Annotated in this window: 34 protein-coding genes, 1 rRNA gene and 1 riboswitch (1 of these 36 only partly in view); of the genes, 21 read left to right on the forward strand and 14 right to left on the reverse strand. The window is 35.2% G+C overall.

All coding sequences use genetic code 11. The features are described 5' to 3' along the window. Together JIN86_RS20370 and JIN86_RS20375 are read right to left on the reverse strand one after the other, a co-directional pair. Nucleotides 1-2,402, reverse strand: partial view of a type 2 lanthipeptide synthetase LanM family protein gene (locus JIN86_RS20370; RefSeq protein ID WP_202342731.1) — the 5' portion only. Its footprint begins 751 nt before the window's first position; only the first 2,402 of its 3,153 coding nucleotides appear in the window; the start codon lies at nucleotides 2,400-2,402; the stop codon falls past the left edge of the window. A 73-nt stretch (nucleotides 2,403-2,475) separates the two neighbouring features. Beyond that, nucleotides 2,476-2,706 (reverse strand): plantaricin C family lantibiotic, encoded by a 231-nt coding sequence (locus JIN86_RS20375; protein ID WP_004233859.1) that lies wholly within the window; start codon nucleotides 2,704-2,706, stop codon nucleotides 2,476-2,478. Between the two features lie 167 nt (nucleotides 2,707-2,873). Between JIN86_RS20375 and JIN86_RS20380 the strand changes: the two genes are divergently transcribed. Genes JIN86_RS20380 through JIN86_RS20390 form a run of 3 tightly spaced genes read left to right on the forward strand, consistent with a single transcriptional unit; the run spans nucleotide 2,874 to nucleotide 5,262 of the window. Further along, entirely contained in the window at nucleotides 2,874-3,788 is a 915-nt protein-coding gene (locus JIN86_RS20380; RefSeq protein ID WP_202342732.1) for an ABC transporter ATP-binding protein, read from the forward strand. Further along, complete coding sequence (locus JIN86_RS20385; RefSeq protein ID WP_009373593.1) at nucleotides 3,781-4,515, forward strand: hypothetical protein; 735 nt, start codon at nucleotides 3,781-3,783, stop codon at nucleotides 4,513-4,515. The genes JIN86_RS20380 and JIN86_RS20385 overlap by 8 nt, the downstream gene beginning before the upstream one ends. A gap of 12 nt (nucleotides 4,516-4,527) precedes the next feature. Continuing rightward, complete coding sequence (locus JIN86_RS20390; protein WP_202342733.1) at nucleotides 4,528-5,262, forward strand: hypothetical protein; 735 nt, start codon at nucleotides 4,528-4,530, stop codon at nucleotides 5,260-5,262. A 7-nt stretch (nucleotides 5,263-5,269) separates the two neighbouring features. Here the strand turns inward: JIN86_RS20390 and JIN86_RS20395 are convergent, their stop codons facing one another. Beyond that, nucleotides 5,270-6,295, reverse strand: a complete 1,026-nt coding sequence (locus tag JIN86_RS20395; protein ID WP_202342734.1) for a sensor histidine kinase — start codon at nucleotides 6,293-6,295, stop codon at nucleotides 5,270-5,272. Then, nucleotides 6,292-6,954: a response regulator transcription factor gene (locus tag JIN86_RS20400; RefSeq protein WP_004233853.1), complete on the reverse strand. Its 663-nt coding sequence runs from the start codon at nucleotides 6,952-6,954 to the stop codon at nucleotides 6,292-6,294. Before JIN86_RS20400 ends, JIN86_RS20395 begins: the two co-directional genes overlap by 4 nt. A 199-nt stretch (nucleotides 6,955-7,153) precedes the next feature. On the opposite strand from JIN86_RS20400, the gene JIN86_RS20405 reads away from it, so the two are divergent. Further along, complete coding sequence (locus tag JIN86_RS20405; protein WP_009373595.1) at nucleotides 7,154-7,921, forward strand: ABC transporter ATP-binding protein; 768 nt, start codon at nucleotides 7,154-7,156, stop codon at nucleotides 7,919-7,921. Then, nucleotides 7,908-9,908: an FtsX-like permease family protein gene (locus JIN86_RS20410; RefSeq protein ID WP_202342735.1), complete on the forward strand. Its 2,001-nt coding sequence runs from the start codon at nucleotides 7,908-7,910 to the stop codon at nucleotides 9,906-9,908. Before JIN86_RS20405 ends, JIN86_RS20410 begins: the two co-directional genes overlap by 14 nt. 468 nt (nucleotides 9,909-10,376) lie before the next feature. On the opposite strand, the gene JIN86_RS20415 is transcribed toward JIN86_RS20410, so the two are convergent. From JIN86_RS20415 to JIN86_RS20435, 6 genes are read right to left on the reverse strand one after another with little or no spacing between them, the layout of a single operon-like run. Next, entirely contained in the window at nucleotides 10,377-11,177 is an 801-nt protein-coding gene (locus JIN86_RS20415; protein WP_202342736.1) for an alpha/beta hydrolase, read from the reverse strand. Then, nucleotides 11,174-12,172, reverse strand: coding sequence for an ABC transporter substrate-binding protein (locus JIN86_RS20420; protein ID WP_202342737.1), 999 nt, complete (start codon nucleotides 12,170-12,172; stop codon nucleotides 11,174-11,176). Before JIN86_RS20420 ends, JIN86_RS20415 begins: the two co-directional genes overlap by 4 nt. 45 nt (nucleotides 12,173-12,217) lie before the next feature. Next, complete coding sequence (locus JIN86_RS20425) at nucleotides 12,218-13,402, reverse strand: helix-turn-helix domain-containing protein (RefSeq protein WP_202342738.1); 1,185 nt, start codon at nucleotides 13,400-13,402, stop codon at nucleotides 12,218-12,220. A gap of 32 nt (nucleotides 13,403-13,434) precedes the next feature. Continuing rightward, nucleotides 13,435-13,629 carry a hypothetical protein gene (locus tag JIN86_RS23650; RefSeq protein WP_004233838.1) on the reverse strand — a complete coding sequence of 65 codons (195 nt, stop codon included), beginning with the start codon at nucleotides 13,627-13,629 and terminating at the stop codon, nucleotides 13,435-13,437. A 35-nt stretch (nucleotides 13,630-13,664) separates the two neighbouring features. Continuing rightward, the gene (locus tag JIN86_RS23655) at nucleotides 13,665-13,856 is read right to left on the reverse strand and encodes a hypothetical protein (RefSeq protein ID WP_039885431.1); all 192 of its coding nucleotides are present in this window, start codon (nucleotides 13,854-13,856) and stop codon (nucleotides 13,665-13,667) included. Further along, a complete protein-coding gene (locus tag JIN86_RS20435; RefSeq protein ID WP_004233834.1) occupies nucleotides 13,835-14,410 on the reverse strand; it encodes an ABC transporter substrate-binding protein in 576 nt (191 codons plus the stop codon). Before JIN86_RS20435 ends, JIN86_RS23655 begins: the two co-directional genes overlap by 22 nt. 145 nt (nucleotides 14,411-14,555) lie before the next feature. Here JIN86_RS20435 and JIN86_RS20440 point away from each other — a divergent pair, with 145 nt between their 5' ends. The 3 genes from JIN86_RS20440 to JIN86_RS20450 all read left to right on the forward strand — a co-directional run bounded on the left by JIN86_RS20440 (nucleotide 14,556) and on the right by JIN86_RS20450 (nucleotide 19,269). After that, entirely contained in the window at nucleotides 14,556-16,118 is a 1,563-nt protein-coding gene (locus JIN86_RS20440) for an AraC family transcriptional regulator (RefSeq protein ID WP_202342739.1), read from the forward strand. 101 nt (nucleotides 16,119-16,219) lie between these two features. Beyond that, nucleotides 16,220-17,164, forward strand: a complete 945-nt coding sequence (locus tag JIN86_RS20445) for an ABC transporter substrate-binding protein (protein WP_004233831.1) — start codon at nucleotides 16,220-16,222, stop codon at nucleotides 17,162-17,164. A 179-nt stretch (nucleotides 17,165-17,343) separates the two neighbouring features. After that, complete coding sequence (locus tag JIN86_RS20450) at nucleotides 17,344-19,269, forward strand: ABC transporter substrate-binding protein (RefSeq protein WP_202342740.1); 1,926 nt, start codon at nucleotides 17,344-17,346, stop codon at nucleotides 19,267-19,269. Nucleotides 19,270-19,468: 199 nt separating this feature from the next. Here JIN86_RS20450 and JIN86_RS20455 read toward each other — a convergent pair whose 3' ends face one another. Continuing rightward, the gene (locus JIN86_RS20455) at nucleotides 19,469-20,746 is read right to left on the reverse strand and encodes a hypothetical protein (RefSeq protein ID WP_202342741.1); all 1,278 of its coding nucleotides are present in this window, start codon (nucleotides 20,744-20,746) and stop codon (nucleotides 19,469-19,471) included. A 943-nt stretch (nucleotides 20,747-21,689) separates the two neighbouring features. On the opposite strand from JIN86_RS20455, the gene JIN86_RS23660 reads away from it, so the two are divergent. Next, nucleotides 21,690-22,286 carry an AfsR/SARP family transcriptional regulator gene (locus JIN86_RS23660; protein ID WP_237497375.1) on the forward strand — a complete coding sequence of 199 codons (597 nt, stop codon included), beginning with the start codon at nucleotides 21,690-21,692 and terminating at the stop codon, nucleotides 22,284-22,286. Nucleotides 22,287-22,407: 121 nt separating this feature from the next. On the opposite strand, the gene JIN86_RS20465 is transcribed toward JIN86_RS23660, so the two are convergent. Further along, nucleotides 22,408-24,054 carry an FIVAR domain-containing protein gene (locus JIN86_RS20465; protein WP_202342742.1) on the reverse strand — a complete coding sequence of 549 codons (1,647 nt, stop codon included), beginning with the start codon at nucleotides 24,052-24,054 and terminating at the stop codon, nucleotides 22,408-22,410. A 254-nt stretch (nucleotides 24,055-24,308) separates the two neighbouring features. Between JIN86_RS20465 and JIN86_RS20470 the strand changes: the two genes are divergently transcribed. From JIN86_RS20470 to thiC, 3 genes are all read left to right on the forward strand, one after another. Then, nucleotides 24,309-26,408, forward strand: coding sequence for a methyl-accepting chemotaxis protein (locus JIN86_RS20470; RefSeq protein ID WP_004233815.1), 2,100 nt, complete (start codon nucleotides 24,309-24,311; stop codon nucleotides 26,406-26,408). 111 nt (nucleotides 26,409-26,519) lie between these two features. Further along, entirely contained in the window at nucleotides 26,520-27,449 is a 930-nt protein-coding gene (locus JIN86_RS20475) for an AEC family transporter (protein ID WP_004233813.1), read from the forward strand. Nucleotides 27,450-27,509: 60 nt separating this feature from the next. Beyond that, nucleotides 27,510-27,624: riboswitch (TPP riboswitch) on the forward strand. Between the two features lie 139 nt (nucleotides 27,625-27,763). Further along, nucleotides 27,764-29,542, forward strand: coding sequence for a phosphomethylpyrimidine synthase ThiC (thiC, locus tag JIN86_RS20480; RefSeq protein WP_004233811.1), 1,779 nt, complete (start codon nucleotides 27,764-27,766; stop codon nucleotides 29,540-29,542). A gap of 122 nt (nucleotides 29,543-29,664) precedes the next feature. Here thiC and JIN86_RS20485 read toward each other — a convergent pair whose 3' ends face one another. Both JIN86_RS20485 and JIN86_RS20490 read right to left on the reverse strand, forming a co-directional pair. After that, nucleotides 29,665-31,170, reverse strand: a complete 1,506-nt coding sequence (locus JIN86_RS20485; protein ID WP_004233810.1) for a catalase — start codon at nucleotides 31,168-31,170, stop codon at nucleotides 29,665-29,667. Between the two features lie 297 nt (nucleotides 31,171-31,467). Next, on the reverse strand, nucleotides 31,468-32,922 hold the full coding sequence (locus JIN86_RS20490) for a helix-turn-helix domain-containing protein (RefSeq protein ID WP_202342743.1): 1,455 nt from the start codon (nucleotides 32,920-32,922) through the stop codon (nucleotides 31,468-31,470). Between the two features lie 290 nt (nucleotides 32,923-33,212). Here JIN86_RS20490 and hutH point away from each other — a divergent pair, with 290 nt between their 5' ends. The 9 genes from hutH to JIN86_RS20535 form a co-directional block, all read left to right on the forward strand. Beyond that, on the forward strand, nucleotides 33,213-34,718 hold the full coding sequence (gene hutH / locus JIN86_RS20495; protein ID WP_202342749.1) for a histidine ammonia-lyase: 1,506 nt from the start codon (nucleotides 33,213-33,215) through the stop codon (nucleotides 34,716-34,718). 167 nt (nucleotides 34,719-34,885) lie between these two features. Continuing rightward, nucleotides 34,886-36,556 (forward strand): urocanate hydratase, encoded by a 1,671-nt coding sequence (gene hutU, locus JIN86_RS20500; protein WP_202342744.1) that lies wholly within the window; start codon nucleotides 34,886-34,888, stop codon nucleotides 36,554-36,556. Next, nucleotides 36,553-37,830, forward strand: a complete 1,278-nt coding sequence (gene hutI / locus JIN86_RS20505; protein WP_004233803.1) for an imidazolonepropionase — start codon at nucleotides 36,553-36,555, stop codon at nucleotides 37,828-37,830. Before hutU ends, hutI begins: the two co-directional genes overlap by 4 nt. A 153-nt stretch (nucleotides 37,831-37,983) precedes the next feature. Further along, nucleotides 37,984-38,784 (forward strand): NUDIX domain-containing protein, encoded by an 801-nt coding sequence (locus JIN86_RS20510; RefSeq protein ID WP_004233802.1) that lies wholly within the window; start codon nucleotides 37,984-37,986, stop codon nucleotides 38,782-38,784. A gap of 80 nt (nucleotides 38,785-38,864) precedes the next feature. Next, the gene (locus JIN86_RS20515) at nucleotides 38,865-39,419 is read left to right on the forward strand and encodes a cysteine hydrolase family protein (protein ID WP_004233799.1); all 555 of its coding nucleotides are present in this window, start codon (nucleotides 38,865-38,867) and stop codon (nucleotides 39,417-39,419) included. Between the two features lie 19 nt (nucleotides 39,420-39,438). Beyond that, nucleotides 39,439-40,896: a nicotinate phosphoribosyltransferase gene (locus JIN86_RS20520; protein WP_202342745.1), complete on the forward strand. Its 1,458-nt coding sequence runs from the start codon at nucleotides 39,439-39,441 to the stop codon at nucleotides 40,894-40,896. A gap of 25 nt (nucleotides 40,897-40,921) precedes the next feature. Next, nucleotides 40,922-41,536, forward strand: a complete 615-nt coding sequence (gene nadD / locus JIN86_RS20525) for a nicotinate-nucleotide adenylyltransferase (protein WP_202342746.1) — start codon at nucleotides 40,922-40,924, stop codon at nucleotides 41,534-41,536. A 170-nt stretch (nucleotides 41,537-41,706) separates the two neighbouring features. Continuing rightward, nucleotides 41,707-43,560, forward strand: coding sequence for an SLC13 family permease (locus JIN86_RS20530; RefSeq protein WP_009373615.1), 1,854 nt, complete (start codon nucleotides 41,707-41,709; stop codon nucleotides 43,558-43,560). Nucleotides 43,561-43,949: 389 nt separating this feature from the next. Next, nucleotides 43,950-44,021: ribosomal RNA gene (locus JIN86_RS20535) — 16S ribosomal RNA — on the forward strand; the annotation flags it as partial.

A 44,021-nucleotide genomic window follows, 5' to 3' on the forward strand; every position in this document is an offset into this window, starting at 1 on the left:
ATTCCACCCAATAATTCTATCTGTGTATCATCACCTAAGTGTTCAAGAACAATATCTATATAATGCAAAGCTATATTTTTGTATTCCTCTATCTCTAAAATATTTCCTACATGGTATATTGTATATAAAATACCAGATAGCCCTGTAAATGCTCCGATATTCAATGATATTTCTTTATTTTTTTCGATATTTTTTAAAGTTTTTAGAGATGGAGAAAGAGTTTCTATAGCTGCCTTTTTAAATCTTTCTAACTTAGTAATAGAAGCTAAGGAAGCAAAGAATAAAGATATTCCATTATTTCCTTTATATAAATCTATATCTATAGAGGAAACATGTGATGTTACTTCATTTTTTCCATATACCATTAATCCCAACCAAGTTCTATCAGTTGACTCAGTGTCATAAATACTTTCATTTAATAACCGATCTCCTATTTTGATTGCAGTATTCAAGAAATCCGATTTTGAGGGCTTTGCGTCATTACTGAAATCCTTAGAAGTTTTAAATTTTAAGTTTGTTTCTTGTTTCGCATCATTAATGCTTGTGTGCATATACGAGAGATCAATTAGAGTAATTTGCTTTTTTAAATCAAGCTCATTCATTAGTTGAATTTTATTAATAACGGTTTCTAAGGTTGAATATTTAAATTCAAAATTAGGAATAATACTGTTTTTTGAGTCAAGTAATACTTTTTTATCTGTATAGACAGAAAAGTAGGGTATATCGCCATTCATTAAATCTCTATGTTCATGATATGACAAATGTTTAAATCCTTTTTTTAACTCAGACAAGGCGATTCTACTAAAATATACTTCTCTATGAATAGGATTTCTTAATAAATCAGGATGGAAACTAGATTTTAAGATTTGAGAATAAATAAAGGTTGGTTTACAAACGACCCTGCATTTTTCATTAGCAAATAGTTCACAGAGTTTGTTAATAAAACTGATTTTGTTTTCTGTTATCCACCTATACATGTTTGTAAAACCGGATTGAATATCATCTATAAATAATTCAGACTGAATCAATTCACCATTTAGAAGTGGGTTGTTATCATTAATATCCAGTATTCCGTAATCTTTTATTACTCTAATATTGTCTGAGTTTTTATTAATTAGTATGTTTGATTTTATTGGCGCTTGTTGTTTGGTATATCCCGCCATTCCGCCGAAATCGACAACCTTAATGGTATTTTCGTTTTTATTAATAGTCATTCTGCTTGGAAGGAGATATATTGAATAGACAGACCTATTAATAAAGTCTTGTGTTTTATTAATAACAGTTTTCTCACTTAACTTTTCTTCAAAATCTGGCTGTAATAAAGTTTCTAAATCTATCAAGTAAGGATATTCTCCTGAGGCTATTAAGTTTTCACTATGGAAGTCTTTGGAATTTAAAGCGTAAAGTAAACATAATAATTGTCCTGATCTAATATAAAAGCTTTTGACTTGTTCAATATTGTTACAGGGCTTGTATTCAATAAATTCCATCCAACCATGATTGCTTGTTGTATATATTTTTGCTGATTTAATTTTTTTTAAGTGTTTACTTTGATTATTCTCCATCCAAGATAGAAGGTCAGAATATTTTTGGTCGAATGCTAAAGACCTCGGTTTATATACTACTTTTTTATTATCTTCAAATGTTAGGATGGATACAGTTTTACCATCATTATGTGTATCCCCCATATTTAGGGATACATTAATTAACTTTTTAATATTTTCAGTGTTAAAAAGAGTTTTAAAGATATTTTTTATTTCTTGAGTTGTAGCACTTAAAATATCAAAAAGGAATTTTAAATAATTGTTAATTGTTAACAATAATAAATTTGTCAGTGACTCATATTCCATATATAAGGACTTTAAATATTCCTCATTTTGTAGTTTTTCATTGATGTAATATTGAAACCTATCTTCAGATGTTTCGCCTATAAGATTCCCTTGTTTTTTTTCAAAATCTATTTCAAATACTAGCATTTTATAACTAATATTGAAGGAAATATTGTACATATGAATGAAAATATCAGAGTAAAATGTTCTTTTACTATAAACTAAATCAAATTTTTCAAAGTGATCGAACCATTTTCCAAACTCCTTTAAAAATAGAGGTTTAAAGAAATTTAAAAATGGGAAATCCTCTTTATTTAAAGTAGAAAGAATGCGAAAGAGATTATTATTCGGTTTAAAGTTAAAAAGTGAATCAATCTTTTGCTTATTAAGAGCAAATCTCATTGATTCTTTTTCCCATTCTTCTTTGAAATCAACAAATTTTCTATTTGTCGTTTGGTGAATTAAGTCTTCAACTTCAATTTGCGTTTTAACTTCAGGGAAAAATTTACTCCAATAATCCAATACATCTTGAAAATCAATTTCTTGATCTAATACCTTCTCATTTATAATCATAATTTGCTCCTATCTAAAAAGGGTGGTACCTAATAAAAGTACACACCCTTGTTATAAATCTTCTTAATAAAAATTAGCAGGGAGTTGTTCCGTTACATTCTGCAGACCAAGTACAAGCCATTCCATAGTTATTCCCTAATCCAACAGCGTTGGCAATTGCTCTAGAGATAGCATCATTTGTGCCACCAGCTATTAATGACATATCTTGTTCATTAATTTCTTCAAAAAGATTTCCAGCAGGATTAATTTCATTTATTGCTAGTTTATTTTTTATAATTGGGTTTTTTGTAAATTTTGTATTCAAGTTAATCGCTCCTTTTTTTGTTATGAGATATCTCACTTACTATCATATCTTGTATTTTTTACAAAAAAATCCGTATTTACCGAAATTACCTATAAAAATATTGATTGTATAGAAATGGAAATGCTATTATATGTAATTGAAACAATACGTGAGAAGGAGGAGAAGAAATGAGTAATATTTTAACATTGTCGAACATCACAAAGAGTTATCGAAATAATAAAGTAATTAATAATGTTTCTTTCTCAGTTCCAAAAGGTGAAGTAATAGGTTTAGTTGGACCAAATGGTGCAGGGAAAACAACCCTTATGCGAATAATTATGGGATTAATAACGAAGTTTGAGGGGGAAGTTCGGTTTGATATTGAAAAGCAGCCTTTACAACATATAAAACGTATTGGAGGACTGATTGAATACCCTAGTTTTTATCCCCATATGAGTGGAATGGATAACCTTATTTATTTTGCAGAGATTTCAGGGGGATATGATAGAGATAATGTTTCATCTGTAATCCATTTATTGGGGATTGAAGGTTTTGTTCATAAGAAGGTAAAAAGGTATTCTTTAGGAATGAAACAGAGGTTAGGAATTGCACAGGCATTAGTTAATAATCCTAAACTATTGATTTTAGATGAACCCACAAATGGCTTAGATCCAGAAGGAGTTGCTGAAATAAGAGAAATACTGGGAAAAATTTCAAAAGAAAGAGGGATATCAATTCTTGTATCCAGCCATATTTTATCAGAAATTGAAGCTGTTTGTGATAAAGTTTTGTTTTTGAAGAAGGGAACAGTAGTAGATTATATTGATTTAAAAACAGAAAAACAGACTGATAGAGAGCTACATGAATTTATCATAGAAACTAAAAAAATAGAAATGGTAAAAAACTATTTAAATGATGTACAAAACATACCTTTTATAGAAATAGATCAAGATAAAGTAAAATTTCAATATCTTTATAAAGATTCTGATTCTCTTATAGTAGATTTAGTAAAAAATGAAATTAGTATAAATGCTATTTATCCACTTCGCAAAGATTTAGAAAAGAGATTTTTTGAGTTAATGGGAGGAAATAAGATTGAATAGCACTTTAAGAATATCAATATTAGAGGTTAAACAATTATTCAAAAGATACGGCATTTGGTCAAGTTTATTTATTGCAGTTTTATACACTATTACAATTTATCTAAAAAGGCCCATGTATCCATCCCCTTCGAATTTGGATACATATTACAATTACTTTGGTGATATTTCGTACTATATTATTCTCATTCTGCCTTCTTTTATTATGTCCAGAGAGTTTTCATTAAAAACTTCTAGAATTATATTCACAGGATCTTTATCACGTATAAATATCGTCCTATCAAAATTACTTTCATTGATTTTAATTGGATGTATTGTTGGAACTATTCACCGATTACTAGCCAATTTATTGTGGGTATTGGAACATAATAAATTTACTCTGAATAATCTTACACACGATATTTTTACTAATCTAACAAATTATTTACTTATTTCCTTTTTTGTTTCAAGTTTATCTTTCATCATTGGTTTCATTACGTTCAGTCAAATTGCAACAATAGTTTCCATTATTTCTATGTTTTCATTTGAGAGTATGATTAGAGGTATTATTCTAATAAAATTAGATTCTACAACAAAATTAGCTCTTTGGATTAAAGAGAATCCACTGGCTTTGGTTTATAAGGGAATGCAATATAATAATTTATCAATATCAAATAATATTTGTTTAGCATTAACAGGCTTAGTATTATTTTTAATATCTTTAATAATTATTAATAAAAGAGAAATTTAGGAGATTGATAATATGACTGGTATGTTTTCTATAAGCCGAATGGAAATAAAGAAAATATTTGATACATCAACATGCGTTTTTTTAATAATATTATTTATTGCTACAATTATTGATAATGTTCTATATTATCAGATGAACTTAAGTAAAAGCGTAGAGTTAAGCGGAAATATTGGTATTTCCTTATTTATTATACAAATTTATTTTATTTACTTAGGTAGTAATATGATAGGATCCGAGTTTAGTTTTGGAACTTCGAAAATGGTATTCAGTAGTATGTTCAGTAGAAGTCAAATAATTCATATTAAAAGTGTTTCATTTTTATTTTATACTTCTTTATATGGCATTTTTAATATATTAATTGGATTAACTGTTCAACTTATCATAGGTAAACATTTCTCTAGTATGGAGATCCTAAGTACGCTATTCTCAGTTTGGATTGTATATATAGTTTATTTCGCTTCTATCTTATCAGTAGGAATATTTACAATTTCTATTACGTTTAATCGCGTTTACTCATTAATAACTGGATATGTTCTATATATTTTTTTATATAACATTGGTATACAAATTGTAGAAAGAGATGAAAGTTGGATGAAGACGATTATGGAGAATACACCATTTTACATTGCTTCTGATGGTTTTTCCACTCTATACTACAATATTAATGATATTATTTACTTAAGCTTCTTTTCAGTAGTAATTTATATAATAGGTCTCTATATTATCAAAAAAAGAGATTTGAAATAAATAAACTCTATATATTTTGTTTAGATTCTTGGAATAATCGTAGTTTATCAGGGAAATATATTTTAAATGTAGTGCCAGTATCTTCTTGAGAATCTACACTTATGCGTAACCCTAATTTTTTGCACAAGGTTTCACAAAGGTACAAACCCATACCAGTAGATTTAACATAGTTTCTACCATTGGTTCCCGTGAACCCACGTTTAAAAATTCTCTCAATATCAGATGAAGCTATACCTATACCATTGTCTGATATTAACAATAAAGTACCGTTTTCTACTTTTTTAGCAATAAAGGATAATTTAAGTGGATTATGACGATATTTGATAGCATTATCTATTAATTGCTTTAAAATAAAAATAATCCATTTTGAATCAGATGTGACTTTCAAATCAAGGTTATCCTTATATATGCTACCATTGGCACGAATAATACTTAGAGATAATGATTTAATAGCTAAATTTACAGCCTTATCAAGTGTAAATGTTTCTATTCTATAATCTTGAGTTAAAGTACTACTTCTTGCATAGTATAGAGCTTGTTCAACATAACCTTCTATTTTTAATAGTTCTTCTTGAATAAGTATGTTTTCAGGTGTCTTATGGTTACTTAAAATTAACTTTAGTGCAGTGATTGGTGTTTTTATTTCATGTACCCAAAGTTCAATGTAGTCTGTATAATCACGTTGAGCGTTTTTCAAAGAGAACATACAATCATTCATGTATTTTGTTGCTTCATTTAAGATGTTGTAGAAGAATTTCCCTGAAAAAAAAGGGGGTTCCTCTACAATATCTGCGATGTATGTTTTTTCTTTGATTTGTTTTGAAATATTTTTTATTTCATTATAATATTTACTTAATTGATAGTATTTAACTATAATTGGTGTGAAAAAGAAGAATAGAAGAATTAAATCTATTACTATTACTAAACTTCCATTTTCATTATACAAGTAGAGGACACTAGAGATAATTAGCAAAGATAGTAAATGAAAAAGTATTGCTAACTGTTTTTCCTTAAAAAATTCAATTAAACTCATAACTGATAACCCTGTCCTCTCTTCGTTAATAAATATTTTTTTAAACCGATCGATTCCAATTTGCGCCTTAACCTCGATATATTAACATTTAAGGTATTTTCATCAACAAAATCTCCGTTTTGCCAAAGCTCATTCATTATTTCATCTCTAGAAACTACGTTTCCTTTATTCATCATCAATAATCTAAGAATGCATAATTCATTCTTTGTAAGTTCTATTTCTATATTATTATAAATAGCTTTGCTCTTTAATATTTCCAGTGTTAAATCTTTATAAGAAAGAATAGCACTTTTGGAAATTTCGTAAGTTCTCTTTAAAACGGATTGAATATGAGCTAAAAGGATTTGTAAATCATATGGTTTTGTAATAAAGTCATCTGCTCCTATTTGAAGACTTAATAGTTCGTCAAAGGAAGTGTCACGGCTAGTTACTATAATAATGGGCACAGAAGACACTTTCCGAATTTCACGACACACTTGAAAACCGTCTTGAAAAGGAAGGTTAAGATCTAAAATAATTAAATGCGGCATGCTTTGTAGAGCATCTTCTACAATTTTTGTGAAATCGTCGCCACTTATGCATTCATACCCATATCTCTCTAGAAAATCAAAAAGTTCCTTTCTGATAATTGGATCATCTTCGATAATGAATATTTTCATTTTTAATCTCCCCTTAATTGAACCAATGAATGGTTTTATTTCCATAATTTATACCTTTTTATTATATTATAGTGCATAGTAAGTAAACTTACAAAACGGTAATATTATGATACAATAATCGATTTTTTGTTAATTCATTGAATGGTAATATTATGGTAGCAAAAGGATAAGTCATCCATAAAAGGAGTGAAATTGGGAAGTGAATACAATATTAAAAGTTGAAAATATTGAAAAGGTGTATGGTAATAAGGGTAATGTAACCCATGCATTAAAAAACATTTCATTTGAAGTGCAAAAAGGCGATTTTATAGCAATTATGGGACCAAGTGGAAGTGGTAAATCGACTTTACTTAATTGTATTTCAACCATTGATACTGCTACGGCTGGTCATGTATTTATAGATGGCGAAGATGTCACAAAACTAAAGGGCCATAAATTATCAAAATTTAGAAGTGAGAAGTTAGGTTTTATATTTCAAGAATATAATTTACTAGATACACTAACTGCTTTTGAAAATGTTTCTTTGGCATTATCTATAATTAATTATCCAGTGAATGAAATTGAACATGAAGTCGATAGAGTTGCAGCCGCTTTGGATATAAAGGAAGTATTGTACAAATACCCATATCAAATGTCAGGAGGACAACAGCAAAGAATTGCGGCAGCGAGAGCCATTGTTACAAGGCCTACATTATTATTAGCCGATGAGCCAACAGGGGCTCTTGATAGTAAATCTGCTAAAATGTTGCTGAAAAATTTAGAAATATTAAATCAGCAACAAGATGCCACAACTTTGATGGTTACTCATGATCCTTATAATGCTAGTTATTGCAGAAGGATTATTTTTCTAAAGGATGGAGAAATTTTTAATGAACTAATACGAGGAAAAGATGATCGTAAAACTTTCTTTAATCGAATAATGGAGGTTGTTGCACTACTAGGAGGAAATATCAATGATGAGTTTTAAATTGATATATAAAAATGTAGGCAGAAGTATTAAAGATTATGCTATTTATTTTCTAACTCTTGTTTTAGGTGTCAGCCTATTTTATGCATTTAATTCAGTATCATCACAACCAGCTTTAAATGATTTAAATTATTCTATGGAGATTTTTGGGGATGCATTAGTTACGTATATTGGACTTTTAACAAGGTTTATTGCAATTGTTTTTGCTTTTCTCATCATATATGCCAATCAATTCATAATGAAGCGAAGAAAAAAAGAAATGGGTATTTATATGACATTAGGGATGAGTAAATGGCGGATATCCTTTATTTTTGTAGGTGAGACCTTTTTGGTAGGGTTATTTGCTTTAATTATAGGCCTTGGGCTAGGATTTTTAATGTCACAAGTTATTTCGATATTAGCTTTAAAAATGTTTGTAGGTGATGCAGTAGGATATAAATTGTTGTTATCAAAAGAAGCTATAAAAGAAACTATTATAAGTTTTTCAATTATTTATATTATAGTAGCACTTTTTAATACTCGTAATATTATGAACATTAAACTTATCGATTTATTAACTGCGAATCGTAAAAATCAAGAGTTAAAGGTCTATAACAAATGGGCGACAAGTAGCCTTTTTTTAGTAGCAATTACTTTAATAACTACTGGAATACTATTGTTAATGAAATTAGGACTTGATAAGAATTATTTAACTGTGATAGTCTCGCTTCTTGGTGTTGGTATTATTATGTTTTATTATACCATTTCCAGTGTGATGGTGTTCTTGGCTAAAAGAAACAAAAAGCTGTATTTTAAAGAACTAAATTCATTTTTGTTTCGACAATTCGGAAGTAAAATGCAAATCAATTTTCTAGTAATAAGTATCTTAAGTGCATTACTGATAGCTTCACTAGTTGTTCTAGGTACAGGATTTAGTGTTACAAGTTCTATGAATAAACAAGTTACCACTGCAACCCCATTTGACTTAACAATTGTAAAACCATATGAGGATAACAAAAATCTTTTAGAAACAGCAAAACAAGATGGCATTCCACTGAAAGAAAATCTTAAAAGTTATGTAGAGATAATGTTGTTTAATGCCGATTTAACTTATGGAGAATTGTTTAAAGAGCAACAAGTAAAACTATCTGATTTAGAACAAGAGATACTTATGTCAAAAGTTACTTTAATAACTGAAACAGATTACAATAAAATATTGGAACTATCTGGAGAAGAGGGAATTCAGTTAGGAGAAAATAAATTCATTATTAATGCAAACTATGAACCTTTTAATAAACATATTCAATATTTCTTAAATAATGAAGGGAAAATAAGAATTGGTGATAAGGAGCTCACTCCTGCAAACAAAAAAATATTTGGTAACATTACTTACTTAACAAATTCAACAAGGGCAAATGATGTAGGAACAGTGGTTGTTCCAGACAATATGAAAAATTATATGAATCCTGATAGTTTCTTATTGAATGGTGTTTTTCCCTCTCAAGAAATTGAGGGGATGGTCTATAAAATAATGAATAATAAATGGATTGAAAAATCTCTTGAAGGAGAGATTTATTATGTAACTAAGAGTGTGATACAAGACACTTACTTTGGCATATTTGGAGTAATAGCTTTTATTAGCAGTTACTTAGGAATAATTTTAATGATTGTCACGTTATCGGTACTAGCATTACAGCAATTAACAGAAACCCAGGATAACAAAGAAAGATACCTGACATTATCGAAAATTGGTGCAAATAAAAAAATGATTAATAGGTTGTTATTTAGACAAATTGGATTTTATTTTATTTCACCTTTAATTTTAGCTAGTTTCATATCAATCTTTACTACTAAGGTTGTATTAGAAAAATTAGAACCATTTTTTGAAGTTTCTATCAAACAGAATATGTTTTTAAGCTTTGGTATTATTTTGTTGCTATATGTAATATATTTCATTGCAACTTATCAGAGTGCAAAACAGGTAATTTTAGACAATAGACTTAAATAAAAGGAGTAGATAATATGACTGAATTTCTAATGGGTTTTGGATTATCGGAGGGAATAGTTGAAACTATTAAATGGTGGATTCCGTATTTAAGTTTTATAATGATCATAATCATCGTAACTATTTTATTTAAGGTTATCCGTAAAAAGAAAATAAAGAATTCGCAGAATTAATAAGCCATTTAGTTTATAAAAGTATTATTCTTGGTTAAATGATCTTAGAACTAACTTTCATTTTTAAATGACTGGCTCCACATAATTTTTTATATAAATGCACGTTACTATTGACAATTGAAGCAGTCAAAAATAATAGAGTATTCAACTTAAACCCAGTGCTTTTCTGGCCTTATGATCCATTGCTTTAGAATCACAAGTTGAGGAAATCGCTAGCATACTTAAGGATCATTTAGAGAAAGAGAAGTAAATGTTATAAAAATGCCCAAGTGGAATGATTACCACTTGGGTTTTTCTACTACGTATCTAAAAACCGAGGAAGGCGGGCAAGCATACAAGGTAGGACGCTCACATGGTCCTCCTCATCAAACTTCACATAATTAGTATAAATGTTTTGGTCGCTTAAACGCTTCATTCGTTCAGCCGCTAGATCAGCTCCTTCTAACATATCAGGCAACTCGTTAGCACCGATTGTGAGTAAGAGATTAATAGCATGCTGACCGTTCCAATCTTCAAAAAATCTGTCTATTACTTTTAGTACCGCATTGTCAGCCCACCAAATAGAGGGACTGCCAGCTACAATATGACTGAATAAGTGAGGTCTTGCACATAAAGCATATAGTGTGAAAAGGCCGCCTAAGGAATGACCAACAATCGCTTGCTTCTTTTTATTGATAGGCCATTCCTTTGCTATAGCAGGTATGAGCTCATGTTCAATAAAATCTAAGAACTCATTGGCTTTGCCATTTGGAGGCCAAGGCGTTCCTTTTGGACGTGGTGGCAGATGTTCTTTGTTGACAGGTAGTGTAAAATCGAGACAGCGTCGCTCCATATCAAAAGGTTCCTTTGAGGGATAACCGATGCCAATAACAAGAATAGGATCATAGCCTTTTGGTTTACGGGTTTGTAATTTCACTGCCTCTGCAAGTGTTGGAAAAAGGGCGTCCCCATCTAAGGCGTAGATGACAGTATAACCATCTGCTGGTGGTTCATCTGTTGGGCTTGCAAATAAAATGCGATAATCTAGCTGTTGACGAGATGTCGTGGTAACTTCAAAGTAGTTTTCTGATGTATAAGGTTTCTTTGTCATTGTTGTCATGGCGCTAAAAACTCCAATACATCTTCTATCACTTTTCCTTGAGCATGAATACCGCCATTTAGCCAGTAATCCTCGGATGTCTCAAATACTTGATCGTTTTTGAAGGCTGCCGTACTTTTCCAAATTTTACTGTTCTTCAACTCATTTAAAAATCCATCCCCAAGATTACCATCATTGATTAGGAAAATATAATCGGCATCCAGTTCAGGTACAATCTCTAATGATACTTCGAAGGCGCCATTTTTCACGTAGCTGCTTTGTTCAAATCCTAATTCATGTGTTAGGACATATCCACTAAAATACTCATCAGTCATGAAAAACATACCTTTTGCATTAAAGCGAATTAAAGCAATTTTTTTACCTTTTGTTATAGAGGATAGCTTTGTTTTTGCTACATCTACTTTTTCTTGATAATCCTGTAAAGCTTGCTCAGCCTTGTCTGTTTCATCAAGTAGTTGCCCTAAAACTTTAATAGAGCCTTCTAAATTACTTGCAGCATTATTAAAAACATAGGTTGGAGCGATTTTTGCATATTTTTCATAGGTGCCATTTTCCACATAAAATGAATTGTGCAAAATAATTAAGTCTGGTTTATCTGCCATAATGGCTTCGGCTGATGGGGGACCGCTTGCAAAGCTAATTTCTGGTATACCCTGTAACTGATCTTGTAAATAAAGCTGTGGCTTAACACCGTTAGACCATTGCATAGTAGGCTTGATACCAAGAGCTAGTAATGAATCCTCCATGACAGGTGCAAAAATTTTAGTAGGCTTAGTTGGTAGTGTTACTTCATTCCCGACCTCATCTTTTAGTGTTAGCGGGTAAACACTTTGCTCCTTTGTACTTTCTGAGGATGCCTGCGTTTCTACCTGTTCCTCTTTAATGCTTAATTGGGTATTGCAGGCGGAAAGTATGCCCATAGTTAGCAAAAACATCGCTAATAAATAGGCAGATTTTATAATTGTATGACATTGATTACGACAATTTTGTTTCATTGTTCATCAAAGTCTCCTTCCGATGATAATCATTCTCAAATGGAATTATAAATCAATGTCTGATACGTTACCATGGACGGGGACAGGAAAAGGATTTGGATTTTTTCCGGTTAGCATAAGTAACATTTCATCTAGCATTCGGCTTATAGCAATAGCTGAGTATTCGAACCAAGGATTCGAAGGTAAAACATAGACATGTCCATTTTTTACAGCACGGAGTTCTTTCCAACGATCAAGGTATTGTAGAGTAAGCCAATAATTTCGGGTTGGTGAATCTGGACAAATGATAAATAGCAAGCGGTCAGGGTCTATATTTACTAGCTGATCAAATGTAATATGCTCATTATATGTTTGTTGGCGAGCATCGACAGAACGAAGCTGTAAATCTGTAAACAGTACATCCTGAATCCCTTTATTACAATACATAAATAATTGATCACCGCATAAACGAAGAACGGCAAACGTATCATTTCCAACAACTTGATTAATTTCTAATCTCGCCTGTAATACCTTTTGTTCATATGTTTGAATGAAGCGCTCACCTACGCTTTGCTTTTTAACAGCTACAGCTAATTCTCTCAGCTGTGTTCGCCAATCCTTCGCTTGTATAAAGACATTTTTGATGCCAATTGTTTGAAGCCAATCAAGCATGGAGAGGGAGGGTTCCTCTTGAAAAATATGAATATCTGGCTTAACAGAGGCTAATTTTTTGAAGTTGTCCTCTGATTCTGTATCAAATATATTAACATGCACGGGAATTTTCTCTTGATAATGATGGTAATAATAAGGACTCCATTTAGCATTCAGCGGAGCTGCAACTGGTATGATACCAAGCGCTAATAAATTTCCAGTAGCGGAGACCGAAAAAGTAGAAATACGCTGGCGAGCCATCTTACTATAAGCAGAAGGTGAAATCCCAACTTCCTTTTTAAATTTTCGGCTAAAATAAAATTCGTCACTGTAACCTACTGTTCTAGCAATCTCACGAAGTAATAAATCGGTATCACGCAGTAATTGCTTGGCATGTCCGATACGTAGCGCCGTTAAATAATGTGTGGCACTTTGACCGAATGCCTTTTTAAATGCCTCTCCAAAGTAGCTGGAACTCAGACCCGAAATGAGTGCTAGATGCTTAATCGTAAGAGGTTGATGATGGTTTTTAGCAATATAATCTCGAATATCCTTTAATGATATTTGAGTTGTCGTATCTGTTATACTTTCCGTTTTCATATAAATGTCACTCCTTATTATAAGTATGAGAATTACTTGGCAGTAACCAATAGCTTTGGTAATGCACCGAGTAACTTCTCTCTTGTAAAGGCATCTCCGTAATTCCACTTTGTTGCATCCACTAAATAAGCATGGTTAGTTTGTACAGCAGGGAGTCCTTTCCAAATATCGCTATTAATCAATTCCATCGTAGCCATTTGCGATTCGGGTTTATCAGATAACAACATAAAGATGCGGTCACCAGCATACTGAGGTAAGTGATCTATTGGTATTTCTTTATACCCTCGCCTGCTTGAAGTAGTTTTTTGACTTGGGGGTGAGGCTGAAAACCATCTGGGTGAAAAAGGGCAGGGGATAGACCTGTACAACCTATAATAAAAAGGCGTTTGCCATGATCAAAAGTCAAAACAGATGCTGTTTCGCCAGGCTCTATCACTGTTTGTACTGCTGCCACATAGTATTTTCTTGGATTTTAAAATATTTTAGCCAATCTTCTGCACGCTGTTGTTGGCTAAGCCACTGCCCTAATAAAAGGACGCGTTCCTCCAATGAATCCCAGGAATTTAGGGTAACCGTTGGTGCAATAGAAGATAGAGCTTGATATTGCTGCTCGTCATTATTTGTAAAGATAATTAAATCAGGGTTCAGTTTGGAAGATTTTTCAATATTGATAGGGAAGGAAACATCTTGAATATAAGGAACATGGATTTTATAGAAGGATTTACTAATAGAGTTTTTGTCACCACCTATTGGCTGCACATCAAATATCAACATATCCCCAAACGTTTCTCCATGGTAAATAACACGATGTGGTGAACGAGGGATTGCTACCTCATGCCCTGTCCAATCTTTTACAACAGTTTTTTGTTTATATTGTCGTGCAAACTGTTTTGGAGGAATTCCAATTACCTGTCGGAAGCGGCGATTAAAATAATATTCATCATCCTTTGCCTTCTCTGCTGTGGAAGAAGATTGAGTTCCGCATGCAGCCAAAAGGATGGAAATCATTAAAATGCCAGTTAAAAAAGCAATCTTTTTTTATAAATTTTTTCAAAGCTGAGAGCCTCCTAATTCAATTGATTTCTCTCATTCTATTTCATTATAATGAAAATGATAATCAATATCAATTTGATGTTTAGGAGATAGAGTTTAAATGTACAAAGACAATCAGTTACTGTCCCATCTTTTTTATCAACCTATACAAATAGTGAAATTAAATGAAATGTTAAGTGACATAGCACAATTCACCTACCCATTGATGGTCATAGTATATGAGGGATATATAGATTGTACGCTTCAAGGTAGGCACGTCAGGCTTAGTTCAAATTCTGTCATGCTTTTAGATAATACTGACGATTTTCATCTTCTTGAAACATGCGAAGGCAGAGGGATCGTCATTCAATATCGTGTATATGGTTACAAAACTAATCGTTTATTGCAAGATTCTATCGTAATTGAGCAATGCTCCTATCGACTGATGAATTTAGCTAAAGAAGTAGAAAAAGAAGCGAACACTGAGAGCAATAATCCGTTTCGTTTACAAAAATTATTTGGTGAAATGCTAGAAGTGTTATACAGCCATTTGCGTGATAATAATCAAAAAAAAGAAGGACTATGGATTGATAAAGTACTTCATTATATTAATCTACATTTCCGTGAAGAATTAACAAGAGAGCAGATAGCCAAAAAAGCACAAGTAAGTCCAGAACATTTTTCTCGTACGTTTCATAAGCACACAGGCTATACATATAGTGAATATTTAACATTACTAAGAATACGAGAATCACAGAAAAGGCTATTGTTTACAATGCCTAAATTAGATGAGCTTGCCGAGGAAGTTGGCTACAATGAGGGAACTTATTTAAGTCGGAAATTTAAAGAAAAAGTAGGTGTAACACCAACAGTCTATTATCAGAAATCGAAGCGTGTCCTTGCACTCAATACCAATCATACAGCATGCTTACTAGCTCTTGGTATTACGCCAGTGTTGGGTGTATACTCTCCTTTTCTAGAGGGTATCAAGCCTGTCCCTAGTACGCAGAAACTGAAAGGCTATGAGTATGATATTGCTTCAAATTATCAGGCGATTACCGCAGCATGTCCAGATATCATTATTAACTACAGTGGGGGTGATGAAAAACCATTATTACTGTCAGTAGCTCCTATATTCGAGCTACCATGTAGAGAATTAAGCTGGCGAGAGCAATTTAGGTTGATTGCCCATATCGTTGATCGACAAGAAGTATGTAAGAGCTGGCTCCAGCAATATGATGAACAGATAGCTCAGTGTAACGATATTCTTGACCAACAACTTGGAGCAAGGGGGACTGCTATTGTTTGGGAAATAGGTAGTCATCAAGCATATTGTTTAAATAGTAGTCATGGAAGAGGGAGTCATATACTGTACGATGATTTGGGCTTTAGTCGACCAGCTGCGATTGTCACACGAAATATTGAACAAACAGGTTACTTATCAGTAGATATTGAAGATATTGCTTATTTTTCAGCGGATTATATATTCGTCACGGCTCTTCCTCCAAAAGATTTTGGAAAAGAGCATCTCTTGAGGGTATTACATTCAGAAAAATGGCAGTCACTTACAGCGGTGCAAAAGAAACAGGTGTATTTTTTGAATCAGTATGAATTATTTTATGGCTATGACCCATTATCTACAGCTACTCAATTACAAAAATTAATGGAAGTATTAACATCATAAATATACAGGGGAACAAATCACTTTCATACATAGACAGTTATTTTACATTCTTCTACAATTAATGAGAATTATTATCAATTGGTATGTGTGGAGGGAAAAAATTGCTGAAACAAAATAGAAAATTCATAGCGCCACTATTTCTTTTAATATTGCTTCTGTTAACGGCTTGTGGAGAAAAGGAGAAAAATTCTAGTCTGACTGCAGAGCAAGATACAAAAGAAGCAGAGACAAAAACGGTTCAGACGACAAATGGTGAGGTTGTTATTCCGACTAGTCCTCAGCGTATTGTAGCAGAGGAGTATATTGCAAGTTTGCTTGTATTAGATGTGAAACCTGTGGGAGCTCCTGGGTTGGCACTTGAAAACTATTATTTAAAGGATGCATTAAAAGGTGTAGAAGAAATCGGTGATTATGGGAAACCGTCGATTGAGAAGATTATCGCGCTCAAACCTGACTTGATTATTACTGGCAATGGGGAAAATTATGATGCTTTAAGTAAAATTGCTCCTACAATTGTCATTCCATATGGTGAATTGAAGGGTGCGCACGAAGAACTTACTTATTTCGGTGAGTTGCTTGGCAAAGAGCAAGAAGCTAAGGATTGGCTGGCGCAATATGATCAAAGGATTGCCGATGCCAAAGCACAGGTAGATGCGATTATTCCAGAGGATGCAAGCTTCTCTATTTTAGAGGATGCAGGCAAAACGTATTATGCATATGGTGATAATTTTGGACGTGGTGGACAACCAGTTTATCAAGCACTTGGTCGCAAACCACCTGCTAAAGTAGCAGATGAAATGATGGAAAAGCAGTGGGCTGAAATTTCCGAAGAGGTGCTGGCAGATTATGCAGGAGACTACATTATTTTGACTTCAGATGATCGCACAGTTGAAGATTTTAAGGAAGATCCTATATGGGGGAGCTTGCCAGCCGTAAAAAATAATCATCTTTATGTTTGGCCAGAGGAGCGCTCATGGTATTATGACCCAACTGCTGTGTTAGCTCAGGTAGAAGAATTAACAAACTGGCTTACGAATAAAAAATAAGCTATATAATTGAAAATGCTAGTACAACATACAAAACAAAATTAAATGAAATTTCATAAAATCACTCAGGCATAGGGTTGTTTGAGTGATTTTTCTATGCTTATACAGGTTTGTGTTGAGAATGATTATCAATTATAATAAACTTGTAGGTAGTGAAGAATTGGAAGGAATGATGTAGGATGCTACCAAAAGAGGAGTTTCTATTTCTTTGGAATCACGCAACGATTAAAGTGCTCGATATAAGATATGAGCTATTCAAACCTGAGGAAATCGGAAAATCATATAAATTGCCTGCAAATATGTTTCTTTATGCCACAGGTGGTGGTGCGGAAGTTCAAATTGATTTAATAAACTATACACTAGAGGGCTTTCATCTTATTCACGGTGGAAAGGGCACCACGCTACAAATAGTGGCTACAGACAAAGGATTTGAATATTTTTTAATATTTTATCGAGCTTCCATTCCTTTAACCTCAAATAAAATGATAGCCAGAGCCTTGCAAAGAAATAATCCTTTCAACTATCAATACAGTCTTGTTCCTAACTCACCTATTACAATGTTTGAGAAAATATATTTTATGTATAAGCAGTGGGAAAATGCCAATAATCTCAGCAAATTTACTGTTAAATCGCTATTCTATCAATTATTAAATGAAATTTTCATGCAGTTAGATCAGGACAGTGTCGACATTCAAAAGCTAAATGTCTCTAGTCAAATTAAAGCCTATCTAGAGCAAAATTATGCACAGCCATTGACCTTAGAATCCATTGCGAAGGCATTGCGCTATAGTCCATCTCATTTATCCATTCAATTCAAGCAACAATTAGGTTTCAGCCCGATTGAATATTTAATTCAGCTACGTATTGAAAAAGCTTCTATTTTGCTTGAGAAGACAAATGCTAGCTTACGCGATATCGCTATGGGTGTCGGCTATAGCGATGTCTATTATTTTAGTAGACTTTTCAAAAAGAGAGTAGGCGTTTCACCAACAAAATTCCGTCAAAAGAAACAAGGAAGTGATCTGGTAAAAGATAGTCCTTCAATGTCTGAAAGATACTCCATTGTCGATTGGAGCTTCCAAGATTATATTGAGAATGGTTATCAATATAATGAGAGGAAGTATGAACCAATGAACAAAAAAGGATTATCAGCTATTGCAACACTTTTCCTTTGTCTGACGCTTTTATTAAGTGCTTGCAGCAGCGGGGCATCAAACAATGCAGGAGGCGGAGAAAAACAAGTCTCTACTACACAAGTAGCCAGCGAATCACAAACAAAAATGGTCTCTACTATGAAAGGAGACGTAGAAATACCCGTTAACCCTGAGCGGGTAGTGGTGATGTATTATACGGGTGATGTACTAGCATTTGATGTGACACCAGTGGGTTCCTCTAAAATACAAGAGGGAGCAGCATTTGAGGAAGAATTAAAAACAGTTGAAAGTTTAGGTGAATGGTTCGAACCAAATGTCGAGGCAGTAATCCAATTAAAACCTGATGTCATCATTATTCCAAGTAAGGATGAGCTTTACGATCAAATGCAGAAAATTGCACCTACTGTCATGATTGATTTCTCAACCTCACTAGATGAACGTTTAACAAAGATTGGTGAAGTACTAGGGAAAGAGAAAGAAGCAAAAGAGCTTTTAGCTAATTTCTATACAAAAGTAGAGGATAGTCAAAAGAAGCTAAAAGAGGCAGGTATTTCAGATAAAACGGTTAGTATTATGGAAGGCGGCAAAGGAAAAATGTCCGTTGTGACAAGTTATACCTTTGGACGTGGTTCCCAAGCTATTTATGAGTATTTAGGAATGAAAGCACCAGATATTATTCAAAAGAAAATAGATGATAAAAACAACACCAATGAGGCAATCGATGTTTCTTTAGAAGTATTAAAAGATTATGCAGGAGATTATGTGTTCCGCTCATCTTATGACGGAATGGTAGATTTAACAGATCATCCAGTTTGGTCTAATATTCCTGCCATTAAAGAAGGAAGGCTTATCGAAATAGATTTTGGTTTTTGTTACTACAACGACATTTATTCATTATCAAAACAGCTAGATTTCATTGTGGACCAACTAGTTGCTACAACTAAAAATTAAAAAATTGATGGTTTACCCCATAAATGATTATTAATACATAACATTTATAGAGAGGTTATATTTTTATTTAAAATGAGACAAATTTGATTATTTGACTTTGTCTATTCTTTTTTAAAGTGCACTTCTAATAATAGAGATTAACTTTTCAAAAAGAAAGAAAGCACTAAAGAAACCAACATTGTTTCTTTAGTGCTTTAATTTAATTTCTTACGATTTGGAACGTGCCAGGAGTAGTAGTTTGGATAATATGACGATTTCCACTGATGGTAAAGTCAGCTGGAACTTGCTTGCCAAAACCATTTGAGCGATTGAAGGAAGAATTGGCTGGTAAGCCTTCAATTATGATTTCCATATTTGCATCAAACGTTACTGGTTGTTTATTCAATGTAGCTTGAAGAGTAATTCGATTTGCCTTTTTTGTTACTTGAATATCCATAACCCCTTCATCTTCATTGACAAGTGTATAAAGGGGAGGAATAATGATGGTCATTTTGTCTTCTGTTGTTAGAATATAACGTTCCGTGTCATTTTCTGATGCGGCTACATTAATTTTAGCTTTATAGATATTTTTATTTTTTATCATAGCTGTAATTTTCCCTGGGACAGCTGCTGCATCAGATAAAACAGGTGTTTTTGGTATGTTATCTTTTGAAGGAAGTGTGTGTGTTCCTTGTACAAAATCCACTAAAGTCCATACATTTGGGACGAGCTGCTGCTGAACAGGTGTTAATGCTTCAAAAGAAGTTTTGACTGCCTGCACATCCTGAGCTGTCGATGTTTTTGGTGATAAAGCTGCAATAGCGTTTTCAACTTCTTTAGCTGCTGCCTTATCCTTTACAACCAGCTGTTCTGCATCAAGTAATTGCTGCTCGATACCTACAGGTAAAGAAATATTCGAAAACCTACGTAGTGCATTAAGCTCTGCTCGGGCATTGGCTACATCTTTATGGAACGAGAGACGAGATGAATTAATCAATTGAATTTTATTGACCACCTTGTCAACAGATGTATTTGGCGCGATATAGGAAGTTAGAATTTTTTGCGCAGATGCACTTACAAAGGTTTTTTGCGCTGCATTCAGGGTATTATACCAATCTTTTGTTTCAGTAACATTTTGATAATAATTAGAGGACGTAGAATCCACAGAATACAATTTCTCTTCAATTTGTGCTGCAAGCTTACGATAAGCAATTCTTGTCTGCTGATGTGCTGACAATGTGGAGTAGTTCGTAACATACTGTTTTTCTGTTTCCGTTAAAGCATTGTAAGCCTTCAAAGCTGCCTCTAAATTGGTTTGGAAAGTAGCAGTTGTATTGTTAATATTGTTAATTAGTTGTATAACATTTGCCACGTTAGCATTGTAGTTAGCAATTATGTAGGCTGGCTTTGGTATCTCAGTAGCCGATACTGGTGCGCTATAAAGAAGTGAGGGCACGGCCACTAAAGACAGTAATGCTAACTTTTTTTTATTTTTCATATGATGAGAAACCTCCTATTTCCATAATTATTATAGATAAAATTGGCCTCGGTTCGCAGAGGTTATCCAATATATGGTGTTGTTTTAATTTTATCATAGCCTAGGATATTTTTAAGCATTTTTAGATGAATAGGTAGATAGTTGATAGATTTTTTGATAATAATACATATCTTTCGACTCTAAGAGAAATACTCATGGTGACTTCAACACGAGCCAAGCAGTTGTGATAATGAACCGTATGTTTGAGAGAGGGCCAGTATATGATGTGAGAGGAGGTTCCAAATTCTCACGTTTATTTAATCAAGATGGGAAACAGCTTTCAAAATATTAGATGTTAGTGGCAAGAGGTGCTTGGTAATGTTTAGAAATTGTTGAGGAGGTTATGTTAGTTTATTGTTGTGATTATTGTGAGAATCACAGCGTACAATTTGAAGAAGGACTAGATAGGCTATTATCTAGTTCTTTATTTTAATTAAGGGATTGCTAAATTTATGAACGAAAAATATGTTGGTATAGTGGCTGATTTATTCAATTACTTAACATGTTCAGGATTTGTTTAGAAGAGTGTAGTAAGCTATTATTTGTAATCTTGTCAATGTCTTAAATCTTAAATAAACCGAGAAAGACTTGGCTTTTTGTAAGCCTAGTCTTTTTTTGGTTAAGTGATCCTGCAACCAAATGTTGTATTTTTAGTTATTGTCATGCCTGATATGGACGGTTTAGCATTGGGTGAAAAGATTCAAGAAATTGTAGCAAACCTGTACAAAATTCACGTTTAGAAAAAACTATAGAACGGCTAGAGCAAATCAATAACAAAGTAAAAGAAATTAAACCTAGACTAACAGTAATCAAGCTTTTTGGTGGCCTTCATGTTGTTTTACCAAATGGTCAGTCACAACCGATTAAATGGCGAACTTCCAAAGCTAAAGAACTATTTGCTTACATGCTAGAGCATAAAAATGAAATGATTTTCCGTGATACCATTCTAGAGTTATTTTGGCCAGAGTCTGATATTGATAAAGCTTCCAAACAGCTTTATACAGCCATTTATACCATACGGAAAACATTAAAAAACTATGGGGTGGAGGGCGTAAAAATTTCAAGTCCTTTGCTAAGTTCTGGCTACAAACTAGTAGTTGAAAATATTGTGGTGGATGTAGAACAATGGCTAACTCGCTTAAAATTATTACCTCCAATACAGCAGACAACAGTGGATGAACATGAACAAGTATTCCAGATGTATACGGGTGATTATTTAGGAGACTGTGATTATTTATGGGCGGAAAGTGAAAGAGAACGTTTAAGGAGACTATGGTTGCACCATGCTCAGCAACTAAGCGAATTTTACATAAGAAATGAAAGGTACAATGCTGCTATAAAGGTGCAGGAAAAAGTGCAAGAACTATACGCTGATGCAGAAGATAACTATTTTACTTTAATGAAGCTTTATGAGCTACTGAGTAATTCAGCTGCCGTTGAGGAGCAATATTGGCTGTTAAAAAAAGATGCTTCAAGAGCACTTGGCAGTGGAACCAAGTAGGGAGGTTGAGGATTGGTATAGAAGCTGGAAAAGGCCAATTCCATATCACAAGTGAATGTATAATTAGAATACATTTTTATAACATTGGAAAAGACTCTGCATAATCGCAGAGTCCTTTCTTTTAGTATGGTTTTAAACCATTGCGCTTAGCTTGGTTGTAATTATAATATGCAGAGTTTAAATTTTCATATACATTTGTAACTTCATTTTGAGTTGCGTAAGGATTACTAGCAATAGATTGTGCCTGATCAATAGCATTTCTGAGATATTGATAGTCATTTAAGCTAGTCCATTGGTAATTACTTGATACATCATAGCCATTACCGTAATACGAAATTTCAACAATACTATTGGAAGCAGAAGTAATAAGTGTTTGTAAATTGGTTTTATCCACATAATATCCATTATTACCATACTTATAAGCATTCTTATAAGTCCAGATGGCGTTGTTTAAATTATTGATTGCGTTGGCGATATCAGTTTGAGATGCATAATAATTATTTACGACTGCTTGAGCAGATGAAACAGCAGAATCAATTGCGTTCTTTTCGGATTGTGTAGTCCAAGGGTTATTGTAATAAACATCCGAGCCGTTATTCCAAGAAACTGTTACGTATTGAACAGAGTTGATTAAGGATTGTAATGAAGCTTTATCACCATAGCCGTATTTTGTTCCACTCTTCTGTGCAGCCTGGTATACTGCTAGTGCATTTTTATACTGACTTATAGCATTTTTTACTTGCTCTTGTGAGGCACTATTATTGTTTGCTACAGCTCTTGCACTTGTTACTACAGATTCGAATGCAGTACGTTCTGTCTGTGTTGTCCATTTGTCCGTATTTAAAACATCATAGCCGTTTACAGATACTTGTACATACGGTGGGGATGCGATAAGTGTATTAAGTTCTTTTTTATCAATGACAGGAAGCGTCACGGAGACACGACTATCGTCCACCTGTACATTGTTTACGAGATGTCCTGAATCTAAAGCTACTTTAGTACCGCCTTTTACAACGATTTGCTCGATTTTACCCTCACCGTAAAGGCTGAAATCATTTGCCACATCAATTGTAAGCTTTTCTATATTGGACATAGCTTCAAACGATGTAACTTTTCCTACTACATCTACTTTGGAAAGCGTTTGGTCAGAAGATATATTGACTTTAGTACGTTCCAAATTGATGTTTGATGATTTCATATCGATTAAAGTGACGTATAGCCAACTTACCTTTTTCGTTACAATTGGTTTTAGTGTAATTGTTTCATCTACTGCTACTTCATCGAGTGTAACGGCTTTTTTTACTCTATTTGTAATGATAAGCTGACCATCCACACTAACATCTTGAATCTTTACATAGTCAGCGTTTACAGTAAGATCTCCCGAGATTTGTGCGTCACCTCCATCAAAATAAACAGATTTTTTGCTTGTACCTGCTTTGTTTAATATTAATGAAGTAACGTCCGTAATTTGACCATTTTTCACTACAATGGTAGCTCGGGCATTTGTTAATGCAGTTTTATTTGAAGTATCAAATAGGGGCTTTAATGCCGATTGAATTCTGAATGTACCATTAGATGTTATCACAGTATCTTTTGTTATGTTTTTGATCGTTACGGATTCACCTATTACTTTTTTTGCTGCTGCTACATGTGTCTCATATGAATTTGATTGAATTTGAGATGAGGCGGCATTCGCAGTAGACATTGGTAATACTAGTGTCGCTGTAATAGCCGTGGCCATTAATGTTGATAGCGCTTTATTTTTCATGTAAGTCACTCCAATCATTCTATTTAATAGTTAATATATCATATTTTCCTATAATTTAGAATTAGAAGAGGATGTTTTACTATGAATCTCAATTCAAATAAGTCATTAGTCCTTTATATTGAAAAATAAATATTTGGTGAAGTATCGGTATTTTTCTCTATAATTCTGTAAAATTTCTACTTTATTCGCTAAATATTTTATTGTGATACAATCATCCATCCATTATTATTAGTATAAAAGTGGGGGTGTTAGTTATGAAAAAATCAAGAGGAATTGCCTTAAAACTTTCTTCCCTTATAATAGGATTATTTCTCATTTTATTTTTATCCTATACGGTCATAACGGGGATTATTATAAAAAAGCAAAGTGTTGAAGACGCAGAGCATGGAACATTACAATCAGCTGAATCTTCTGCAGCTATTATGAGTGAAAGATTTAAGAAAGCCAATACGACATTACAAACAACAAAGCGTATCATAGAAAGCATGGAGAAGAATAATACGTTGTCTACCAAGGGTGTCATAGACGTAATGGAAAACAATTTAGCTAGCAATAATGACATTCTTGGAGTAGGAGCAATCTTTGAGCAAGATTCTATTATTTTAGAACCAACTGAAGCTGCTTTAGTAGATACTAAAAAACGTTTTATCCCTTATTTAAGTAAGAACGGAAATGATATCTCGACTGCTCTAATCGAAGGTATTGATGATAAGAGTATTTCTGAATGGTATTGGGTACCAAAAGAAGAGAGACGTGCAGTTTTGACAGAGCCCTATGATTATAATGTAAACGGACAATCCGTATTAATGACAACCATTTCGGTGCCATTAATCAATGCTTCCGGAACATTTTTCGGTGTATTGACAGCCGATGTATCAATCGATTTTTTAAATGATTTAACAAAATCGAATGCCCCAGAAGGCGGTTATGCGGCAATTATTACGAATAAAGGTGTGCTAACAGCTAACAGTTTTGGTGAAGAATTAGTTGGGCGCAATATGCAAGAGGATCCTACTTGGACAAGTATTAGTAAGACAATGGAAAATGGCGAGCTAACAAGTATGTACGTTGACTCTGATCAACTGAAGGAAAAGGCATATAATGTTTTTGCTCCAATGATTTTAGAGGGTATTGACGAAACATGGACTGTTCAAGTCGTGTTAGCTGAATCAAAGATTCTAGAAACATATAATCATGTATTTGTATTTACGATTATTGCTTCCATTATTATGGTGGTTTTGATGACAGCTGCAAGTGTGTTATTCATCTATAAACAACTAAAACCACTTAAATTTTTACGTGCATCGATTGAAACTGCAGCCGAAGGGGATTTAACACAAAAGGTGGAAGATCGATATATTAAGCCTGATGAAATTGGTGCAGTTGCTGTGGCCTATAATAATATGTTAGATAAAACCAATAGTGCGATTCAAACTGTACTAAATTCCACGAGGTTATTGAACCAATCTTCTAATCAGGTAAATGAGGCATTTAATGAGGTAGTTGCTTCTAGTCAGGAGGTTTCTGTAGCTATCAACGAGATTGCACAGGGAGCTTCGAAGCAATCAGAGGATACAGAAGAAACAAATTATCGAATGATGGATTTATCAGATCAGATTGATGCGATTACGGCTCTTTCTAATGAAATGGATGAGCTATCTCATAAAACAGGTGTAACAACAGAAAAAGGATTGCTTGAGGTTGAAAGTTTAAGAGAGCGTAATATGGAGACAAATGAAATGAATGGGCGTATCCAGCAGCAAATGGAATCATTAGCTTCTAATATTGCCAATATTAATCAGATTATTGCTTCGATCCAAAGCATTACCGAGCAGACTAATCTGCTAGCTTTAAATGCAAGTATTGAGGCTGCACGTGCTGGTGAGCATGGTAAAGGATTTGCTGTAGTTGCAGAGGAAGTTAGAAAGCTAGCAGAACAATCTAAAAATGAAACAGAAATTATTAAGAGTACAGTAGAAAGCATTCTTGAAAATTCTCAGCAGACAGTTGCTGTGATTGCATCTAATGCAGATTTAATGCAATCTCAAAATGAGTCAGTACAAAGCACGCAACTAGCATTTAAAGATAGCAGTGACTTGTCAGGTTCAATTGCAAATTCTATTAGTGAATTAATGAATAAACTATCTAGCATGTTAGAGCATAAAAATCAGGCAATCATGGCGATCCAAAGTATTTCGGCTATTTCAGAGCAAACAGCAGCCTCTGCGGAACAAGTAAGTGCTTCTGCAATGGATCAACAAGCAGAATTACAAAAAGTAGCAGAGTCTATTCAAAATATGAACGATATTTCAAACGAGCTACAAGAAGTTGTAAATCGATTTAAGCTTGTTTAAAAGCAAAGGCTGCCTTCAATATAGAGGCAGTCTTCTTTTATTGTGAAAGTCAGCGAAATTGACCTAGAAGGAATTCAACACTACTATTCACACTGAGAGGGGGACATTGATATGATGTATCTCGGAATGATTTTCTTTCAAATTGTTGTACCTATTTTAGTGTTACTTGTAATAGGCGCTATCCTACAAAAGAAATTTCGCTTTAATTTAAAAGCATTGTCTCAGCTTATTACATATTGCTTTATGCCGGCAGCTGTTTTTGTAAATTTATATGAAACACATGTGGAGTTATCGGTACTGGGAGAGGTCGGATTATTTATTGTACTCTTTATCGGTAGTCAAATGTTACTCAGTCATTTTATGGCAAAAGGGCTAGGTTTAGCTAGAACAGAGGCAGCTGTCTTTAAAAATAGTGTGGTGCTTATTAACTCGGGCAATTACGGTATTCCGGTGGCTCAAATGATATTTGCCACGCAACCTATTGGAGTAGCCATTCAGGTCATGCTCGTAATCTTTCAAAATATGACTACGTACACATATGGTTTATACAATTTAATTTCTTCTACAAAGTCAGGTATGACAATCATCAAGGATTTCTTTAGAATGCCTATTATTCATGCGCTGATTATAGGTGTCGCTATGAATTATTTTGATATCGGTATTCCACAGTTTATCAAAATTCCAGTAGAACATGTAGCAGATGGATTTATTGCTGTGGCCTTAATTACTTTAGGTGCGCAATTATCACAACTAGAGATGAAATCAATGTTTAATAAAACTGTCTTTATCAGCTGTTTTACGCGATTAATTATTGGACCATCTGTTGCATTAGCCATTATTTATATATTGGGATTAGATGGAGTCGTCGCACAATCACTGTTTATAGCTAGTGCCTTTCCAACATCCCGTAATAGTTCTAGTCTAGCATTGGAATATGATGTAGAATCAGCAACAGCCGCGCAAGCTGTTTTATTTTCAACCATTGTAAGCTGTATAACGGTAACCATTGTGATCTATTTTGCGGAAGTATTATTTACCTAGTAAGATAAAAAATAACTTCCATCTCTTAGTATTATCTGCTACACTAGCATCAAACTAAATAGTATTAACTAGGGGAGTCTGATGAGTCAGGCTGAGAGGGGAACGCTACAAAGTTTCTTGACCCTTTGGACCTGATCTGGCTCATACCAGCGTGGGAAAGTTAAGAAGCTATTGCAGAGTATGCAATCAATAGACCTTTACATTCGTGGCCGGATCCAAATAATTATTTTGGATTCGGCCTTTATTTTTGGATTGTTGGGGTGAGCTAGAATCGGTCCTTAGATTAAAATAAATTTAAGGGAGAGAAGTAGCTCATGTCAGCAATTAGTGAAAAGAATATTACCATTATGTCTAGCTTTGAAGGAAGTAAAAAAGTATATGTGGAAGGATCACGCCCAGATATTCTAGTACCTATGCGAGAAATTGCATTAAGTCCAACAACAGGCAGTTTTGGAAATGAAGAAAATGCTCCTATTCGAGTATATGATACGAGTGGGCCCTATACAGATCCAGCCTACCAAGTAGATATTACGAAAGGTTTACCTGCCTTACGAAATGCATGGATTCAAGAGCGAGGGGATGTAGAAGCATATGAGGGACGCTCCATTAAACCGGAGGATAATGGCTTTCGTCATGTTGATGACCCGCGTATTCAAGAAAATGTCTTCCCTGAGTTGGCGAGAAAGCCTTTGCGTGCTAAAAAAGGTAAAAATGTGACACAGCTTCACTATGCACGAAAGGGGATTATAACGCCTGAAATGGAGTTTGTAGCGATTCGTGAAAATATGAATCCTGAATTTGTACGTTCAGAAATTGCAGCTGGACGAGCTATAATGCCTTCTAATATTAATCACCCTGAGGCAGAGCCAATGATTATTGGGCGTAATTTTCATGTAAAGATCAATGCGAATATCGGGAATTCTGCTGTATCTTCTTCCATTGCAGAAGAAGTTGAGAAAATGACCTGGGCAACTCGATGGGGCGCAGATAATATTATGGATCTATCGACTGGTAAACATATTCATACAACTAGAGAATGGATTATTCGAAATGCTGCAGTGCCAGTGGGAACAGTGCCAATTTATCAGGCTTTAGAAAAGGTAAATGGTGTAGCAGAGGATTTAACGTGGGAGGTTTATCGTGATACTCTCATTGAACAAGCTGAGCAGGGTGTGGATTACTTCACCATTCATGCAGGTGTCCTTTTACGCTATGTACCACTAACAGCAAATCGTGTGACAGGTATTGTATCTCGAGGGGGCTCTATCATGGCACAGTGGTGTTTATATCATCATCAAGAGAATTTCCTGTATACACACTTTGAGGAAATTTGTGAAATTATGAAAGCTTATGATGTTGCTTTTTCCTTAGGTGATGGTTTACGCCCCGGCTCAATTGCAGATGCCAATGATGAGGCGCAATTTGCAGAGCTTGAAACACTAGGCGAGCTAACACAAATTGCTTGGCAGCATGACGTTCAGGTGATGGTTGAAGGACCAGGTCATGTACCAATGCATCTGATTAAAGAAAACATGGACAAGCAATTAGAGGTTTGTAAGGAAGCGCCCTTCTATACATTAGGACCACTCACAACAGATATTGCTCCAGGTTATGACCACATTACATCAGCCATTGGGGCAGCCATGATTGGATGGTTTGGTACAGCGATGCTTTGTTATGTGACTCCAAAAGAGCATCTTGGTTTACCAAATCGCGAGGACGTTCGTGTGGGCGTTATCACTTATAAAATTGCTGCACATGCTGCTGATTTAGCAAAAGGTCATCCAGGTGCACAACAACGAGACGATGCACTGTCTAAAGCGCGCTTTGAGTTCCGTTGGCGTGATCAATTCAATCTGTCCCTAGATCCAGAGCGTGCAGTAGAATATCATGATGAGACACTGCCAGCAGAGGGAGCAAAAACAGCACACTTTTGTTCTATGTGCGGGCCTAAATTCTGTAGCATGAGAATTTCACAGGACATTCGTAATTATGCGAAAGATAAGGATTTGAATACGACTGAAGCGATCCATCAAGGTATGAAGGAAAAGGCAGAGGAGTTTAAAAAAGCAGGCAGTCAAATTTACCAATAATGAAAGAAAAGGCTTATGTCAAAAAATAGACATAGGCCTTTTCTTAATCGAAAAACTCCATGTGAATAGTAGATTCACATGGAGTAAAAGTTGGATTTGGATATCAATAATAAAGTGGAATATTAAACGTTTGTTGGTTGTTTTACATATGGGTTTGTAAGGTCCATACCTTCTAAGGAAAGACCCATCGCTTTAGCGACACCTTCACCATATGCTGGGTCAGCTAGATAGCAGTGAAGAATGTGACGGCGTTTGATGAATTCTTCAACAGAAGCCATATCATTCGCGGTATTTTCAAATAGACGTTGTTGCTCTTCCGCAGTCAATAGACGGAATAGTTTACCTGGTTGCTCAAAGTAATTATTATCGTCTTCACGGAAGTCATGAATACCTGCATGACCATCAATGCGTAATTCAGGCTCTTTATGGTCTAAATTATGCTCCCACTCGCCATAGCTATTTGGTTCATAGCTTAATGTCGAACCGAGATTGCCATCAAAGCGCATTGCTCCATCGCGGTGGAAAGTACGGAATGGACATTTTGGTGCGTTGACAGGAAGCATATAGTGATTTACACCAAGACGATAGCGTTGTGCATCCGCATATGCAAAGATACGCCCTTGTAACATTTTATCTGGGGAGAAGCTGATACCAGGAACAATGTTAGAAGGTGCAAATGCGGCTTGTTCAACTTCTGCAAAGTAATTGTCTGGATTTTTGTTTAACTCGAACTCACCTACAGGAATTAATGGGAAGTCTTTTTTATACCATACCTTTGTTAAATCAAATGGGTTGTATGGTAGCTCACGAGCTTGTTCCTCTGTCATTACCTGAATGTACATTTTCCATTTAGGGAAATCTCCTTTTTCAATTGCTTCATATAAATCACGTTGTGAAGATTCACGGTCTTGACCAATAATCTCATTCGCCTCGGCACCAGTTAAGTTCTTAATGCCTTGCTCTGTACGGAAGTGGAATTTAACCCAAACACGTTCATTATTAGCATTGATAAAGCTATACGTATGAGAACCAAATCCGTGCATATTACGGTAACTAGCTGGAATACCACGGTCAGACATAACAATTGTCACTTGGTGAAGTGCTTCAGGTAATGAAGTCCAGAAATCCCAGTTAGAATTGGCATTTTTCATATTTGTACGTGGGTCACGTTTTACCACATGGTTTAAATCTGTAAAATGTAATGGATCGCGGAAGAAGAATACAGGCGTATTGTTCCCTACTAAATCCCAGTTTCCATCTTCTGTATAGAATTTAAGGGCGAAGCCACGAATATCTCGCTCTGCATCTGCTGCACCACGTTCACCCGCTACTGTAGAGAAACGTGCGAACATTTCAGTTTTCTTGCCGATCTCTGAGAAGATTTTCGCCTTAGTATATTGTGAAATATCATGCGTTACAGTAAAAGTACCAAATGCACCTGAGCCTTTTGCGTGCATACGACGTTCTGGAATTACTTCACGATTGAAGTTTGCTAGTTTTTCAACTAACCATACATCCTGAAGTAAAAGAGGGCCACGTGGACCTGCTGACATAGAGTCATGGTTACTTACTACTGGAGCGCCACCTGCTGTTGTAAAGCGACGGCTACGATCATTTGCGTTTGTCATATTAGCTTACCTCCTGAAAAAAATGTGAGTCAAACTCTTCGTCTATAACTATAACAAATATAAAATAGAATTGCTAGTACATTATAATAATTATCGTTAAAGAATATTTGTATTTTAGTATAAACTATAAATATATGCGCTAGACATACGAATTATACATAGTTTCTAGCTTTAATTTATTTTATCTGATCTCAATATTATAGATAATTATCACGATAAGGTCAGGATAATGACATCATGATAAGAATCTTTATTGAAAATAAAATCAACTAATTGAAAATCATTTTAATCAATCTTTTATTTTTTTCTATATCGGTTAGGTGTAATACCAATTTGTTGCTTAAATAATTTTATAAAATAATTTGGATCATCAAAACCGTTTAAATGAGCGATTTCGCTAATAGCAAAATCTGTTTCTAGCAGCATTTTTGTAGCATGATGAATTCTTACTTGTTGTAAATAGCGCTTAAATGGCAAGCCTTGTTTTCTTGAGAAAATCGTACTTAAATAATTGGGGCTTATTCCAAGCTTATGAGCAACAAAGGGAAGAGACAGTGCACTATCTTTAAATTGTTGATCAATTATTTCTATAGCTAGTTCAACATAATCAGCTCGTTTCTCTATTCGAGCTACCGTTGCTAACTCAATTAATGTCTGCGTGAAAGAAATAATCTCATTGAGTATCGTATAAAATATAGGATGCTCAATGATTAAGTGAAATAGCTGACGGTAGTTTTGTTCGATAACCGCTTTTTCATGTAATTTATATTTCAGCATAAAGCGTCTAATTTGTGCTAAGACACTCGTCAAATGAATGCGTAAATCGTCTTGCTCATAATATATGCCTTCATTAGAAAGCCGATATAAAAATGTTTTAACGGCCTCTAGGTTTCCATCTTCCAAACTACTTATTAGTAATTGTTGCTCTTCTGGTGTCAGTAAGGGATCAAAGGGCTGAGTTTCATATTGTTTGCTCGCATAAAAAATATGGCCAAAGCCCTCATAAAAACTTTGATGTAGTGCACGCTTTGTTAATGTATACATAGTTTTAATGGTTGTAGGTGTTCCATCATATATGCCGATATTTAAAGAACTATTACTAATCAAACGCCATTCCTTCATAAGTGTACGTACATCTTTTTCCACAATCCTTATATCATTTGTTTGAAAAAGACATACGATTCTATTAGATAGAGGATAGGTTTTCATATGAAAGTGAATCGGTGTCTGTTGAAGCCAATTGTAAAGCTTATTGAAGGTTTCAGTATGCTCGGGTTCAATCATTGTGAAATGTATCGTTGTCTCAATTGAACCAGATTTATTATCTAAAAATAATTGATTATAAAAGGAATCGTTTGTAGCCTCTTGCGCATCTTCTGTAATCTGGGGTGTGCGAAGAGAAATGGTTGTGAGTTTTTTCTTTAATAGCTCTAAATCAATAGGCTTCACAAAAAGATGAGCCACTTGTAAATCAATTGCTTTCAAAGCATTTTTAAATAATGGCTCTGTTGTCATGGCTAAAATGGCACCAGAAAGCTTCTGTAAATCGCGATAAAGACCTGCTAGGCGATTATTAGGAAATAAATCGATATTTAACAGTATGGCATCTGGTTCAAATTGTCGAATAATTTGAGGCACTTCTGAAATACTTGTACACATTTCAATCAAAACATCTCCAGGGAAGTATGTATGTAAAAACCACTTTATTCCTGCTAGGTCAGTAGGATCGCGATCAATTAATAACAGTTTCATACCATCAGCCTTTCTTAAAATATTCAAGTTTCATATAAAAGTACGGTTTTATTAATAAAAATAACATAGTAATCTAAAAAAAGTCTTGTTTTCTCTATTAAAATTCTCTATATTCTGAAAAAAGTAGTTAGTACAATGTAAATAGAGTAATTGATCATCAGCAAAAATCAACTTTGGATATGAAAACGCTTAAAAAATTTGATACTGATGTTTTCAAATTACGAAAATATGAATGAAGATAACTTATTTACATAGCCATATAGGGAATAGGGGGATGTCATGTGAAGTCAATCATCGAGCTTGATGGCAATACATTAACAAGACAACAAATAGAGGAAATCGTGAAGGGGCAAGCAACAGTTGCACTTGCTACAGAGAGTTTAGAACGTATTCGTTTAAGTAGAGAGCGTATCGAAAAGCGTTTAGCTGAAGGCCAAACAATTTATGGTGTGAATACAGGGTTTGGTAAACTTAGCAATATAAAGATTGAAGAAGAAGACATTGAGCTATTGCAGCTAAATTTATTACGATCAGATGCAACCGGTGTTGGTGAACCATTCCCAACAGATGTTGTACGTGCAATGATGGTGTTACGTGCCAATGCTTTAGCCAGAGGATTTTCTGGCATTCGTGAGGAAACAGTACAACTATTGTTGAATTTTATTAATAAAGGTGTTCATCCGATTGTTCCGTCACAAGGTTCAGTTGGCGCAAGTGGTGATTTAGCGCCTTTATCACATTTGGCATTAGTGTTAGTGGGAGAAGGAAAGGCTGAGTTCAACGGAGAAATCATGAGTGGTAGTGATGCGCTAAAGCAAGCCGGGTTAACCCCTGTTAGACTTCAAGCTAAAGAGGGGCTAGCATTAGTTAACGGTACACAAGCTATGACGGGGATAGGTGTATTAACGGTCAATGAAGCTGAACGAATTGGTCTTGCAGCGGATATGGCTGCTAGCTTAACACTGGAAGCTTTAAAGGGCATTACCTCGGCATTTGATCCAGCACTTTTAGCAGTAAGACCACATCCAGAGTTAGAACTAGTGGGCGGGCGTATTCGTAAGTGGCTTGATGGCAGTAAACGTGTGACAAAGCAGGGTGAAATTCGCATGCAGGATGCTTATTCACTACGTTGTATACCGCAAGTCCATGGTGCTTCTTGGCAGTCATTTTTCTACGCACAGGACCGTGTTCAAACTGAAATGAATGCAACAACTGATAATCCAATCGTTTTAGAAAGCGGGGAGGTTTTATCGGGTGGGCATTTCCATGGACAGCCAATAGCCTTGGCAATGGACTTTTTGAAAATAGGTGTATGTGAATGGGCCAATATTTCAGAACGCCGTACAGAACGCATGGTAAACCCTCAACTTAATGAAGGGCTACCACCATTCCTAGCAACAAACCCTGGGATTGAATGTGGACTTATGATTGCTCAATATACAGCAGCCTCTATTGTCTCAGAAAATAAAGTTTTAGCACATCCTTCGAGTGTAGATTCTATTCCTACATCAGGTAACCAAGAGGATCATGTAAGTATGGGAACAACTTCGGCACGTCAAGTACGTCAGATTGTTCATAATGCTGCTCGCGTTGTAGCTATCGAATTGATTTGTGCATCACAGGCTATTCATTTAGACAAGGCAGAAGAGCAATTATCTCCTACTACAAGTAAATTCTTAAAGAAGGTGCGTGAATTCTGTCCACCATTGCTAGCCGATCAACCAATTGGCGATGAAATTGAAGCATTGGCTAAATATCTACTATCAAGTAATGATTTAGTAAATGAGTATGTGTAAATTGCATTGAATTTTTGATAAAAAAGAGCAAAGGCGTCGCTCGGTTATCACCGAGTAGCCTCTGCTTTAAAAATATTTATATGTTATTAAGTCTGAATATTCAGTTATTAATAGGTTTAGACAATAACATTCACATTATTTTTAATAGGAAAAGGAGCGTGTTTTGAATGGTATTTAAGACAGATATTCGTGCACCACGTGGAAATGAACTAACATGTAAGGGATGGACACAGGAAGCAGCAATGCGTATGTTAATGAACAATCTTGACCCAGAGGTGGCAGAGAATCCAGATGAACTGATTGTTTATGGGGGTATTGGTAAGGCTGCTCGTAACTGGGAAAGCTATGAACAAATCATTGCATCTTTAAAAGAATTAGAGAATGATGAGACTCTATTAATCCAATCTGGAAAGCCAGTAGCTGTATTCCGTACACATGAGCATTCCCCTCGAGTGTTGATTGCCAATTCAAACCTTGTACCAGCATGGGCAAATTGGGATCACTTTTATGAATTAGAAGAAAGAGATTTAATGATGTATGGTCAAATGACTGCTGGGAGTTGGATTTATATTGGTGCTCAAGGAATTTTACAAGGCACTTATCTGTCCTTTGTAGAAGCAGGCAAAAAGGTATTTGGCACTGCTGATTTACGTGGTAAATTCATCCTTACAGGTGGTATGGGCGGTATGAGTGGTGCACAGCCATTAGCAGGGAAAATGGCTGGTGCTGTAATCTTAGTTGTTGAAGTTGAACGTGCTCGCATCGAACGTAAAATCAAAGAAGGCTACTGTGATTATATTGTAGAAACTGTAGATGAAGCAATTGCATTAGTTAATAAATTACGTGACCAAAATGAGCCAGCATCCATTGGCCTTGTTGGTAACTGTGCTGATGTTAATCGTGAGTTGTTGAATCGTGGAATTATTCCAGATTTTGTGACAGACCAAACATCTGCACATGATCCGATTAATGGTTATGTACCTAATAGCATGACCTTTGAAGAAGCGCTAAAACTTCGCAAAGAGGATGTAAAAACATATGAGCGTAAAGCAAAAGAAACAATGGCAGAGCATGTTCGTACAATGCTAGAGTTTCAAGAGGCAGGCGCAGAAGTATTTGATTATGGGAATAACATTCGTGCCTATGCCAAAGAAATGGGTGTAACAAATGCCTTTGATTTCCCAGGCTTTGTACCAGCGTATATTCGTCCGTTATTCTGTGAAGGAAAGGGCCCATTCCGTTGGGCGGCGCTTTCAGGAAACCCTGAGGATATATATAAAACAGATGCACTGGCAAAAGAGATGTTTGCTGAAGATGAGGGGCTAGTCAATTGGATTGATATGGCACAAAAAATGGTGAAATGGCAAGGGTTACCTGCACGTATTTGCTGGCTAGGCTATGGTGATCGTCATCGTTTTGCATTAAAGGTCAATGAAATGGTTGCAAATGGTGAATTATCAGCACCAATTGTCTTTGGCCGTGATCACTTAGATTCAGGTTCTGTAGCATCACCAAATCGTGAAACAGAAGGGATGCTAGATGGTTCGGATGCGGTATCGGATTGGCCAATTTTAAATGCCCTTGTTAATACTGCGAGTGGTGCAAGCTGGGTAAGCGTACACCATGGTGGTGGTGTAGGAATGGGTTATTCACAGCACGCAGGTCAAGTCTTAGTAGCAGACGGATCAGAGCTTGCTGCTGAAAAAATTGCACGTGTATTAGTTTCAGACCCTGGAATGGGCGTTGCTCGTCATGCTGATGCAGGCTACGATATTGCTATCAATACAGCAAAAAACAAAGGTGTCCATATACCAATGTTAAAGGGTGATGTGAAGTGACCATTCTAATAAAAAATGCAAATGAAGTAATTACACTGAAAAGTAATGCACAAGGGCCACGTACAAAAGAACAAATGCAGGAAATTGCAGTAATAGAATATGGCAGTGTTTTAATTGAAGAAGAGCGTATTGTAGCAGTAGGAGCTTATGAACAACTAGAAGTCGACTTCCCAGAATTAATAAAGAAAGCAGAAACGATTGATGCTACTGGTAAGCTTGTTATGCCTGGCTTAGTGGATTGTCATACACATTTAGTGCATGGTGGAACACGCGAGCAAGAGTTTAATATGAGATTAAATGGTTCTACCTATATGGAAATCATGAATGCAGGCGGCGGCATTCATGCTACAACAGAGCGTACACGAGAAACAAGCTTTGATGAATTATATAAAAAGACAATGCAGCATTTAGATGTATTTTTAAAGCATGGCGTAACAACAGTTGAAGCAAAATCAGGGTATGGCTTGGACTGGGAAACGGAAAAGAAACAGCTAGAGGTCGCAAAAGAATTACAAGCTACACATCATATTGATGTCATTAGCACGTTTATGGGAGCCCATGCAGTTCCTCGTGATTATAAGGGGCGTGAGGATGAATTTGTGGATATTGTGGTCCATGAGATGCTGCCAAAAGTGGCGGAACTTGAGTTGGCTGAATTTAATGATGTATTTTGTGAAAAGGGCGTCTTTACACCCGACCAATCCCGACGTATTTTAGAGGCTGGAAAAGCACTAGGCTTAACCCCCAAAATACATGCGGATGAAATAGAACCTTATCAAGGCGCCGAGCTGGCTGCGGAAGTAGAGGCCATTTCTGCGGAGCATTTGTTAGTTGCTTCTGATAAGGGAATTCGAAAAATGGCTGAAGCGGGTACAATTGCTGTATTGCTGCCAGGTACTGCATTCTTTTTACGTGCACCTTTTGCAAGAGGGCGTCTAATGATTGACGAGGGAGTACCTGTGGCGATATCAACAGATTTTAACCCTGGGTCATCTCCAACAATGAGTCTACCCTTCATTATGAATTTAGCTTGTATGCATATGGGTATGACATTGGAGGAAGTATTAACGGCAACAACAATTAATGCAGCATATGCACTAAATCGAGGCGAGCAAATTGGTTCCCTTGAAGCACATAAAAAAGCTGACGTACTTATCCTTGATGTTGCGAATTACAAGCAACTGCAATATTTCTACGGCATGAACCATACACATACAGTAATCAAAAATGGGCAGGTTGTTGTACAAAACGGAATTCTGCTGAAAGATCAATAAAAATAATGGGCATAAATAAGGCTGAGTAGCTTTATTTATGCTTTTTTTTATAAATTAGTTGCAAATGCTTTGCTAAAAGATTATAATTCTTATAAATAGTAATTATTGAATTACAAATTACTTAAACCTTGTAATTATAGAAGGGGTTATACAATGAAAAAGTTTCGTACCGAAGAAGAAGTGCTTGCACATTATGATTCTTCAAAATATCTAACACCTGATGGATATACCGCAGATATTGCTATTTTTACAATTACCTCAGAGAAAACAGAGGAAAAAGCACCGCCCAACATGACGCTAAAGATTATGTTAATTAAGCGTGCTACTAAGGATGCTGAAGGAAATCCCAATATTGAAGGAGGGAAATGGGCGCTTCCTGGGGGCTTTGTAGATGCAATTCAAAAAGAAACTGCCTTTATTGCAGCAAAGAGAGAATTAAAAGAAGAAACAAATGTAGAAGGTTTACATGTTCAACATTTTGGTGTTTATGATGAGATTGATCGAGATCCACGTGGTTGGATGATTTCGAATGCATTTTATGCCATTGTTCCTGAGACATATATTGAGCAACGACAAGCGAATGATGATGCAGATGATGTAGAACTATTCGATATAGAAAGTGTATTTACGCTTCCATTAGCTTTCGATCATCGAAAAATCATTTCCGATGCGTTGCATTTTATTAAAAGGGATATGATACAAACAACTGTTGCCAAAAACTTTTTACCACAAGAGTTTACATTGTCCGAATTGCAACGGGTACTTCTAACAGTTGGAGAAGATCCGCGAATCTCTAACGATTCCGTATTCTTTACAAAAGCACCTAAATTACCATTTATCGAAAAAGCATTGGATGAAGAAGGAAAACCGAAGAAAACAAAAAGAAATTCGTTTCGGCCTTCCCAGCTCTATACATTTAATGATTTCGAAATGGTAGAGTCTATCTATCATTAGGAAAGATCCGTCTTTCCTGTTTATTTTAAAGAAAGTAATTTGTAATTTAAGTATTACTAATTAAAAAATGGAGTGATGAAATGATGAAAAAGCGTGCACTAATTAATATTGATTATACAGTGGATTTCGTTGCGACGGATGGGGCTCTTACTTGTGGAGAGCCTGGGCAACTGCTCGAACATGCAAATGTTGATTTAACAAAGGAGTTTATTAAGAACGGGGATTTTACAGTATTTGCGATAGATGTTCATGAAAAGGGAGATGTTTATCATCCAGAAACAAAGCTATTCCCTCCTCATAATATTCGTCATACAGAAGGTAGAGAGTTATATGGTGCATTAAACTCATTATATGAAAAAAATAAAGACCAAGATTTTGTCTATTACATTGATAAAACGCGTTATTCTGCTTTTGCAGGAACAGATTTAGAATTGAAATTGCGTGAAAGAGGAATTACTGAGCTGCATTTAATCGGCGTTTGTACAGATATCTGTGTTCTGCATACAGCAGTGGATGCTTATAATAAAGGGTTCGATATCGTCATTCATAAAAATGCTGTCGCCTCCTTTAATCAAGCTGGACATGAGTGGGCGTTAAATCATTTCGAGCATACTCTAGGTGCCACTATTATTTAACATGAATGGAGGGGGAAATATGAAATATGTAGATGATAGTTTCATGTTACACACGGACCTATACCAAATTAATATGGTTCAAACTTATTGGCAAGATGGTGTTCATCAACGTAAAGCTGTTTTCGAACTATATTTTAGAAAGCTTCCATTTGGCAATGGCTATGGAGTTTTCGCTGGATTGAAAAAAGTGATTGAGTTTATTAATAACTTTGGTTTCTCTCAAAGCGATATTCAATATTTACGAGAAGAGGGGAAGTATCCCGAGGAATTTCTTGAATACCTAAAAGAACTTAAATTTACAGGGACAATTAAGGGGATGAGAGAGGGAGAACTGGTCTTTGCTAACGAGCCTATCCTACGAATTGAAGCACCATTAGCAGAGGCCCAATTAATTGAAACGCCGTTGTTAAATATCGTTAATTATCAAACCCTGATTGCGACAAAAGCTTCACGTATCAAACAAGTGACGTGTGAGGATGTGGTAATGGAATTTGGAACTCGCCGCGCACACGAATTTGATGCTGCCATTTGGGGAACTCGCGCTGCTTATATAGGTGGATTCTCTGCAACAAGCAATGTAAGAGCAGGAAAATTATTCGGTATTCCTGTGTCAGGAACACATGCCCATGCGATGATTCAAACCTATCGAGATGAATATACTGCGTTTAAAAAATACGCAACAGCACATAAAGACTGTGTTTTCCTAGTAGATACTTATGACACACTACGTTCCGGTGTTCCTAATGCGATCCGCGTAGCAAAGGAGTTAGGGAATCAAATTAATTTTATTGGTATCCGTTTAGACAGTGGAGATTTAGCCTATCTCTCAAAACAGGCAAGGAAAATGCTAGATGATGCAGGATTTACAGCAACCAAAATTATGGCTTCGAATGATTTGGATGAATATACAATTATGCATTTAAAGTCACAAGGGGCGCAAATTGATGCGTGGGGAATCGGAACTAAGCTGATTACAGCCTATGATCAAGCAGCTCTTGGTGGAGTATACAAATTAGTTTCGATAGAAAACGAAAGTGGAGAACTAGTTGATACCATTAAAATTTCAGCAAATCCTGAAAAAGTGACTACACCTGGACGTAAACGTGTTTACCGTATTATTAATGCGGAGAATGGTCATGCTGAGGGAGACTATATAGCGTTAGATGATGAAAATATCCAGCAAGAAGAAAGATTGAAAATGTTCCACCCTATTCATACGTATATTAGTAAATTTGTTACAAATTTTACGGCGAAAGAGTTACATGAAAGTATTATAGAAAATGGAAATATTGTTTATGAGGAGCCAACTATTCAAGAAATACAAAAATATGTACAGGAAAACTTACATTTATTGTGGTGTGAGTATAAACGAACAATGAATCCGGAAGAATATCCAGTCGATTTAAGTCAAGCGTGTTGGGACAATAAAATGGCAAGCATACAGGCAATAAAAGAAAAGATTTCACAACATATTTAAAAGTAACTGCTAGGAGGTAGAGACGATGGCGAGAATAGGCATTTATGGTTCATCATTTGATCCTATTACCAATGTCCATCTTTGGACAGCAAGCACTGTGGCACATCGGTGTAAGTTAGATAAGGTTATTTTTTTGCCTTGTTCAAATAAACGCAAAGATAAAACCATAAAAACAGCCGATACACATCGTTGGAATATGCTTCAGTTAGCTATTGCTAAGGACGATCGTTTTACCGCAGATTCCTATGAGATGGATCAAGAAGGCTGGAATATCTACACATATGACACCATGAAATACTTTAGAGAGAAGAACCCAGAGGATGAGGTGCATTTTATTATGGGTGCTGATTTACTAGTGGATATTGGCGCAGGTTTATGGAAAAAGGGCGACGCATTAGTAGCGGAGAATAAATTTATTGTAATGGCACGACATGGCATCGATATGCTATCAACCATTAGTCGTTCACCAATTTTAAGAAATAATGATGATGGAAGATTCCATCTGTTAGATAAAGGGCTAGCGATGGAAATTAGCTCTACCTATATTCGAGAAGAATTTGCAATGGGGGGAGAACCGAGATACCTCTTGCCTACTGCTTGTTACAACTATATTAAAGAACATCATCTTTATCAAAAATAAAATAGTGAAGCTACAATTATAAGTGTGGATGACTACCACACTTATTTTAATTTTGAAAAGATGGTGAATTTTATCATATAGAGCTCAGGGTAAGCTATAATAAAAAGAGTAATGGAGTACAATTTTTTTGCTGTCAATTTTTAATAATGATTAATGTTAGAAAGGAATTCATGAATGTGCAGCTTACATTAACATTTCTTATTTTAGGAGCAACAATTTTCGCATTTGTGACCAATAAAATACGAGCAGATCTTGTAGCAATTGTGTCACTTTTAGCATTTGTCGTTATGGATATTTTGACGCCCGCGGAGGCATTAGCTGGTTTTTCAAACTCTGTAGTTTTAATGATTGCAGGGTTATTTGTCGTGGGTGCAGGGATCCTACGTACGGGCCTGGCAGGCATGGCGGGCCAACTCTTACTAAAATGGTCAGGCAATAGTGAGCTGAAGTTATTTGTGCTACTACTTATTATTGTAGGATCGGTTGGTGCATTTATGAGTAATACGGGTACAGTCGCCTTAATGATGCCAATCGTTGTAAGTATAGCAATTAGTATGAAAATTAGCCCTTCTAAATTTCTACTACCACTCTCCTATGTAGCAAGTCTTTCTGGTTTGATGACACTGATTGCATCCCCAACCAATTTAATTGTCAGTCAGTTATTGGTTGATCGAGGCTATAACAAACTTGGCTTTTTTGAAGTAACTCCTATTGGTATCGTGGGGATGATTGCTGGCATTTCCTATCTAGTACTTGTAAGAAATATTTTATTACCAAAGGATCAAAACCGTACACAGACCAATGAAGGTTATAAACTTTCGCCAAAAAAAATTATTAAGCAATATGATTTAAATAATCGTCTATTTAAAATCTCCGTTCCTGAGGCGTCACCTATTATTGAAACATCGTTAGCGGAATTAAAACTACCAGCTAAGTATATGCTTTGTATGATGAAAATTCATCGGAAATCACAGGAGGGCATTAATTTACTACCGATGACTTATCAAGAAATGGCAGGACCAACTAGTGTCATTCATGCCAAGGACGAGCTATACGTTCAAGGAGAAATAGAAGATATTCGTCGTTTTGTTGAAGATTATCAACTTGAGATGCAAGGATTAGTAGAAGGGGAAGCAGATGAACTGGTATCGAAGCATCTTGGCATTGCAGAGGTATTGCTCACACCCAATTCGAGCTTTATCAATGAAACGGTTAGTTCCCTTGGATTCCGGGAGAAATACAATCTAAATATCATTGGTATTAATCGTAAGGGTGGTTACAAGCTTCAGGATATGGTGTCTCACAAATTAAAATTTGGAGACGCAATATTAGTACAGGGAGCATGGGATGAAATTCTTTTGTTAGCAAGAGAAACGCAAGATGTTGTGGTTGTCGGGCAGCCGAAAGAACACGCAAATGTAGCAGCAGCAACAGGCAAGGCTGGAATTGCAGGGATTATTATGTTGTTCATGATTATTTTGATGGCTTTCGAAATTTTTCCAGCTGTCATTTCTGTAATAATTGGTGCTGTACTTATGATTTTAACAGGCTGCTTGAGAAACATGGAAGATGCCTATAACAATATGAATTTTGAAAGTATCGTGCTAGTAGCTGCCATGTTACCAATGGCGACAGCGTTAGAAAAAACAGGGGGCATGACCATTTTATCTGATGGTATTATTAATGCTTTAGGTGATTTCGGACCATATGGCGTACTCATAGGAGTTTATATTTTGACAGCTGTTTTTGGTCAATTTATTAGTAATACGGCAACTGCTGTATTGTTTGCACCCATTGCCATGAGTGCAGCCATTGCAATGGAAGTTAGTCCCACAACATTTATGATTGCAGTCGCAGTTGCAGCAAGTATGGCATTTGCTACGCCAATTGCTTCCCCTACGAATGCACTGGTAATGACGGCGGGGGGCTATAAATTTATGGATTTCGTAAGAATAGGAGTTCCGTTACAACTTGTTATGTTTATTGTGATGATGATAGCCATCCCGTTCTTTTTCCCATTTTAAAAACTCGGTTTCTTTACCGAGTTTTTTGTTTTTTTAAGATCTATTATTTTTTTGTAGGAAATTATGATAAAATTATTTTCTAGTTCATGGTCTAACATTGAGCTAGCTTGTTAATAGATTTAATAGTTATTAATATAGGAAGTTTTACTTTGATAATAAAAAAATTAAAGTTTTTTATTAAAAAGTGTTGACCTTTTAAAAATAAGGGTGTAGTATTATACAAGTCGCCAGGGTGACACGCTAAAATAAAGCAAAACATGAACCTTGAAAACTGAACAAGCAAAACGTAATCAATAAATTTTTAAGTAGCTAGCTTTGCTAGTGAACGAAACACAATTTTGGACATCAAACATGATGCCAGCAAAACAATTTGAGCTAATCAAATTTCTTTTATGGAGAGTTTGATCCTGGCTCAGGACGAACGCTGGCGGCGTGCCTAATACATGCAAGTCGAGCGAACA

Source organism: Lysinibacillus sp. HST-98, assembly GCF_016757845.1.
GTDB classification, from domain to species: domain Bacteria; phylum Bacillota; class Bacilli; order Bacillales_A; family Planococcaceae; genus Lysinibacillus; species Lysinibacillus capsici.

Bases quoted from the DNA above. Each gene is read 5' to 3' on its own strand.
- JIN86_RS20380 (WP_202342732.1), top strand. From the start codon at position 2,874: ATGAGTAATATTTTAACATTGTCGAACATCACAAAGAGTTATCGAAAT.
- JIN86_RS20390 (WP_202342733.1), top strand. From the start codon at position 4,528: ATGACTGGTATGTTTTCTATAAGCCGAATGGAAATAAAGAAAATATTT.
- JIN86_RS20395 (WP_202342734.1), bottom strand. From the start codon at position 6,295: ATGAGTTTAATTGAATTTTTTAAGGAAAAACAGTTAGCAATACTTTTT.
- JIN86_RS20400 (WP_004233853.1), bottom strand. From the start codon at position 6,954: ATGAAAATATTCATTATCGAAGATGATCCAATTATCAGAAAGGAACTT.
- JIN86_RS20410 (WP_202342735.1), top strand. From the start codon at position 7,908: ATGATGAGTTTTAAATTGATATATAAAAATGTAGGCAGAAGTATTAAA.
- JIN86_RS20415 (WP_202342736.1), bottom strand. From the start codon at position 11,177: ATGACAACAATGACAAAGAAACCTTATACATCAGAAAACTACTTTGAA.
- JIN86_RS20420 (WP_202342737.1), bottom strand. From the start codon at position 12,172: ATGAAACAAAATTGTCGTAATCAATGTCATACAATTATAAAATCTGCC.
- JIN86_RS20425 (WP_202342738.1), bottom strand. From the start codon at position 13,402: ATGAAAACGGAAAGTATAACAGATACGACAACTCAAATATCATTAAAG.
- JIN86_RS23650 (WP_004233838.1), bottom strand. From the start codon at position 13,629: ATGTTGTTATCTGATAAACCCGAATCGCAAATGGCTACGATGGAATTG.
- JIN86_RS20435 (WP_004233834.1), bottom strand. From the start codon at position 14,410: ATGATTTCCATCCTTTTGGCTGCATGCGGAACTCAATCTTCTTCCACA.
- JIN86_RS20440 (WP_202342739.1), top strand. From the start codon at position 14,556: ATGTACAAAGACAATCAGTTACTGTCCCATCTTTTTTATCAACCTATA.
- JIN86_RS20450 (WP_202342740.1), top strand. From the start codon at position 17,344: ATGCTACCAAAAGAGGAGTTTCTATTTCTTTGGAATCACGCAACGATT.
- JIN86_RS20455 (WP_202342741.1), bottom strand. From the start codon at position 20,746: ATGAAAAATAAAAAAAAGTTAGCATTACTGTCTTTAGTGGCCGTGCCC.
- JIN86_RS23660 (WP_237497375.1), top strand. From the start codon at position 21,690: ATGCTAGAGCATAAAAATGAAATGATTTTCCGTGATACCATTCTAGAG.
- JIN86_RS20465 (WP_202342742.1), bottom strand. From the start codon at position 24,054: ATGAAAAATAAAGCGCTATCAACATTAATGGCCACGGCTATTACAGCG.
- JIN86_RS20470 (WP_004233815.1), top strand. From the start codon at position 24,309: ATGAAAAAATCAAGAGGAATTGCCTTAAAACTTTCTTCCCTTATAATA.
- JIN86_RS20475 (WP_004233813.1), top strand. From the start codon at position 26,520: ATGATGTATCTCGGAATGATTTTCTTTCAAATTGTTGTACCTATTTTA.
- thiC (WP_004233811.1), top strand. From the start codon at position 27,764: ATGTCAGCAATTAGTGAAAAGAATATTACCATTATGTCTAGCTTTGAA.
- JIN86_RS20485 (WP_004233810.1), bottom strand. From the start codon at position 31,170: ATGACAAACGCAAATGATCGTAGCCGTCGCTTTACAACAGCAGGTGGC.
- JIN86_RS20490 (WP_202342743.1), bottom strand. From the start codon at position 32,922: ATGAAACTGTTATTAATTGATCGCGATCCTACTGACCTAGCAGGAATA.
- hutU (WP_202342744.1), top strand. From the start codon at position 34,886: ATGGTATTTAAGACAGATATTCGTGCACCACGTGGAAATGAACTAACA.
- JIN86_RS20510 (WP_004233802.1), top strand. From the start codon at position 37,984: ATGAAAAAGTTTCGTACCGAAGAAGAAGTGCTTGCACATTATGATTCT.
- JIN86_RS20515 (WP_004233799.1), top strand. From the start codon at position 38,865: ATGATGAAAAAGCGTGCACTAATTAATATTGATTATACAGTGGATTTC.
- JIN86_RS20520 (WP_202342745.1), top strand. From the start codon at position 39,439: ATGAAATATGTAGATGATAGTTTCATGTTACACACGGACCTATACCAA.
- nadD (WP_202342746.1), top strand. From the start codon at position 40,922: ATGGCGAGAATAGGCATTTATGGTTCATCATTTGATCCTATTACCAAT.
- JIN86_RS20530 (WP_009373615.1), top strand. From the start codon at position 41,707: ATGAATGTGCAGCTTACATTAACATTTCTTATTTTAGGAGCAACAATT.